Annotated in this window: 50 protein-coding genes and 5 pseudogenes; 9 read left to right on the top strand and 46 right to left on the bottom strand. The window is 40.0% G+C overall.

Annotated elements, in window-relative coordinates:
- Positions 1-147: 147 nt before the first annotated feature.
- The 10 genes from rplA to HT721_RS05650 form a co-directional block, all read right to left on the bottom strand.
- Positions 148-837 (bottom strand): 50S ribosomal protein L1, encoded by a 690-nt coding sequence (rplA, locus tag HT721_RS05695; RefSeq protein WP_001085675.1) that lies wholly within the window; start codon positions 835-837, stop codon positions 148-150.
- Positions 838-933: 96 nt separating this feature from the next.
- Positions 934-1,359, bottom strand: a complete 426-nt coding sequence (gene rplK / locus HT721_RS05690; protein WP_001085807.1) for a 50S ribosomal protein L11 — start codon at positions 1,357-1,359, stop codon at positions 934-936.
- A gap of 122 nt (positions 1,360-1,481) precedes the next feature.
- Positions 1,482-2,198 carry an LD-carboxypeptidase LdcB/DacB gene (ldcB, locus tag HT721_RS05685; RefSeq protein WP_055387825.1) on the bottom strand — a complete coding sequence of 239 codons (717 nt, stop codon included), beginning with the start codon at positions 2,196-2,198 and terminating at the stop codon, positions 1,482-1,484.
- Positions 2,199-2,200: 2 nt separating this feature from the next.
- Complete coding sequence (locus HT721_RS05680; RefSeq protein WP_173229265.1) at positions 2,201-2,671, bottom strand: HIT family protein; 471 nt, start codon at positions 2,669-2,671, stop codon at positions 2,201-2,203.
- 1 nt (position 2,672) lies between these two features.
- On the bottom strand, positions 2,673-3,710 hold the full coding sequence (locus HT721_RS05675) for a M42 family metallopeptidase (RefSeq protein WP_173229263.1): 1,038 nt from the start codon (positions 3,708-3,710) through the stop codon (positions 2,673-2,675).
- A gap of 208 nt (positions 3,711-3,918) precedes the next feature.
- Entirely contained in the window at positions 3,919-5,244 is a 1,326-nt protein-coding gene (brnQ, locus tag HT721_RS05670; protein ID WP_173229261.1) for a branched-chain amino acid transport system II carrier protein, read from the bottom strand.
- Between the two features lie 171 nt (positions 5,245-5,415).
- Complete coding sequence (locus tag HT721_RS05665; protein ID WP_173229259.1) at positions 5,416-5,703, bottom strand: rhodanese-like domain-containing protein; 288 nt, start codon at positions 5,701-5,703, stop codon at positions 5,416-5,418.
- A 21-nt stretch (positions 5,704-5,724) separates the two neighbouring features.
- Positions 5,725-6,318, bottom strand: coding sequence for a uracil-DNA glycosylase family protein (locus HT721_RS05660; protein WP_173229257.1), 594 nt, complete (start codon positions 6,316-6,318; stop codon positions 5,725-5,727).
- 53 nt (positions 6,319-6,371) lie between these two features.
- Positions 6,372-7,772 carry a dipeptidase PepV gene (gene pepV / locus HT721_RS05655; protein ID WP_101514736.1) on the bottom strand — a complete coding sequence of 467 codons (1,401 nt, stop codon included), beginning with the start codon at positions 7,770-7,772 and terminating at the stop codon, positions 6,372-6,374.
- Positions 7,773-7,784: 12 nt separating this feature from the next.
- The gene (locus tag HT721_RS05650) at positions 7,785-8,390 is read right to left on the bottom strand and encodes a nitroreductase family protein (protein WP_101514737.1); all 606 of its coding nucleotides are present in this window, start codon (positions 8,388-8,390) and stop codon (positions 7,785-7,787) included.
- 172 nt (positions 8,391-8,562) lie between these two features.
- On the opposite strand from HT721_RS05650, the gene HT721_RS05645 reads away from it, so the two are divergent.
- Positions 8,563-9,363 carry an amino acid ABC transporter substrate-binding protein gene (locus HT721_RS05645; protein WP_101514738.1) on the top strand — a complete coding sequence of 267 codons (801 nt, stop codon included), beginning with the start codon at positions 8,563-8,565 and terminating at the stop codon, positions 9,361-9,363.
- Positions 9,364-9,533: 170 nt separating this feature from the next.
- Here the strand turns inward: HT721_RS05645 and HT721_RS05640 are convergent, their stop codons facing one another.
- From HT721_RS05640 to HT721_RS05600, 9 genes are all read right to left on the bottom strand, one after another.
- Complete coding sequence (locus HT721_RS05640) at positions 9,534-10,367, bottom strand: metallophosphoesterase family protein (protein ID WP_173213887.1); 834 nt, start codon at positions 10,365-10,367, stop codon at positions 9,534-9,536.
- Positions 10,357-12,204, bottom strand: coding sequence for an excinuclease ABC subunit UvrC (gene uvrC, locus HT721_RS05635; protein ID WP_049513191.1), 1,848 nt, complete (start codon positions 12,202-12,204; stop codon positions 10,357-10,359). The genes HT721_RS05640 and uvrC overlap by 11 nt, the downstream gene beginning before the upstream one ends.
- Positions 12,205-12,242: 38 nt before the next feature.
- Positions 12,243-12,944: a M57 family metalloprotease gene (locus tag HT721_RS05630; protein WP_173229255.1), complete on the bottom strand. Its 702-nt coding sequence runs from the start codon at positions 12,942-12,944 to the stop codon at positions 12,243-12,245.
- A 78-nt stretch (positions 12,945-13,022) separates the two neighbouring features.
- Complete coding sequence (gene murN / locus HT721_RS05625) at positions 13,023-14,255, bottom strand: peptidoglycan bridge formation alanyltransferase MurN (RefSeq protein WP_173229253.1); 1,233 nt, start codon at positions 14,253-14,255, stop codon at positions 13,023-13,025.
- 4 nt (positions 14,256-14,259) lie between these two features.
- Positions 14,260-15,480, bottom strand: a complete 1,221-nt coding sequence (locus HT721_RS05620) for an aminoacyltransferase (protein ID WP_173229251.1) — start codon at positions 15,478-15,480, stop codon at positions 14,260-14,262.
- Between the two features lie 111 nt (positions 15,481-15,591).
- On the bottom strand, positions 15,592-16,371 hold the full coding sequence (locus tag HT721_RS05615) for an alpha/beta hydrolase family protein (RefSeq protein ID WP_050083937.1): 780 nt from the start codon (positions 16,369-16,371) through the stop codon (positions 15,592-15,594).
- 66 nt (positions 16,372-16,437) lie between these two features.
- Entirely contained in the window at positions 16,438-18,099 is a 1,662-nt protein-coding gene (locus HT721_RS05610; RefSeq protein WP_000065626.1) for a ribonuclease J, read from the bottom strand.
- Positions 18,100-18,462: 363 nt separating this feature from the next.
- Positions 18,463-19,680 (bottom strand): tyrosine-type recombinase/integrase, encoded by a 1,218-nt coding sequence (locus HT721_RS05605; protein ID WP_001291561.1) that lies wholly within the window; start codon positions 19,678-19,680, stop codon positions 18,463-18,465.
- 81 nt (positions 19,681-19,761) lie between these two features.
- The gene (locus tag HT721_RS05600) at positions 19,762-19,965 is read right to left on the bottom strand and encodes an excisionase (protein ID WP_000814511.1); all 204 of its coding nucleotides are present in this window, start codon (positions 19,963-19,965) and stop codon (positions 19,762-19,764) included.
- On the opposite strand from HT721_RS05600, the gene HT721_RS11120 reads away from it, so the two are divergent.
- Positions 19,949-20,200, top strand: a complete 252-nt coding sequence (locus tag HT721_RS11120) for a hypothetical protein (protein ID WP_001845478.1) — start codon at positions 19,949-19,951, stop codon at positions 20,198-20,200. The genes HT721_RS05600 and HT721_RS11120 overlap by 17 nt on opposite strands.
- A 225-nt stretch (positions 20,201-20,425) precedes the next feature.
- Here the strand turns inward: HT721_RS11120 and HT721_RS05595 are convergent, their stop codons facing one another.
- The gene (locus HT721_RS05595) at positions 20,426-20,656 is read right to left on the bottom strand and encodes a helix-turn-helix domain-containing protein (RefSeq protein ID WP_000857133.1); all 231 of its coding nucleotides are present in this window, start codon (positions 20,654-20,656) and stop codon (positions 20,426-20,428) included.
- A complete protein-coding gene (locus tag HT721_RS05590) occupies positions 20,653-21,075 on the bottom strand; it encodes a sigma-70 family RNA polymerase sigma factor (protein WP_000804885.1) in 423 nt (140 codons plus the stop codon). The genes HT721_RS05595 and HT721_RS05590 overlap by 4 nt, the downstream gene beginning before the upstream one ends.
- A 504-nt stretch (positions 21,076-21,579) precedes the next feature.
- Here HT721_RS05590 and HT721_RS05585 point away from each other — a divergent pair.
- Positions 21,580-21,801 (top strand): annotated as a pseudogene (locus HT721_RS05585) (helix-turn-helix transcriptional regulator); the annotation flags it as partial.
- Between the two features lie 73 nt (positions 21,802-21,874).
- Here HT721_RS05585 and HT721_RS05580 read toward each other — a convergent pair.
- From HT721_RS05580 to HT721_RS11270, 5 genes and pseudogenes are all read right to left on the bottom strand, one after another.
- Positions 21,875-24,793, bottom strand: a complete 2,919-nt coding sequence (locus tag HT721_RS05580) for a Tn3 family transposase (protein ID WP_001240982.1) — start codon at positions 24,791-24,793, stop codon at positions 21,875-21,877.
- Between the two features lie 3 nt (positions 24,794-24,796).
- Positions 24,797-25,351 carry a recombinase family protein gene (locus HT721_RS05575; RefSeq protein ID WP_000576156.1) on the bottom strand — a complete coding sequence of 185 codons (555 nt, stop codon included), beginning with the start codon at positions 25,349-25,351 and terminating at the stop codon, positions 24,797-24,799.
- Between the two features lie 354 nt (positions 25,352-25,705).
- Entirely contained in the window at positions 25,706-26,443 is a 738-nt protein-coding gene (gene erm(B) / locus HT721_RS05570; RefSeq protein WP_001038790.1) for a 23S rRNA (adenine(2058)-N(6))-methyltransferase Erm(B), read from the bottom strand.
- Positions 26,444-26,567: 124 nt separating this feature from the next.
- A complete protein-coding gene (locus HT721_RS05565; protein WP_001814874.1) occupies positions 26,568-26,651 on the bottom strand; it encodes a 23S rRNA methyltransferase attenuation leader peptide in 84 nt (27 codons plus the stop codon).
- A gap of 48 nt (positions 26,652-26,699) precedes the next feature.
- Positions 26,700-26,785: pseudogene (locus tag HT721_RS11270) on the bottom strand (MLS leader peptide); the annotation flags it as partial.
- Positions 26,786-27,068: 283 nt separating this feature from the next.
- Here HT721_RS11270 and HT721_RS05560 point away from each other — a divergent pair.
- Positions 27,069-27,206: pseudogene (locus HT721_RS05560) on the top strand (XRE family transcriptional regulator); the annotation flags it as partial.
- 59 nt (positions 27,207-27,265) lie between these two features.
- Here HT721_RS05560 and HT721_RS05555 read toward each other — a convergent pair.
- The 16 genes and pseudogenes from HT721_RS05555 to recJ all read right to left on the bottom strand — a co-directional run bounded on the left by HT721_RS05555 (position 27,266) and on the right by recJ (position 43,643).
- Positions 27,266-27,433: a cysteine-rich KTR domain-containing protein gene (locus HT721_RS05555; RefSeq protein ID WP_000336323.1), complete on the bottom strand. Its 168-nt coding sequence runs from the start codon at positions 27,431-27,433 to the stop codon at positions 27,266-27,268.
- 118 nt (positions 27,434-27,551) lie between these two features.
- The gene (tet(M), locus tag HT721_RS05550) at positions 27,552-29,471 is read right to left on the bottom strand and encodes a tetracycline resistance ribosomal protection protein Tet(M) (protein WP_000691734.1); all 1,920 of its coding nucleotides are present in this window, start codon (positions 29,469-29,471) and stop codon (positions 27,552-27,554) included.
- Between the two features lie 15 nt (positions 29,472-29,486).
- Positions 29,487-29,603, bottom strand: a complete 117-nt coding sequence (locus tag HT721_RS05545; protein ID WP_001814923.1) for a tetracycline resistance determinant leader peptide — start codon at positions 29,601-29,603, stop codon at positions 29,487-29,489.
- A 244-nt stretch (positions 29,604-29,847) separates the two neighbouring features.
- Complete coding sequence (locus tag HT721_RS05540) at positions 29,848-30,780, bottom strand: conjugal transfer protein (protein WP_001224318.1); 933 nt, start codon at positions 30,778-30,780, stop codon at positions 29,848-29,850.
- A complete protein-coding gene (locus HT721_RS05535) occupies positions 30,777-31,778 on the bottom strand; it encodes a bifunctional lysozyme/C40 family peptidase (RefSeq protein ID WP_000769868.1) in 1,002 nt (333 codons plus the stop codon). Before HT721_RS05535 ends, HT721_RS05540 begins: the two co-directional genes overlap by 4 nt.
- Complete coding sequence (locus HT721_RS05530) at positions 31,775-33,952, bottom strand: YtxH domain-containing protein (protein ID WP_173229249.1); 2,178 nt, start codon at positions 33,950-33,952, stop codon at positions 31,775-31,777. Before HT721_RS05530 ends, HT721_RS05535 begins: the two co-directional genes overlap by 4 nt.
- A gap of 2 nt (positions 33,953-33,954) precedes the next feature.
- On the bottom strand, positions 33,955-36,402 hold the full coding sequence (locus HT721_RS05525; RefSeq protein WP_000331160.1) for an ATP-binding protein: 2,448 nt from the start codon (positions 36,400-36,402) through the stop codon (positions 33,955-33,957).
- Positions 36,386-36,777, bottom strand: a pseudogene (locus tag HT721_RS05520) (conjugal transfer protein). Before HT721_RS05520 ends, HT721_RS05525 begins: the two are co-directional and overlap by 17 nt.
- Before the next feature lie 88 nt (positions 36,778-36,865).
- The gene (locus HT721_RS05515; RefSeq protein WP_000342539.1) at positions 36,866-37,363 is read right to left on the bottom strand and encodes an antirestriction protein ArdA; all 498 of its coding nucleotides are present in this window, start codon (positions 37,361-37,363) and stop codon (positions 36,866-36,868) included.
- 116 nt (positions 37,364-37,479) lie between these two features.
- Entirely contained in the window at positions 37,480-37,701 is a 222-nt protein-coding gene (locus HT721_RS05510) for a hypothetical protein (protein ID WP_001009056.1), read from the bottom strand.
- 42 nt (positions 37,702-37,743) lie between these two features.
- Positions 37,744-38,949, bottom strand: a complete 1,206-nt coding sequence (gene mobT / locus HT721_RS05505; RefSeq protein WP_000398284.1) for a MobT family relaxase — start codon at positions 38,947-38,949, stop codon at positions 37,744-37,746.
- A 22-nt stretch (positions 38,950-38,971) separates the two neighbouring features.
- A complete protein-coding gene (locus tag HT721_RS05500; protein WP_000879507.1) occupies positions 38,972-39,124 on the bottom strand; it encodes a hypothetical protein in 153 nt (50 codons plus the stop codon).
- 2 nt (positions 39,125-39,126) lie between these two features.
- Entirely contained in the window at positions 39,127-40,350 is a 1,224-nt protein-coding gene (locus HT721_RS05495; protein WP_050077837.1) for an FtsK/SpoIIIE domain-containing protein, read from the bottom strand.
- A gap of 28 nt (positions 40,351-40,378) precedes the next feature.
- The gene (locus tag HT721_RS05490) at positions 40,379-40,765 is read right to left on the bottom strand and encodes a YdcP family protein (RefSeq protein ID WP_000985015.1); all 387 of its coding nucleotides are present in this window, start codon (positions 40,763-40,765) and stop codon (positions 40,379-40,381) included.
- A gap of 15 nt (positions 40,766-40,780) precedes the next feature.
- Positions 40,781-41,095 carry a YdcP family protein gene (locus tag HT721_RS05485; RefSeq protein WP_000420682.1) on the bottom strand — a complete coding sequence of 105 codons (315 nt, stop codon included), beginning with the start codon at positions 41,093-41,095 and terminating at the stop codon, positions 40,781-40,783.
- A gap of 328 nt (positions 41,096-41,423) precedes the next feature.
- A complete protein-coding gene (recJ, locus tag HT721_RS05480; protein ID WP_173213890.1) occupies positions 41,424-43,643 on the bottom strand; it encodes a single-stranded-DNA-specific exonuclease RecJ in 2,220 nt (739 codons plus the stop codon).
- A 176-nt stretch (positions 43,644-43,819) separates the two neighbouring features.
- Between recJ and HT721_RS05475 the strand changes: the two genes are divergently transcribed.
- The 5 genes from HT721_RS05475 (at position 43,820) to HT721_RS05455 (ending at position 48,148) form a co-directional block, all read left to right on the top strand.
- On the top strand, positions 43,820-44,578 hold the full coding sequence (locus HT721_RS05475) for an amino acid ABC transporter ATP-binding protein (RefSeq protein WP_138701765.1): 759 nt from the start codon (positions 43,820-43,822) through the stop codon (positions 44,576-44,578).
- A 10-nt stretch (positions 44,579-44,588) separates the two neighbouring features.
- Positions 44,589-45,383 carry a transporter substrate-binding domain-containing protein gene (locus tag HT721_RS05470; protein WP_138701764.1) on the top strand — a complete coding sequence of 265 codons (795 nt, stop codon included), beginning with the start codon at positions 44,589-44,591 and terminating at the stop codon, positions 45,381-45,383.
- A 12-nt stretch (positions 45,384-45,395) separates the two neighbouring features.
- Positions 45,396-46,073 (top strand): amino acid ABC transporter permease, encoded by a 678-nt coding sequence (locus tag HT721_RS05465; RefSeq protein WP_000131137.1) that lies wholly within the window; start codon positions 45,396-45,398, stop codon positions 46,071-46,073.
- A gap of 9 nt (positions 46,074-46,082) precedes the next feature.
- Positions 46,083-46,742 carry an amino acid ABC transporter permease gene (locus HT721_RS05460; protein WP_000443889.1) on the top strand — a complete coding sequence of 220 codons (660 nt, stop codon included), beginning with the start codon at positions 46,083-46,085 and terminating at the stop codon, positions 46,740-46,742.
- Positions 46,743-46,957: 215 nt separating this feature from the next.
- Positions 46,958-48,148: a ferric reductase-like transmembrane domain-containing protein gene (locus HT721_RS05455; protein WP_173229247.1), complete on the top strand. Its 1,191-nt coding sequence runs from the start codon at positions 46,958-46,960 to the stop codon at positions 48,146-48,148.
- A gap of 318 nt (positions 48,149-48,466) precedes the next feature.
- Here the strand turns inward: HT721_RS05455 and HT721_RS05450 are convergent, their stop codons facing one another.
- The 4 genes and pseudogenes from HT721_RS05450 to HT721_RS11115 all read right to left on the bottom strand — a co-directional run.
- Positions 48,467-49,348, bottom strand: a complete 882-nt coding sequence (locus tag HT721_RS05450; protein WP_001019001.1) for a class II fructose-bisphosphate aldolase — start codon at positions 49,346-49,348, stop codon at positions 48,467-48,469.
- A 140-nt stretch (positions 49,349-49,488) separates the two neighbouring features.
- Positions 49,489-50,817 (bottom strand): sensor histidine kinase VncS, encoded by a 1,329-nt coding sequence (gene vncS / locus HT721_RS05445; protein ID WP_173229245.1) that lies wholly within the window; start codon positions 50,815-50,817, stop codon positions 49,489-49,491.
- Positions 50,814-51,470 (bottom strand): response regulator transcription factor VncR, encoded by a 657-nt coding sequence (vncR, locus tag HT721_RS05440; RefSeq protein ID WP_173229243.1) that lies wholly within the window; start codon positions 51,468-51,470, stop codon positions 50,814-50,816. The genes vncS and vncR overlap by 4 nt, the downstream gene beginning before the upstream one ends.
- Positions 51,471-51,634: 164 nt before the next feature.
- Positions 51,635-52,720, bottom strand: a pseudogene (locus HT721_RS11115) (DUF1542 domain-containing protein); the annotation flags it as partial.

The raw sequence follows: 52,720 nt of genomic DNA, 5'->3' as shown, positions 1-52,720 counted from the left end.
CCTTGCCGTACTCAAGTACAGCCTGCGGCTAGCTTCCTAGTTTGCTCTTTGATTTTCATTGAGTATTACCTTACAAGAAGATATTTTGAAATCAAAAAAAGTTGAGACATAGCGTCTTCAACTTTTTTACATTACTTTAACTACTGATTAAAGTGAGTTTACATCAACTTTGATACCAACACCTTGAGTAGTTGTGATAGTCAAGTTTGTTACGTAAGTTCCTTTAGCTGTAGCTGGTTTTGCTTTTTGGATTGTTTCGTTGAAAGCTTTGAAGTTTTCAACCAATTTTTCAGCTTCAAATGATACTTTACCGATGATTGCTTGAACGTTACCTGCACGGTCAGCACGGTAAGTGATTTTACCACCTTTAGACTCTTCAACTGCTTTAGCAACATCCATAGTTACAGTACCAGTTTTAGGGTTTGGCATCAAGTTACGTGGTCCAAGGACACGTCCAAGACGTCCAACAAGAGCCATCATGTCAGGTGTAGCGATAACTACGTCGAAGTCCAACCAACCGTCGTTGATTTTAGCAACAAGGTCATCTTCACCAACAAAGTCTGCACCAGCAGCTTTTGCTTCTTCAGCTTTTGCACCACGTGCGAAAACAAGAACGCGTGAAGTTTTACCAGTACCGTTTGGCAATACCATTGCTCCACGGATTTGTTGGTCAGCTTTTTTAACGTCGATGTTCAAGTTGTAAGCAACTTCTACAGTTGCGTCAAATTTTGCAAAGTTAGTTTCTTTTGCAAGTGCTACAGCTTCTTCTACGCTGTATGCTTTTGTGCTGTCGATTTTCTCAAGAGCAGCACGAAGTTGTTTGCTTTTTTTAGCCATTTTCTATTCTCCTTGTAAGTGGTTCAATCGATTTTCATCTCCCACGTCACTTCTCGAAATGATGAAGTCTTGCGGGTTATATTGGGGTGTTATTGATTAGTCAACAACAGTGAATCCCATAGAACGAGCAGTACCTTCGATCATACGCATTGCAGACTCTACGTTTGCTGCGTTCAAATCTGGCATCTTAGTTTCTGCAATTTCTTGTACTTGTGCACGAGTAACTGTAGCAACTTTAGTTTTGTTAGGTGTACCTGATCCTTTTTCAACACCTGCAGCTTTTTTCAAAAGAACAGCAGCTGGTGGTGTTTTAGTGATGAAAGTAAATGATTTATCTTCGTAAACTGAGATAACAACTGGAATGATCATACCAGCTTGGTCAGCTGTACGAGCGTTGAACTCTTTTGTGAATCCCATGATGTTGATACCAGCTTGACCAAGAGCAGGTCCAACCGGTGGAGCTGGTGTAGCTTTACCAGCAGGGATTTGCAATTTTACAAGTTTTTCGACTTTTTTAGCCATTTTTAAATCCTCCTTTGTGGTTTTGGCGGTAATTAGAGATTTTTACCTCCCACAAGTATGTTTTTCACATACCCATCTATTATACACTATTTATCTGGAATTGCAAGAGAAAAGTTTATTTTTTAATCGACGTAATCTCCGCCTTCAAAGCCATAGTATTCTTCCAAACTAAGACCACTCTCAGCAATTTCTTTAGCTTCTTTTCCGACATAACGAAGGTGCCATTCCTCAGCCATATAGCCTGTTTCCTTTTCCTTACCTTTGAGATAACGGACAACAAAGCCATAATCAGCCGCATGGTCCAAGAGCCATTGGGCCGCTTTTTCTTCTGTCACCAAATCACCATCAGTCCCAATCACATCAAAGGCTAAACCTGTCTGGTGCTCGCTATAGCCAGGACGGGCAGAATAACGGTCGGCAGCTTCTTTCCCATCTTGATTGACATAATCTTGATAGAGCTTAGTCTGAGTTTCATAACTTCTAAAGCCACTGTAATGATCACTGATTGGGAAACCTGCCTCTTGCATCGCTTTGATGAGTTTGACCAACTCTGCCTTGGCTGTTGGATTTTCCCCTGGGTTATAGTCCTTAGACAATGGATAGTGTTTATTGGCTACGATGATTTCATCGTATTTTCCTTGGATGCTGTAGTAGTCTCCTTTATTGACCACCTCTGCTTTTTTCTGGGCAGCTCCTTGAGACTTACTTCCTACTGTTCCATCAGCTTTGGCTGTCTGTTCTGTCTTAGCTTCTCCATCTTCATTTTTTGCTTTTTCTTGTGAACAAGCTGCTAGACTCAAGGCTAGCAAGGCTGTCAAGACAAGGTATCTTTTTTTCATTTCTACTCCTTTATTTCTAATAGTTTATATAGTTCTGACGATAAACATTCGACTAATCTTTTAATCTCTTCCGATTTTGCTTGGCAGGTTTCTGCTGTCATTTCTTCAAAGGGAACCCACCAGACTGGACCACGTCCCCTGAGACCGTGACCATTCATATCACCTCTTCGTCTAGGGAAAAGGTGCCAGTGGAGATGGGCATCGCCATTTCCTAGCAGTTCGATATTCATTTTCTCAGCAGTAAAGGCCTTGGCAACTGCCTCTTGGACTAGACTCATTTCTTCGAGAAAACGGAGTCTTGTTTCCTTTTTCAAATGGTGCAATTCGGTGACGTGTTCCTTGGCTAGAAAGAGACTATAGCCTGAAAAATACTGGTGATCTCCAATGACCACATAGCCTGTTTCCAACTCTTTGACAAAATAGGGATTTTCTCCCTTCTTGATGAGCTCAATTCTCTGACAAATTAGACACATATTAGTCTACCAATGCGCTCTTAAGATAAGCATCGACCATTCGTTCTGTTGCGACCACCGAGTCAATATGAGTGCGCTCATAAGAATGACTAGACTCGATACCCGCACCAAGAAGGGCATGCTTGACCTCAGCCCCTGCAGACATAGCCGCTGAAGCGTCCGATCCATAAAATGGATAGATATCCAGCTTAAATGGAATATTTTGCTCTTTCGCCAAGGCCACCAAATGTTGACGGAAGTCATAGTGATAAGGGCCTGAAGCATCCTTGACACAGATAGACACTGTATACTCATCTGTTTGCTGGTCATCTCCCATAGCTCCCATATCCACAGCCAGATATTCTACTACCTGATCAGGAATATTAGAATTAGCCCCATGCCCCACTTCTTCAAAGACTGAAAAAGCAAAATGGGTTGTTACGGGCAATTCAATCTTCTCTTCCTTATAGATACGAAGGAGCTTAAGCAAAATCGCTGCGCTGACCTTGTCATCCAAATGACGAGACTTGATAAAACCTGTCTCTGTCACGACGGTTCGTGGATCAAAGCTGATAAAATCACCGACCTCAATACCAAGAGCACGAGTTTCTTTTTCACTGGTTACTTTGGCGTCCAAACGCACTTCCATATTATCCTGCGTGCGTTCTGCAGTTCCTGCATCCTTATAGACATGGCAAGAAGTTTGGTGGATGAGGATGGTTCCTGATACTTTTTGACCTGTGCTAGCCACATGAACGGTACAGTTTTCACCTTCAATCATGTTCCAAGGAAAACCACCGATACGGTCCATTTTGAGACGACCGTCTGGTTTGACTGCACGGACAATGGCCCCCAGCGTATCCACATGGGCAGTCACATAGCGATGCTCTTCATCATTTTGACCTTTAATGGTCACATTGACACCACCCTTAGCTGTGCGAACCGGCTGGTAACCAAAAGCTTCTAGAGTCTTGACTAAATAGTCCGAAATCTCACGAGTGAAGCCTGTTGGCGATGCAATGGCTGTTAGTTCTTTGATATATTCTACTGTTTGATTCATTTATTTACCTCTTTTGCTACCTATTATAACACATTTATCATCGGATAAAAAAAGAAAATCACTCCTGTAGACTTGGCTACAAAAGTGATTTTATACTCAATGAAAATNNGTTTTGAGGTTGTAGATGGAACTGACGTAGTCAGTATCCTACACATACGGCAAGGCGACGTTGACGCGGTTTGAAGAGATTTTCGAAGAGTATTAGTGATTATTCCATTTCAAAAACATCACTTTCCTGCTTGTTTGGTAGAACCAATGAGAGCAAGATTCCGACAACGGCTGGTACTAACCATGGGAGTGATGCCTTGGCAAAAGGAAGAGCATTGACAAGGTTTGCAAGAAACTCAACCTTAAATGAGCTTCCTAGTACGCTTGCAATGGCAATAGCTGTAACAACAGCAATTGTCAACTGCATACCTGGTTTTGAAAGGGCAACAAATTTGTTGACAATGACAATCATAACGATAGCAATCGTGATTGGGTACAAGATAACCAGTACAGGGATTGAGTACTTGATAATCGCATCAAGACCCAAATTGGCAATAGCAAATCCAATCAAGGTAAAGGCCGTCGCATAAACCTTATAACTGATTTGTGGGAAACGCTCATTAAAGAACTCAGCTGTTGACACAATCAAACCAACTGTTGTTGTGAAGCAGGTTACGGTAACCATAGCTGCAAGGAAGAGTTGAGCTGTTGAGCCAAAGATTTCTTGAGTGGCTTGTGACAAGATGTAAACACCTGGTGTTCCACCCTTCATCGCCTCAGCTGGTACCGGGAAATGATTTCCAAGGAAACCTAAACCGATATAAAGAGCGCTGAAGGCAAGGGCAACAACGATACCAACCACCCAAATAGTTGAAATATATTCTTTCTTACTTGAGAAGCCAAGTTGTTTCAAGGTTTGAACTGCGATTACGCTAAAGGCAACTGAAGCAAGGGCATCCAAGGTATTGTAACCTTCTAGGAAACCTGTACCAAAAGCAGAAGCTTGATAAGCAGCTGAAGCAGCTTGAGGACTTGTTCCACCGTATTTGATAGCTCCTAGGACAACCAAGATGACAATCAAGATTGCAAAGACTGGTGTTAAAACACGACCGATACGGTCCAAGATTTTAGATGGATTAAGCGAAATCAAATAGGCTGCTGCAAAGTAAAGAACCGTAAAGACAATCAAGCCAAGACCTTTATTTGCATCCGACAAAAGGGGGCTAATCCCTACTTCGTAAGCTGTTGTAGCAGTACGTGGGATAGCAAAGAATGGACCGATTGACAAATAAAGAACCGAGAGGTAAAGAGTCGCAAACCAAGGCGCTATCTTTGTTGAAATCTCGTAGATATATCCTTTAGGATTTAGCGTTCCAATAATAAGAGTCAAGACGGCGATACCGACGCCTGAAAAGACAAAACCTGCGATGGCAGGAAGAAAATGTTCTCCAGATAGAGCACCTAGAGAAGGCGGAAAAATCAAGTTCCCCGCACCAAAAAATATTCCAAACAGGAGTAAACCTGTTAAGGCACCTTTTTTAGCCATGAAAATCTCCTTCATATTTATAAAATACTGACCTAGTATATCATGAATAGGAGTATGAAAAAAGCTTCACGAAGTAAATATTGAATGTTTTCAAGATTCTTAAAAATGAGAATTGTCTAAAAATAAGATTCTCCTACCCAGTCTACGCCAAGTAGGAGAAAAATCTGCTGTTTAAAGTTCTTCAAAGGCTAACATGCCACCTTGAACATTGATAACCTCATAACCTTGTTCTGATAAGAATTGGCAAGCACGCGCCGATCTCATTCCAGATTTACAAATAACATAATGTAACTGGTCCTTGTCCAACTGATCATAGATATCGGCTAATTGACTCAGAGGAAGATTCTGAGCGCCTTCTAAGTGAAGAGCTTCAAACTCATCCACTTCTCTCACGTCTACTAGAGAAAGTTGGTCATTTTGGTAAAGCTGGTAAAATGCGTCAAAGGTTATTTCTTTCATTCTTTTTCTCCTAAAATAGTTTTAATTCTTTTTTTCTCCTAAAATAGTTTTAATTCTTTTTTTCAAATCTGGCACCACTTCTGACTCAAACCAAGGATTTTTGGCCATCCAGATTTGATTTCGCGGTGAGGGGTGAACTAGTGGAAAATAGGTTGGCAAGTAGTTCTGGTAGTGTTTTACCCGTTCTGTCACCTTGCCACTGATTTTCTCCTTTAAATAGTAGGCCTGGGCATATTGCCCAATCAAGAGGGTCAATTGAATATCTGGTAATTCTTGCAAGAGCTGTGGATGCCATTTTTCAGCAAAGCCTGTTCTCGGTGGCAAGTCACCTGACTTACCATGCCCTGGAAAGTAGAAATCCATGGGCAGAACAGCAAAATAACCTGAATTGTAAAAGGTATCTTCATCCACACCTAGCCAGTCCCGCAAACGATCACCACTTTTGTCCTTCCAGTAAAGTCCTGCCTCCTGCGTTTTAAGCCCCGGTGCTTGACCGATGATATTGATGCGAGCAGTCTTTGGCGCTGCAAAGAGAGGTTCGATTCCGCGTTCTGTATAGCTGGCATTTTGTGGATCTGCCATAATAGCCTGCTTGATTCTTTCAATTTGAGACATCTACTTTCCCTCCAAAAAGAAGTCTAAGCATACAATCTCAGACTTCTATCGTTTTATTTGATCAATTCATAAATAGCTTCGGCATAGATTGCTGCTGCTCGGAAAAGATCGTCCAAGGCGATAAATTCATTGGCTTGGTGCATGGTGTCAATTGAGTCTGGGAACATGGCTCCGTAGGCAACCCCACGTTCGAGCAAGCGACCAAAGGTTCCACCACCGATGACTTGCTCGTGACCTTGTAGGCCTGTTTGTTTTTCATAGACATTCAACAAGGTTTGCACAAGTGGATCTTCCATTGGCACATAGTGAGGGGTATGACCGTGCTCAGAAAGGCTAACAGAAGCAACTGGCAAGTTTTCAAGGATTGACTTGATTTGCTCTGGACTTGTTCCCTTTGGATAACGGATGTTGAGGGCAATCGTATTGTCAGCACTTGTTTCATCGAAGCGGAAGACACCCGCATTCATAGAAAGGGCACCCATCTTTTCATCCACATGAGCAATCTTGAGATTTTCACCCTCATGGTCGTTCAAAAGAATCTTACCAGCAATTTCAAGATAGTCTTTTGCAGGTCCAGCAAAGTCAAACTGGCTGAGGAAGAGGGCTAGGTAAGTCGCACCATTGACACCTGAAGCAGGCATAGCACCGTGGGCTGATTTACCAATGATGGTCACCCTGTATTGGCCAGCTTCTTCTTGAATTTCTCCTCTGAGTTTGTGTTCTGCAACAAAGGCATCTAGTTTAGCTTGCAAGTCAGTCAAATCACCTGAAACAACGGCTGTTGCTGATTCAGGCACCATATTTTCACGCAAACCACCTGTGAAGCTATGAAGACGAGCAGCGCCTGCATTTTCACCTGCAAAGTGGAGGTATTCAGTGATATTTCCTTTTTCACCATTGATGATAGGGAATTCAGCGTCTGGAGAGAAACCAAAGTCTGGTTTTGCAAGTCCTACGTGCTCGAAGTAGTAGTCCATATCTGCCCAGCCTGATTCTTCGTCTGTTCCGACGATGAAGCGAACTTTTTTAGAAGTTGGAAGTCCCAATTCTTTGATGATTTTCAAGCCATAGTAACAAGCTGTTGTAGGTCCCTTGTCATCAGAAGCTCCACGCGCATAAAGACGACCGTCTTTGATAGTTGGTGTGTAAGGGTCTGTGTCCCAACCGCTACCAGCTGGCACCACGTCCATGTGGGCAAAGATTCCGAGAACTTCTTCTCCATCACCAAACTCAAAATGTCCTGCATAGTTGTCAACATTTTTAGTTGGGTAGCCATCACGGTCTGCGATTTCAAGGAATTTTTCCAAGGCTTTTACCGGCCCAGGTCCAAATGGATGCTCAGCATCAACCTTGCTATCATCACGTTCAGAGTTAATTTCCAAAAGGCTAAACAAGTCAGCCAAGAGGTCTTCTTTGCGTTTTTCTACTTCTGCTGTAAAATCAATTGCTGTCATATTATCTTCCTTCTATCTTTTCTCGATGATTTCATCTACTGGCAAGCGGTAGCTTGGTTCCAATTTCTCGTCTGTGTAACCTACTGTAATCAAGAGTTCTGGGCGGAAACGGTCTTCGATTTCTAAAACCTCATTGACTTTTGATTTGTCAAATCCAAGGATCAGATTTGATCCGATTCCCTGATCTGTAAGAGCCAGAACCAAGTTCATGGCAACCAAACCTGCATTGAGGGCTAGGTAGTCACTGACTTGTTGTTCATTGTAACGGGCAAATTCAGCTGGCAAATTTTTCATGAAGTATTGAAGTTGTTCTTCTGAGAAATTGTTAGCACCACCAACTCGAGCAATCTTACGAGCACGTTTAGCCAAATCTGTGTCTGTAAACAAGGCAATAGTTACAGGCGCTGATGATACCTGTTCAAAGTTGGAACCGTAAGCCAATTTTGCTAGTTCGGCATTTTTCTCACGTACCACCACAAATTTCCAAGGCTGGCTGTTGTGGGCGCTTGGTGCCAAGGTTGCGATTTCGATAGCCGTACGAACATCTTTAGGATCAACAGGCTTATCAGTGAACTGCTTGGTCGCATGACGTTTTTTATTTAATTCAAGAAATTTCATAATCGATTTCCTTTTCTAATTCTACTGCTTCCATTCTACCATATTTTGAAAGAGCTTGCAGAGATTTTTCATGATTAAGTTTTTTCTATCACGGACATAAAAGATATATATTGGTTTATCAGGAAAGTTTCTGATAAACTAGCAGATAACTTTACATTTGAATGGAGATATTATGAAAAAATTCAGCCTATTACTAGCCATCATCCCCTTTTTGGTTGCCTGTGGAAATCAAGCTACACCTAAAGAAACCAGCTCTCAAAAGACAATCGTCGTTGCTACAGCTGGCGATGTGCCACCATTTGACTACGAAGACAAGGGCAATCTGACAGGCTTCGATATTGAAGTTCTAAAAGCAGTTGATGAAAAACTCAGCGACTACGAGATTCAATTTCAAAGAACTGCCTGGGAGAGTATCTTCCCAGGACTTGATTCTGGTCACTATCAGGCTGCAGCCAACAACCTGAGTTACACAAAAGAGCGTGCTGAAAAATACCTTTACTCACTTCCAATTTCAAACAATCCCCTCGTCCTCGTCAGCAACAAGAAAAATCCTTTGACTTCACTTGACCAAATCGCTGGTAAAACAACGCAAGAGGATACCGGAACTTCAAACGCTCAATTCATCAATAACTGGAATCAAAAACACACTGATAATCCTGCTACTATCGATTTTTCTGGTGAAGATATCGGCAAACGAATCCTAGACCTCTCTAACGGCGAATTTGATTTCCTCGTTTTTGACAAGGTATCCGTTCAAAAGATTATCAAGGACCGTGGCTTAGACCTTTCTGTGGTTGACTTGTCTTCTACTAATAGTCCTAGCAATTATATCGTTTTCTCAAGTGATCAGAAAGAGTTTAAAGAGCAATTTGATAAAGCACTCAAAGAACTCTACCAAGACGGAACACTCGAAAAACTCAGCAATACCTATCTAGGTGGCTCTTACCTCCCAGATCAATCTCAGTTACAATAATACTCTTCGAAAATCTCTTCAAACCACGTCAGCTTCGCCTTGCCGTACTCAAGTAATGCCTACAGCTTGCTTACTAGTTTGCTCTTTAATTTTCATTGAGTATAAGATATATTAAAAACGATTGGACCAGTCAATCGTTTTTAGTTTGCATTGGTTATTTTAGGAAACTCTTACAAAAAATCAAAAAAATTCTTCACATCTTCTACATACCCATGCTTTTCAATTAAGCTGGTTAAGAGTTCCAGATTGTGCCCCTGATAGTTATCTTCACGACGTAGCTCTTCATACATTTCGATAAAGGGAAGGCCCTTGGACTTGGCCAATTCTAACTCCGCTTCGTAGTCATAAGCGACTTTACGAAATAGGATATTTACCAATTCCCCATCTTCAACTTCTATCACGGCATACTGGGCACGGTGATTTTTTAACGCCTCCCAATTAAAATAGGGCATGCCAATCGACCCTGGATTGATGATTTGTTGCCCTTGACTGCCATAACGAAGCAACTGCTTGTGAACATGACCATAGACTGCCACGTCAACTTCATCATCTAGGAGTTGGTCAAATTTCTCTGTATCATTCTCAACTAGCAAGTCACCACCATAGTTCTTATTTGGCAAATTATGAGAGATAGAAAAGCGCAATCCGTCAATTTCTTTCTTTTCCAGCAAAGGCAAGCTTCGTAGCCAGACAATCGTTGCAGGATCCATTCGCTCCATCAAAAACTGGGTCATGCGCATTGACTGGATTTCTTTCGGATGTTCCAAACCATATTCGCCATCCAAGGCCTCAAGGACACGATCATCCCAATTTCCTCGAACACTGGCTGTGATAGGAAGGTCCTTTAGCAGGGCGACTAAGTCATTTGCGCCTGGACCAGGAAGAAAAATATCTCCCAGAAGCCAGTATTCACTGACCCCTTGATTTTTAGCATCTGCAATCACTGCTTCTAAAGCCGTCGCATTTCCATGAATATCTGATAAAATTGCGATTTTATGTTTCATTGTGGTTTCCTTCCATTTGGTAATCTACTCTTTCTTCTGCCACTTGAGGCAAGGTTTCTGTTTCATGCGGGTTCAACTTGTTTTGCACAGCCTCTGCGACAAGTCTCGGCACTCCAACTTCGACAATCTCATCCACACTGGCTTCCTTGATTTTTGTCAGAGACTTGAAATGCTTCATAAGATTCTGCTTGCGTTTAGGTCCCAGACCGTCAATTCCATCCAGTTGTGATGAAAAGGAATTTTTGGAGCGCAGTTGGCGGTGGAAAGTAATGGCAAAGCGGTGCACCTCATCTTGAATGCGTTGGAGGAGGAAAAATTCCTGAGAATTGCGAGACAACTCCACCACCTCAAGCGGATCTCCAAAGAGCAATTCATGGGTTTGGTGCTTATCATTCTTTTGCAGCCCAGCAATTGGAATATCCAAGCCTAGTTCCTCTTGGATGACTTGCTTGGCAATATTGACTTGACCTTGTCCACCATCAATCACAATCAAATCTGGCGGAGTCAAAGCCTCACGTTGAACTCGGCCATAGCGTCTGCGAATAACCTCACGCATACTAGCATAGTCGTCTGGCCCAACGACAGTCTTGATTTTATACTTACGATAATCCTTCTTACTTGGTTTGCCGTTGACAAAGACCACCATGGCAGAAACAGGGCTAGTTCCCATGATATTGGAGTTATCGAAGGACTCGATGCGAACTGGAGTCGGAATTTGGAGCAAACGACCTAGATTTTCAATAGCTCCTTGGGTCTTTTCGACAGATTTCTCTAGCAGATTAAATTTCTGCTCTAGGCTGACTCGAGCATTCTTTATAGCCAAATTGACCAGTTGCTTTTTCTCGCCACGTTGGGGTTTGAGTACCTTGGTATCCACCAAGGCCTTGACTGCTTCTTGGTCAATATCCTGAGGAATCAATACTTCATTGGGAATCAGGTGAGATTTTTCTTGATAAAATTGTCCCACATAGGTCAAGAAGTCCTCATCCGGATCATTGTAGTAGGGGAAGAAGTTAACATCTCGTTCGATGAGCTTGCCCTGGCGAACAAAGAAAACCTGAACACACATCCAACCCTTGTCTACATAGTAGCCAAAGACATCTCGATTTTGGAGATCCTTAGCCATAACCCGTTGCTTGGTTCGAAGCGTTCCAATAGCCTGAATCAGGTCACGGTATTCCGCTGCACGTTCAAATTCCATAGTCTGGGCTGCCGTTGCCATCTTGCCCTTGAGATCATCAATGATTTTGTCATCCTGCCCTTTCAGAAAATCAGAGACCTCCTGGGCCATGGACTTGAAATAAGCCTCATCCTTCTTACAGATGGTATGGGCCATACATTGACCGATATGGTAGTAAAAGCAGACCTTAGAGGGTGGATTGGTACACTTGCGAAAAGGGAAAATTCGATCCAGCAACCGCTTGATTTCATTGGCTGCCCCCACATCTGGATAAGGTCCAAAGTAGAGACCGCCGTCCTTTTTGACCTGACGGGTAATAATCAAACGAGGATAGCGTTCATTGGTAATCTTGATGAAAGGATAGGACTTATCATCCTTGAGCATGATATTGTACTTGGGCTTGTTTTCCTTAATCAGGTTGATTTCTAGGAGAAGTGCCTCAATATTAGACTCCGTAACGATAAATTCAAAATCCACAATCTCAGACACCAAAGCCTCTGTTTTGGTATCATGACTTCCACGGAAATAGGACCGCACGCGGTTACGCAGATTTTTTGCCTTTCCTACATAGATAATGGTGCCGTTTTTATCCTTGTGAATGTAGCAACCAGGGCTGGTCGGCAAGAGCTCTAGTTTTGATTTAATCAAGTTGTTCATAATTCCATTATAGCAAAAAAGTAGGGAAAGATAGTCCCCTACTCATTGGTCTCATATAATTTTCGAAGTCTTTCAACATCCTCTTCCTGAATACCATAAAAGGAACCTGCAGGTTGCATCACAGACTTCTCATCTGTATGGTCCAAGCCAATCGCATGCCCCAACTCATGTTCTGCCGTATGGACAATTCGCTCATAGGAATAGCCATAGTTTGGATTGGACAAATAATAATGATTCAACCGCACCGTTACAGACAAGAATTGCCCCGTCAAGAGATTGGTCTGACTTTCCGCCTCTCCTGCCACAGGAGTACCTCCGTCATTCACCTCCGTAGCCAAGATATCTGCCTTGCTGGACTCGGTGACAATTTCAAAGTTAAAAGCACCCGTTTGATTCCAATTCTGAATCGCTTCTACATAAGCTTCTTGAAAGTGTGAATCCATCTGGGGATCCAAGTAAATACGAGCAGAAGCCTGTGGCCATCTTCCTTCAGAATGCTGGTGGCTATCTGTCTGATTCAACTTAGGCAGTTGCCCTGTTTTTTCCCATTGGTCAATACTTTGTTGACCAATCTTGACTGACCGCTCTGCTTGCTTTAGCGCTCCTTGAAAATCTCCGTTAAGATACCAGAGAAGTCCGAAAGCAAGAATACATAAGAGCACAACTAACCAAACCAGGCGCCAAAACAAACGCCAAACAAAAGAAAAGAAAACCCCTATTAAACGAAAAAGCCAGCGCATTTCTCTCCACCTTTCTAGCAAATAAAGTCTATTTTACTAAAAGAAGCTAAAAGAAATCTAAATACTGGCTTTTTCATCTTAACGTCCTACTATTTTTTTGAGTAACTGGATAGCTTTGTATTTTAAAGGCGATGGATGATAACGGAAAGTACCTGCTTTGCGTACAATATAGCCATTAAAATTTTGTTTAAAACGCAAAACACCATCACTTCCATCAAAAATCCCTTGAATCCCTAGGAAGTTGTATTTAGGTATTCCACGTTTTATGCTTTCCAACATAACATATTTTTGAAGTAGCGCAGGGGCATAGAACTTATTAAATTCAGTGTAGGAACCACTAAAGAGATAAGTCGTTTCCTGAGGCATATAAACAAATAAACTCCCGGCTAAAACAATATCTTCTTCTCCATATTTTTCAATCAAGTCTCTCGCTTCTGCTTTTCGAACTTCAAACGTTTCAAATTGACTAGAATATTCTCTCAGTTGATTTTGTTTTTTCTCAGAATGAGGATTTTTACTCAAATCAAGTCGCAACTTGTCCAAGATTTCTTCTAGTTTACTTTGCTCACCTTGCAATTTGCTCATATACTCCGAAAAATTTAAGGTTGCTATGAGAAACTCAGCTTGTTCTCCAAAAACATCATAAAAATGCTCATAATATTCTAAACTTTTATCACTATATTCTCTACGTTCAGAGGTTTCTTTTGTGATGTTCTTAAAAATCGATAGTTCTTCACGTTTTAACTTTTTCAACCGAATGCCAAAGGTTTCAGCCTTTTTCACCAAGGGTTTCCCTTTTTTGCTAAAACTTTTAAGCAAATTCTTTTCAGTTAATTCAGTCAAATCTTTATAGTATAACCAATCCGGCTCTCCACCTGGATAACCTGTCGTCAAGCCATCAAATTGATAACCTAAATCAGTTAAACCATGAATGATATTTTTTTTCTCAGCATCTATTGGATTACCTTGGCTATCAAAAGTTTGATAAGTTTCATAAGGTTTTACAAACAACTCTAATACACCATTTTGCTTGGCATATTCTTTTAACTCCGCATAAAAAACTGGAAGAGCATCTTGTTGGGTATAAATCGGCCCCGAATTGATCTCCATATGCAGACCACCCAGCATGGGCAAGCTATAAACCAGAGCTGCAACTTGAATCTCTCCTTCTTGTTTCAAAGCAAGATAAACAATTCGAGCCCCTCTTTTTTCTAGCAAATCCCCCATCTGGACAGATTGCATAAAGGAACGAGAAGAAACCTGATCAGAATAAGCCTGAAACTCTTCTTTCGTGAGTGTAATTAGTGCCATATACTTACTTTCTATGTTTTTTTCTTAATGTTTTACGGAAATCAAGAGCAAGTCTTAACAGAGGATAGAGAGGATGGGTAGGTATTGTAAATTCACCCAAGTATTCTTCAATCGTTGGATTAAATTTTTCCTTAAAATGATAAAGTCCACCATTGAGAGAGTTTTCAACACCACCTAAATTTTGCCAGACCATACCTCGCTCAAAGGCATAGCGAGCCGTTTCATACCAAGTTAAAATCGGAGCATTGTAACGTTTAAAAGCATCATCCATACCAGCATATAGATTGACAGAGGTAGTACCAAATTCCAAACTCAAAGTAGCCGCTAAGGGAACTCTCGCTTGACCTGCATCTATATATTCCTGCAGGAAAGTCAATTCCTCTAACAAACGTTCTTTTTCCTTCTTCTGCGCTTCTACTTTTGAAGTGCGAGTCGACTCAGTAAAGGTCTCTTCCAAGGCTCTATTTTTCGCCAACTGTTCTTCTAATTCTTGCGAACGTTTAGAGACATCCAAGGTTGCCAAGGTGATGTAGGCCTTGTCCTTAAAATTATCTAACAATTTTTTATAATAGGCTTCATTCCTCAAATGAATCTCTTTCCGCTTCTCGGTTTTTTTCATCAAAAAGGAAAAAGACTCCAATAATTCAGTTCCGCCAAATTGAATCTCTACCCCCTTATTCCGTGCTGTTCGAATAGCCTGTTTTGTTGATTTAGAAAGTTTATCTTCTTCAAAATTTTCTTTATATATTTTCGCCTGAATACGAGGCTGAATGGTGTCATCCATTTCGGTTGTCCGCCCAGACCACTTCACTCCTAATTGCCCTAAAATCTCAACAATAGAAAGTTTTTCAGGATATTCTGTTTTATCTTGATTAACCAAATGTTGAGATAGACAAATACTTGGATCGAAAGTCACAAAAACCGCTCTCTTACTGCGAGCATAAGACTTAATGGACTGAATGACAAAACTCAAAAGTTCCGTATCCCCATAATCCAATATAGGTCCTCTTGGGATGTAAAACATTTTATAGCCTAGCGGAAGAGTTCTAATCAAAATACTAGCTGTCGCCAGTAATTTTTCTTCCCTGTAAACACCAAACTTCTCATGTTCCCAGTCAGACTTCACTTCTTCCCAAGCACTACTTTGTAATACATTGCCTAATTCATGGTCTTTGACAAACTGATCATATTCTAATGCGGGAATGCCAATTTGATAACGGTACATTTCCTACTCTCTTTCCTCCAGTATCTTATTACTATTCTACTACTTTCGTTTGAAAAGTCTAGTGAAAACATATTTTATTTTAGTCCTACTCCCCCTATGCTGAAGTTCAAACTAAGTCAATCTCTCTTCTAATTTGAAATCAATCGGTAGGGTTGCTAAAAAACGTTCCAATTGTTTTTCCCAATAATACCACTCGTGAGTTCCAGCGCTATGGCTATAGGTCACATCAAAACCTAGTTTTTTGAGATTTTTCACTGCGAGATTATTGGCTTCATACAAGAAATCCTGCTCGCCACACCAAGCCCAGAGCTTGGTCTTTTTATCCGATTTTTTAGCCAGACTTTCAAGAGAATAGGGGCTAGCTGTCCAATCTTTAATCTCCCCAAACACACCTCTCCAATAAGCCGGTGTTCCCAAATCTTGGCTTTCAGGAGAAAAATCTTGAAAGCTAAGAGCACCTGAAAAACTAGCTGCATGAGAAAAACAATTTGTAGCAAGAGCCAATTTGAAACAGCCATAGCCTCCCATAGAGAGACCAGCGATAAAGGTCTTTTCACGCTTGCTAGTCATGTTAGGGAAGAAGCGTTTTAAAACCTCTGGCAATTCCTCTGCTAGAGCTGTGTAATAGTCAAAACCATATTGGGTATCGGTGTACCAACCGTTGCTGGTATTAGGCATGACAACGATGAGATTGGTTCCTCGAAGCAAGCGTTCTACATTGGTCCGCTTGAGCCAGCTATTATGGTTGCCAGACATCCCATGCAAGAGGTACAAGACGGGAATATCTTTACAATCTGGTTCTTCCACTCGATTGGCATCGGGGTAAAGAACATTCACTCCCCACTCCATATCCAAAACTTGTGAGTAATACTCGATTTTCATTACTGCCATAATTTTTCCTCTATTTTTCTATAAGAAAAAGCCGAAACTCGACTTTCTCCCTGTTTATTTCAACGATTATTTTGCTTCCATGACTACTGGTAAAATAGCTGGACGACGTTTGGTTTGGTCAAAGAGATACTTGGTAAGATTATCACGAACCTTCCCTTTAAGGTCTGCCCAGTCAAAGTCATCTCCTTGAAGATAGTCTTCTACCGTTTGATTAATCAATTCTGAACTTTCACGGAGAATATCGCGACTCTTCTTGAGATAAACAAATCCACGCGTGTGAACACGAGCCTTGGCCACAATTTTCTTCTCACGACGGTTAACGGTGATTGCGACGATGAAAATTCCATCTTCTGACAAGACCTTACGATCACGAAGAACCACATTTCCAACATCACCGATAGCATTCCCGTCAATCAAGACATCCCCTGCTGAAACTGCGCCAGCCGGGACAAAGTCCCCATTCTCATAAGCCATGCTGGTTCCCTTTTTAGGGATGAAAATGCGTTCTGGCAACATACCTACTGCCATAGCAGCCTTAGCATGGGCATCCAACTCGCGGTATTCCCCTTGAATTGGGAAGAGATACTTAGGTTGCAAGAGATTGATCATCAACTGCAAATCACGCGCATTTCCGTGCCCTGATACATGTAAACTTTGGGTAATCAATTTGACAACCCCTCCTGCCTGATAAATCATATTTTCCACACGCGCAACGAAGGCTTCTTTAGCAATAGACGGAGCCGTAGCAATATAGACCAGGTCCCCATCCTTGATTTCTACATAACGATGGCGACCAATCGACATCTTACGAAGTCCATTGATAGGTTCACCCATACGACCTGTCTCAAGAATAATCAACTCATGGTCTTCAAAGCGAGACATATCTTTCGGCTTAATCAAGAGAATTTCGTTGGCTAAAGACAACTTCTTGAGACGAATCGCTGTGCGGACGATATTTTCAATATCAAATCCTGTCAAGACGATACGTCGACCTGTTTTATCCGCAGCGTCAAAAATCTGCTGGATACGAGAAAGGTTACTGGAAACAGCTGCAACGATGATACGACCTTCCCAGTCAGCAATGGTTTGGGTAATTTCATCTCTAACTTCACTTTCACTAGCCACCTGAATATTGCTGTCCGCATTGGCCGAATCACTGAGGAGAGCCAGGACGCCGTCACGACCGATTTCTGCCAAACGAGCGAAGTCTGTCGCATAGGATTCACTAGCTGTCTGGTCAAATTTGAAGTCACCTGTATAAACGATGCTCCCTTCAGCTGTCTTCAAGACAATTCCCAGGCTCTCTGGAACGGAGTAAGTCGTAGGGAAGAAGGAAACCACTGTCCCACCAAAATCAATCTCCGTATCTTCATCAATAACATGAAAATCATTAAATTTCTTGACTGCGTCATTTCCTTTGACAAAGAGTTTTGCCAACTCAATGGTCAACTCAGAGCCAAATACAGGTACCTTGGCTTCAGCCAAGAGATAAGGCAGAGCACCAATAGCATCTGCATGTCCGTGAGTTAAAAATACCCCAGCAATTCGATCTTTATTTTCAAAAAGGTAGTCCATCTTTGGAATCACCACATCGACCCCTAATTGTTCATTTTCGGGATATTTTAACCCTGCATTCAAAACAAAAATGGACTCTCCAATTTCAGCAATGTACATATTTTTCCCATTTTCACGTACACCACCAAGTGTTGTTAAACTAATATTACTCATTTTTCCTCCAAAATCTTAGTTTATCTTGATTATAGGGTTGCTTACCCTCTTATTCTAAAAGCACTATTACTGTTAGCCGAATCTTTTCCTACCATTATACCATTTTTTTGATGATTTTCAAAATGAAGATTTGTTTTCAAAAAAGAGCTGGTTTCCCAACTCTTTCCTATGATCTACTCTTTTTCCATTAAACAAAGTATAAATTTCTAATTATCTTTTTATATTTTCTTAAATGCTCGTAAAGCCTTATTCTATGTGCTTTCGAGTATTTTTACTGTAGGAAGATACTTCACGTTTCTTTGCATATTTCCTCATGTCTTAGCTGTCAGAAGTGGTAAATAAGTAGTAAATTCATTTGTACTACTAAGCAACAAGACGCTCCTGTTGCTTCTCTTTATTCAAGCGTTTCATTTCTGCCATTGCAGAATCGAATGTTGCATGTGCGTAATAGTTCAGCGTCATGGCTATATTAGCATGTCCCATAATGTACTGTAATGCCTTTGGATTCATTCCTGCATTTGCATAGTTGGTACAGAATGTATGTCGCAAACTATGTGGAGTGATGTGTGGCAATTTATCCTCGTTATACTTATTGTATTTCTTAACAAGACCTTTCATCATGCCGTTGTAATCACTTGCCACTTTTGGATAGTTCTTTCTATTAAGAAAGAGGAAATCACTATATCCATCAATCTCAACACGCTTATCATTCTTTCGATTCGCTAACACTCGCTTAAATGCTTGATAGGCTTCTTCAACCATAGGAACTTGACGTTCGCCACTTTTGGTCTTTGGTGTTTCAATGTAGTACCCAATTTCAGTATCTCTCAATAGCTGATGGTCTATATTGACAAGACGATTCTCAAAATCTAAATCTGGAAGTGTCAAACCACCAAACTCTGAAATACGAAGACCTGTTTTTAAGAGTATCAGAATTTCATCATAATTTTTGCTGTAGGTTTTATCAGCTTTTGCAAAGGCTAACAGTTTTTCTTCCTGTTCTTCTGTTAGTACGGTCTTAGGGACAGTATCATCATCAAGAACTGCTTTCAGTTGAAAGTCAAATGGATTCTTCCGAACACAATCATCTTGTATAGCAATATAGAATGAAGCCTTTAAAGAACGTTTGTAGTTATTGATGGTTTGATAAGCATAACCATTTTCACTCATTCTAATAGCCCATTCTTTAGCGTCTGATGGCTTAATACTGTCAATACTTCTTACACCTAACTTGTCTTTCTTCAAAATATCCATAAGATATTTGCGTCCAGTTTCAGTGTTTTTTCTAACCTTTGGTCTTTGAGCGTTCTGTTTTGCGTAAAGCTGGCAGAGTGTCATTTTCTTTCCTACAACATCAATACCATCATGAATGTCTTTCTGTAACTCTGCGATTTTCTCTCTAAGTGAGATACAATCACGCTTTCCTGCTGGTACTCGGTCTGTAGCCACAAGTTTCCACGAGTAAACAAATTGCGGTTCTCCAAATGAATCTATATATTTGTATAAGTATCTTCCGTCTTTTCGTTGGCTCTCTCCAGTCTTTAAGATTCGACCTTTATTGTCACGTCTTTTTTCTGACATGGCATTTGCTCCTTTCCTTTATGGAAAGAGCCTTGATACGACTTAATACTATTTTATCATATACAAGACCCTTTGGCGACGCTAGATTGCGTCCAATGTATCTATAATTTTTTCAAATTGTTTTCGTTTAATCTGAATACGATTGCCATTCATAATCAGCCAATTTGCATTTTTATTTTCCTCTGCCAAGCGTCGTAGCTTGTTTTCGCCAATACGAAAATATTTTGACGCTTCTTCAATGGTTAGGGTATAACGTTCCCAAATAGGAATGTCAGTCTGCTTCATAAAATCCTCCTTTCCAAATCACTTATTTGGATTTCATAAAAGTTGTTTTACCAGCAATCGAACAGCTTTAGCAAAGCTCACGGGAGTTCCACCCCTGCATGGTTCTCATGTAGCCATACTCATTGCCTGCGACGGTTTTATCACGCTCGGACTATTGACTGTATGGGAGTATCATTATCACGATAAGAATGTCGTTGCAGGCAATCCTGCTAAAGATTGCTTCTCGGATCACTAACATGAATCGCTCGCTATCTTTATAAGATAGGTCATGGCGGTTAGTTCCGTTGGCTCTTTTCTTATCGAAACGTATTCGATTACTTTTATTCAGTTTTCAAAGAACAATGGCTCGTTAGCCTATCAAAACACATTGAAAGCTCAATATGCTTTGGTGGAATAACAAACCTCCCTGTTCGGGAAGCGTGGAATGGTTTAGCACGCTTCCACGAAAGGAGAGAGGATATTACTTAATTTCAAATGACAAAATCTTTGTAATCAGTCTGGTTTCCATTCTTCCACGTAAGACTTCATCAACGACCATACTTTGATTGCCATATTCATCTTTCATAAGTCGTAGGGAACGCTTCGTTATGTACCCTCTGTAATGATGTAGAATCTGGTTAATCGCTTCGGTATCGCCATCTGTTGCCTTTACAATGAGAGGAAAGGGAATCATAGGATATTGTGTTTTCATTCTTCAAATTCCTCCATAAACTTTTTAATTAAGGCTAGTCCACTGGTTCTATGCCGATAGACAGTAGAACGGTTCAATTTCAACAGGTCTGCAATTTCTGAATCGCTCATGTCCATAAAGTAAAACAGCAGTAGAATTTCACGTTTCTTGTCTGGCAACTCACGTAATGCTTCACTCAACAAATCATTTTCAACGCCTACTGATAACCCATTGAGTGTAAAAATCTGAAAGTCAGTTGAATAGTTATCTGTTGTCGCAAACTGGCTAACAAGATAATCGCCAACATCCGAAAAGGACACCTCACGCTTTGCAATCCTTGAAAGATAAAGCATATAATTCTTTCGCTCGTCTTCCATAGCACGTTTACAGATATAGTCAAACTGATTTTCTATTGTGGTCTGAAAAGAAGATGGTTTCATGTTTCTCACCCCCTTTCTGTCTAGGAAAGGAAGTGAGCCTTGCTCGTTTATCTCCTTTCACTCTTAGTCCCAATGTGAAAGGGGGATTTGTTGCATTACTGATAAATAAACTTTGTAAAAAAGTTCTGAATAGCCAAAAAAGCATATAAACAGATTTATTTCTCTGTTTACATGCTTCTGTTATTCTATCTATATGATTTATAAAACCACATTGGTGGACGTACTTATCTATTGCAGATAGACGACTTTTTTTGACAAGAACCCAATGTAAGGAAATTTATTGTATATGATGTACTTCATGGCGACGTTGACCTCCAACAAACCGCCATTTGGAAGTAATATACAATATTTTAACAGCGTAAATAGCACTACCATATAACGGTTTTTTTTATTGGCGTTTAGTAGTGCTTTTTATTAAATATAAACCTATAAACCATATAACACGTTTTTCTATACCTGTTTTTAATTCAGTAGGAACAATAAAATGTATAGAGGTGGTCTACTATGCGTAAAAAAGAAGATAAATATGATTTTAGAGCCTTTGGTTTAGCCATTAAAGAAGCTCGATTGAAACGAGGTTTAACTCGTGAACAAGTGGGAGCATTGATTGAAATTGACCCACGGTACTTAACTAATATTGAAAATAAAGGGCAACACCCCAGCATACAAGTTCTTTATGACCTTGTATCGTTACTTCATGTTTCCGTTGATGAATTTTTCTTACCTGGGGTCCCGAGCGCTTAGTGGGAATTTGTATCGATAGGGGGTACAAATTCCCACTAAACCAATGTTTCAAGGCCTATTTATTTTTTATATTCAATTCTCTTAAGTGTTTAGGAATAGATAACAAGTCAAATTTATACTCTCCAAGAAAAGTGATATGCTCCCAATTAATAGGAGATACATGCTTCATATACTTAGTTACTTCGGGATCTATTTTGACGAGATAATTATAAGCTGCTTGTAAGTAGACGGCGTTCCATATACTTATTGCATTTATTAACACATTAAGCGCACTAGCACTTTGAAGTTGTCGGCGAATATCGCGCTCCATAAATTTTCCGCGTCGCCCAAAAAATAGTTCTCTAGCTAAAGCATTAATCGCTTCTGTCTTATTTAGTCCATGAGTGATCCTTCGCCGTAGCTCACTATCTGTAATATAATCTATCATAAAAATGCTCTTTTCAATGCGACCTAGTTCTCTCAGTGCAAGAGCTACTCTATTCTTACGTGCGTATGAGCCTAGCTTTCCTAATAGTAAAGAACTAGATACTTTTCCTGTTTGAATCGAATAGGCGATTCGTTTAATTTCATCATAGTTTTCTTCAATAATTTTTACATTGATTTTTCCGCTTATATCTTCTGATAAGTTAGGGTAGTAGGAAGGTGATTTGATAGAAAATAATTGTGATTTTTTTATATTTCTGATGCGAGGTTCAAAATCAAAGCCTAGTAATGCGGTCATTCCAAACACCTGATCAGAATACCCATTTGTATCAGTAAAATGTTCCTCAATATCTAGATCTGTTTCATGATAAAGTAGGCCATCAAGGGTATGAGTAGCTTCCCTTGTATTAGTTGAAGCAACCTCGATATGATGAGTCGTATGCCTATCATTTATTGATCGAATCATTGTAGCTCCTTTTTCCATACTTTTGTAATGTGGATTAACATCGGATTTTAGAGCTGAGACGCCCACTGGGACGCGCATTCCGTCTGAAGCAGTGGTTTTTCCTTCACCCCAAAAGTCTGCAACAGGAAGCTTTAACTGATAATTAACCAAAACAGATTGAGCACGAGTCAGAGCTTCTTTATAAAAGCGCCATTGTTTGGCATTGGCTAACTGAGAATAAGAAATTCCAGGAGTTGATTGGGCCATTTTTTCAAGACCAATATTCATCCCTAAACCCAGCAAAGCAGCAAAAATAATTTTTCTTTCTTGTTCACTCGGCGGTTTCCCTGTAGAATCATGACTAAATTCTTGTGAAAAGTTGGTCCAACTGTCCACCTCAATTAAAAGATCACTAAGCCTTATCTTAGGAATTATTGAATAAAGTTTTTTTCTATATATTTCTGCTTCGCTAGGTGTAACTTTTTCCAACTTTTTAAGGTTTGCTCTTGAAATTCTCTTATCAACTGTCGAATAAAATTGAAGCTGTAAATCTAAAATTATTTCCCGATCCTTTAAATAGTCCTCAAACGTGTCTGGAATAGTTTCTGAATCAATACAAGCAGATAAATCAACTAAGTAATCATCAATATTTCGATGGATCATACTTCCTTCAACTGAAATATCTCCTGATCGAATATTGTTCTTTAGCTCGGTGAAAGCTACTAACTCATAGTAAGACCGATCTATTTTCCCCTCTTCTGGCCGAACAAGGCTTTTCCATTTTTTACTCACAAAATCAGTAGAAGTATCTGCCGGTATTTTTCTTTTACCACTATTGTGTAAATCAGTTAGTTGAGTTAGGGCCATGAGGACTGGATTTGCTGCCGGAGTTGCTTTGAACGAAAGGGTCCTCAATAACATTGGCGTGTATCTTCGGAGGTAATTAGCTTTATTTCGAACCATTTCTAAATAGCCATGATTTTTATTACCTGTAATTTTTTTAGCTTCTTCTCCATCTTGTACTAAATCTTCCCAAGGCATGATTCGTTCAATTTCGTCAAAAGGATTACTATCATTATCTTTTGCAAAGTGAAGAGCATCAATTAAAGAAGCATAATGTTCCAATTTTTTAGTAGCCAATTTTCCTTTTTCTTTTAACTGTTCTTGTGAATCACGTGTCCCTTTGCGTTTAATACTTGCTAAAATGCGGTCATTAATCTCAATCAGTTGATCGATCAGATATTGATGATGATTGACTAAAAAAGCAATAAGTAAAGAGTATCTTTTTTCAAGCTCAAAACGGGAGAAGTCATATGCATCATAATTTTCCCCTAGTCTAGCTAGCTGAAGAAACCTGTTCCGATTAATATGGGAGACATTAATTGTCCCGAGTCCCATGGAAGCAATCACTTCCACTTTTTTACAAATACTCATAAAGCTTTCTGGATTTGCCTTACCTGGAATGTCTTTTAGCCAAGCGAGTTTAGTTATTTTCGTCTCTTCATAAATTTGAAACAAACTCTCTAGTTTTTCAATTTGTATATCTGTTAATGAACAGAGTAATATTGAAAATAAGTTGTTTTCTGCTTTATCTCGACAGCGGCTTATAATGTCTTCAAGTGTAGCTATAGATGGAAAAATAATTCTTTTTCGAGTTAAGAAATCAATTGTTTTTTTCATTAGATAGATAGAGTCATCATTTTCTAAAGCTAGTTCAATTAAATATTCTATTAACTGTTTTTGTGTATTAGCACTACCGAATCGATGATAGTTGAATACTTCTAAGATCTCGTTGAAGTGATTTGCACGTGTATTTCTATGATCATATGAATTTAAATCAATTGCATCAAGATGGAGCTGTCGACTCACATAAGAAGTTAGTCTGGTTGATTTAATCGGCCAATTACTTAAAGAACACCCAGGATACCGGGCCAAACAAAGTTGTATCGCAAATCCTAGTTTATTGACCTTTCCACGGTGTTGATTAATAACCTCCAGATCATAATCAGAAAAACTAAAATACGCTTTAAAATCCTCTTCTGATAAGTGGTCTACAGAAAGAAGTTGTTCACGCTGTGAAGTAGTTAAAATTCTTTTCATAGCCATATCTTAAGCATTCCTTTTATTGAGGTAACGGTAAAAGGTTGTTTTGCTTAATTTAGAGGCATCAAGAATTTGACGAATAGAATACTCTTTGCTGTCATACATTTTTAAAGCTAAATCAATTGATAGCTTACCTTTACTTGGACGGCCCCCTTTTTTTCCTCGGACTCTGGCTGCCTTAAGACCAGAGTTAGTTCGTTCAATAATAATATCCCGTTCCAGTTCTGCTAAACTAGCCATAACTCGGAAAAAGAATCTTCCCATAGACGTTGAAGTATCTACGTTATCTTGAATAGATATAAAATTGACACTAAGTTCTTCAAATAATTCAGAAAGTTCAATCAAATGTTTAGTTGATCGTGAAATTCGATCTAACTTGTAAATGACAACAGAATCTCCTTCACGTAGTAGGTTGATCATTTCTTCTAATTGCGGTCGGTCTTTTTTCGCACCAGTTACTTTTTCTTGAAATAATTTATCAATTCCATAATGAGTAAGTGCATCAATTTGTAAACTAAGATTTTGATCATCCGTACTCACTCGAGCATAGCCAAAAATCATAAAAAAACCTCCTTAATTTTATAATTTAAATGTACCATAACTCATTAAGTATAACTATATAGGAACTATGAAAAAGGAACGGATTTTGGTACTTGATTTACTTAAAAAACATTTAGAAAAAGCAGGAAAATGAAAAGGTACCATAAACGGTCGTTTATGGTACCATTCAAATTTATCCTTATTGTACAAAATAACAGCGAAATTTTTAAATCTATTCCTTATCGATACAAATTCCCCGTAGGCGCTAGGGACCTCTTTAGCTCCTTGGAAGCTGTCAGTAGTATACCTAATAATTTATCTACATTCCCTTTAGTAACGTGTAACTTTCCAAATTTACAAAAGCGACTCATAGAATTATTTCCTCCCGTTAAATAATAGATAACTATTAAAAATAGACAATACTTGCTCATAAGTAACGGTACTTAAATTGTTTACTTTGGCGTGTTTCATTGCTTGATGAAACTGATTTTTAGTAAACAGTTGACGATATTCTCGATTGACCCATTTTGAAACAAAGTACGTATATAGCTTCCAATATTTATCTGGAACATCTGTGGTATGGCGGGTAAGTTTTATTAAGACACTGTTTACTTTTGGTTTAGGATGAAAGCATTCCGCTGGCAGCTTAAGCAATTGCTGAATCGAGACTTGAGTGTGCAAGAGCAACCCTAGTGTTCGGTGAATATCCAAGGTACGCTTGTAGAATCCTTCTTCAACAATCAGATAGATGTCAGACGCATGGCTTTCAAAAACCACTTTTTTAATAATTTGTGTGCTTAAATGGTAAGGAATATTCCCAACAATTTTATACCTCTGTTTGTTAGGGAATTGAAACTGTAGAATATCTTGGTGAATTAAAGTGACACGAATGTTCAGTTTTAATTTTTCTGACGATAAGTTGAATAGATGACTGTCTAATTCAATAGACGTTACCTGTTTACTTATTTTAGCCAGTTTCGTCGTTAAATGCCCTTTACCTGTTCCAATTTCGTAAACGGTATCGGTTTCTTTTAAATTCAATTGTTTTATTATTTGGTTGAGTACTTTTTCACTCGTTAAAAAGTTTTGAGAATATTTTATATTTTTGTTCATGTAATCACTCCTGAAGTGATTACATCTGTAAATAAATACAGAAGTTAAACGATTTGTTTGTAATTTTAGTTATCTGTTTAAAAAGTCATAAGATTAGTCACTGGTAGGAATTAATCTAACGTATTTATTTATCTGCGTAATCACTGTTTTTAGTCTGTTTCAAAACAGTAGATGTTTTATCTACATTACGCATTTGGAATACCAACATGACGAATCCCTCCTTCTTAATTACAAATTTTTAGCATCTAATTTAACTTCAATTCCTATTATACACAAAATTTTAAGATAATGCACTATCAACACACTCTTAAGTTTGCTTCTAAGTCTTATTTCCATAACTTTAGGGTTAACCATACGCAAGACCAATCACTCTCGGACAATACTCATGATTTTAATGATAAAATCCATGTTAAACCCATAGATAAGAAATACACCTGCAATAACCGTTACCTGTTTGTGCCAATTTAAAAATGCACCACTTTTTTATAATTAAAACGGTTGAAAACTGTACCACTAATAACTCACAATAGAGAGATGTCACCGTCAAGTTAAATGTACAAAATAACAGCGAAATTTTTAAATCTATTTCTTATCGATACAAATTCCTCGTAGGCGCTCGGGACCCCTACCTGCTAATAACTTGGTAAAAAGCACCCGACGATTACAGATAGAGAAATACATGGATAGCTTTACAGACAAAGAACTATCCTTAATGGAATCTTTAGCCAGCGGTATCAACGAAGCAAGAAACATCGAAGACTAATTAAAAGAATCCATACATAACGGAAAGAGCCGATAAAATGAGATTGTATTAATCTCATTTTATCGGCTCTGCGTCTTTGCGTCTGGCTCTGTAATCACAGTTACTTTGAACTGCTTTATTTCAATTAAATTTTCTTGTCTGCATTTCGGACAATAGAGGGGGAATTTTTTTAATTCAGTATCTTCCCTTATCTTTAATCGTGTTTTATTTCCACATACAGGACACAATATCCACTTGTAGTTTATAATAACTATCTCCTCCTTTACACTTTAATTCAAATCTTTATTAAAAAATATTTCATCTTATTTAACAAGAAACCATATTTATATAACAACATAAAATACACTAAGTTATTTTATTGAACATATATCGTACTTTATCTATCCGACTATTTGGACGACGGGGCTGGCAAACAGGTTCACCGGTAGTAACATGGTACCCTTTTAACTCTGTTAAACAAACACTACGTCCATTTGTAAAGAAAGTTAAATCACTACGATATTCTTGAATACACCGAGCAGGGATTTCTCCACTAAGAATGACCTCATTATTTTTCAATTGAGTGTCTACGATGTTCGCACAATATTTAGGAGCATCGTTGTATGCTCGTGAAAGATATTCCTGTGGCGCATAAATTTTAAAACTAAGATATGGCTCTAACAATTCTGTTCCAGCTTTTTTTAAGACTTGTTCCAATACAATAGGAGCAAGCATCCGAAAATCTGCTGGGGTACTAACAGGGCTATAGTATAAGCCATACTTAAAACAGATTTTACAGTCCGTCACATTCCAACCATACAATCCTTGTTCACAGCCATAGCGTATCCCCTCCATAACTGCATTTTGAAACGATTGATTTAAGTATCCAAGAGAAACCGAGCTCTCATACTGTACTCCGCTCCCTAATGGAAGCTGTGCTACAGATAGACCAATGGAAGCCCAGAAAGGATTCGGTGGAACTTCGATGTGAATGGTATACTCTGCTTTTTTTAACGGTCTTTCCATATAAATGACTGTAGGCTCTTTTATTTCTATCTCCACATGATACTTTTCTTGCAGCAGAGCACAAGTCACTTCCATTTGTACTTTCCCTAAGAAAGAAAGTATGATTTCATGTGTCGCAGAATCCACATAATATCGCAGAAGCGGGTCACTGTCGGAGATTTCTAAAAGTGCATCAAGTAACATTTCCCTTTGTTGAGGTTTGCTCGGTTCAACAGTCGTTTGCAGCAGAGGGAGGGGATTTTCAATTCTCTCTCTCTGTGGCAATAGCTTTGTATCTCCAAGAACACTATTTAACTTCAAAAACTCATTCTGCAAAATAACAATTTCCCCGGAATAAGCCTTATCGATTTTACATAATTCACCATTTATTGAAGTATACATTTCTGTAATTTTTATTTTTTCCTTTTCCGATATTCTAACCGAATCTCGCAAATGCAGTACGCCACTATAAAGACGTATATATGCAAGACGCTGTCTTTTTTCCGAATACTCAATTTTGAAAACATTTCCGCAAAGTTCAGACGGACCTCGATGTGTTGATGAATAAAATTTATTAGTAATAACTTCTATAAGGTTATCAATCCCTATATTACTTTTTGCACTTCCATGATAAAGAGGGAACAGAGAACAATTCTGAAATCTTATGCTTTCCTCTTGTTCGAGTTCCAATGCTTCTAATGATTTACCGGACATATATTTCTCTAAAAGGTCATCGTTTCCCTCTATTACCGTATCCCATTGTTCAGATTCGGTAAAGTTCGTCACACACATATTAGGATACAGTTCTACCTTCTGTTTGATTACAATTTCGGCAGAAAGTTTCTCTTTAATATCCTGATAAACCGTTGATAAATCAATTCCATTTTGGTCAATCTTATTGATAAAAAAGATTGTGGGAATCCCCATTTTCCTAAGTGCATGAAATAATATACGAGTTTGTGCTTGTACGCCATCTTTTGCAGAAATCAGTAGAATTGCCCCATCTAAAACTGATAATGAACGATATACTTCTGCTAAGAAATCCATATGTCCTGGCGTGTCTATGATGTTCACCTTCGTATTTTCCCACTGAAAAGAGGTTATTCCTGTCTGAATTGTAATTCCTCTCTGACGTTCTAAAAGCGTATTATCCGTCCTCGTTGTACCTTTGTCCACGCTTCCTAATTCTGTAATCGCTCCACTGTTATATAATAAGCTTTCTGTTAAGGTAGTTTTTCCCGCATCAACATGAGCTAAAACTCCAATATTAATAATTTTCATGTGATTTTCCTCCATTCAAAAGCCCAAAAGGGCATAAAAATCCCAGTGATAAATACTCTTATCACTGGGATTTTTATGCATAACCATAGGCATACAAAGCATACAGATATTCTCCGGATACTTTAGAATCACATGATAAAGGTATTCTTAAACTGGGTACAAAAAACTAAGCCCTCCTAAAAAAGGACATCCAATTATTTGTTCCCACTATCAAATTGACAGTTTATTTAAGAATACCTTGCCGCATATTTATTAACTCCTTTTAAATAGATACTTAAATAATAGCACGTAAGAGCATATTTGTCAAGGAATCTCCAATTTTTTATCAAAGAGAGTACGTGATTACAAAATAGCTGTAATAATGTACCAATATTTGTTATTCTATAATCTTCCAATTACTCCCGTTCTTTTCAAGTACCAAATCAAATTGAGATACCTGCGTTGCTTTGGTCTGCTGGTCGATATACTCCACTGTCAGCGATACCGTGACTTGATTATCCTTACGATTGTGAATAGGATTTACCAGTTCTTGAAAGATGTACTCTTTTCCGATTGGTTTTAATATCCCGTCATTCACATAGTAGGAAAGTTCACTGGCTGTCGCTGTAGGATAGAGCTTGAAGAACGTCGTTAAAAACTCATTGATTTCATTGGTTGTAATGGAATCAACCGTCCCCTCACTTTCAATGGCTTTTGGTTTATAACTTGATTTCTTAGGTATGTTGGTAATGGTCGGATTCTTAACCAGTACCATATTTCCAGAACCATCTACATAGACACTCACTATATAAGCAGAGTGGACGGTCTTTGTATTTTCTCCCTCTGTAATGAGCTGGTCTACACTGTAGGTTACATTAAACTCATTGTCGCCAGTTGGCTCTACCGTCCATATCTGAAATCCTCTTACAGAAGACGATACAGGAATATCTTTGCGTACTGTATCAACATTGAGAGCTTGAAGTTCATCTGTCAGATAGCCTTTTAGACTTTCCATTCGATTATCAATGGACTTATCGGATTGCTCCCATGAATAGTAGACTTTCGCAAAGTTCTCTACAAAATTTTCTACATGATGAGTATCAACGTATTCCTTTTCTATGATAGTTGTTTCGTGAATAGTATGAGTATCTATAGCTGTAAAGTGCTTGAATATCGCAAAGCTGAAACTAAGCCCTAAAAGTACCCACAAGGCAATCACAACCTTTTTATGAGGATTGACCTTATAGACACGAGGTTTCTTTTCCTTTGGTATCTGTTTTTCTTTATTCTGATTTTTTCTAAATTTCATCATTAAATCTTCCTTTCTCATTGTTTGATTCGTCCTGCTCCCACTAAATGCTGTTGCCAGTAGGGGCTTGTTAAGTCGGCATAACCGATTGGGTCGCCTGCATGAAACATACGGTTATTGCCAAGGTATATCCCAACATGAGTAATATAAGAGCCAGCGTTATAGGTAGAATGAAAGAAAACCAAATCGCCAGCTTGTGCTTCCGATAGTGGGATATGCTGGGTCACATCATATTGCTGTTGTGCGGTTCGTGGTAAGTTAATTCCAGCTTTTCCATACGTCCATTGTGTCAGTCCGCTACAATCAAAAGAAGTAGTCGGGGAAGCTCCACCGTAAACGTATCGCCAGCCCTCATATTTCAGTGCTTCGTCCATGATGGCTTGTACCGTATCATCATCAAACTCTGTTGTGACAAGATACTGCGTTACCAGTTGCACATAAAACATATTGCCATAGTTGTATCGCCAGCCCCCATTGATAGGTATGGCTATGGGATTGGGGTAAGACACTTTTTCGCCACCTGAATACTCTTTTGAGAAACTTTGAGCCAGTTCAAAGGTATATTTATTTCCACGATTAGCCACATACCCTAAGAAACCACCACCATAATTGTAGGACTGGATAACCGATTCTAAATCTACACTGAGCCTTTCGCTACTGGCTAATAATTCACTGAAATACTTCACACCTTGCTTAATGGATTCTTCTGTACTCAATGAATTAGGTGGAAGACCGAGGGATTCCGAGGACTGCATAACATCTTCCGCAGTACCGCCCGATTCCACCTGTATAATCGCAAGAAGTATGTTGACATATTCTTCAACGCCATATTCTTTGGCATATTTTTCTACCATAGGCTTATGAGCCAGCACTTCTGCGGAAACATTCACACCTCCATAATGAATATTGGAAATTCCGCTGTCCTGTTCATCTGAAAATAAAATGGCAACAAACAGAAGCAGTGAGAAGACCATCAAGAATAATCCAGAACCACCAATCACTAAAGTTTTCAACTTCATGGTTTCTTACCGACTTTCTTAATGGTGGCGGTTTTGATTGGTGGTCTACTTCTTGTATTTTGTAGTGGTACTCTTTGAACAGTAGACGGACGTTCTTTTGTGATTGGACGTTGTGAAGTTCTATCTGCTGTAGTGGTTGAAGTTGCTGGCTTTTGAACGGTTTTTTCTTGAACGGTATTGCCTTGGCGTTCCACTTTTGGACTTGAAAAATCGGACTTAACTGCTGGACGCTCTTGTTTGGCTTGTTGAGATTCCTTATATGAAGTCTGAATATTAGACTGTTTTGAGGTCTGTTCATCATGATATTGTTCTTGTCTTGTAGTCGGTCTTTCATGAACAGAAGAAGCAGGCTGTTTTTTCTGTTTGACCTGTTCCATTTCAGAGCGACGCTTCGCAATGGTTTTTCGCCTTTGTTCCTGCTGTTCCTTGCGTCCACTGGCTCTGTCCGCTTTGGTTTGAGAAATACTACTGGTTAAATCACGGACATTCTCTTTTACTTTGGATTTTCCTTGATATACTGCATATCTTGCATTGGTCGGCAAATCTTTAACCTGTTCTTTCAAACCACTAGCAGTGTCTACCATTCTGTCTTTGGTATCAGCTACTGTACCGATGGTTTGACCGATACGTTTTCCAAGTGTTGATTTTTCCTTTCCGTCTGGTCGGGAGTGATCTGCTTGTGTCCTTGCAGAACTCCCCGAACCCGACTGTCCTTTTTTACCTGTAACAATGGCAGACCCAGCCCCTAGAGTAGTCATGGAACGTCCAAGTTTCCGCTGTAGACGGTGCATGTGAGCGTGCATAAGCATACGAGGTTTTCTCATCACACGACTTCCCACACTTTGAGAATCGTTACTCTGTAGAGAAAACATACTCATTAAATCGCCCAGCTTGAAGTAGATTCCTGCAAAGGTCACAATCTGTAGAAAAGCAATCAAAAAGAACGGATAACCAGCCGATAAGGTATAGAGCATGGTTGAAATACTAAATGCTGTCGTAATAATCAATGTGATTCCAGCTCGTGTCAAAATGGTATTAAAGAGCTTTGTTATGACTCGTTTTGACATACCATCAAATGATGGAATCATGCTTAAAATAAAGCTCACAGGCAGAAACATAGCATAGATGATAAAAAGTACCTGCGAGAAAATCATGATTCCTGTTAATAGGAATACAAATATGGAAATCCCAATATTGAAGACAAATAGGAAGAAGACTGTACCTAAACGGTTAATGGTCTTTGTAATGGTTAGATTGGTATTGCTTCTGTCTTCAATTTCTTCCGCAACAATTTTTTCTCTGTCTTCGCCATTGTTGGAATCTGGGCTGGTGGAGAGCAGGCTTTCCACACGGTCAATACCGATACTTTCAATGTCTGAACTGTTGTATTGAAGCAGTAGCCACGGTTGCTGAACCTGTATGGAAAACAGGCTATCTCTGATTAAGTCCACGCTGTCCTTGCCTTGACTATCGGAATGGGGCATGACAATCTTCGTGCCAAGTGATAAACTGGCATTACTGATGTCTGATGAAAAGTCATTGATTTTTTTAATGTAGTCGGGAGCGTAGGCAATAAAGGAAGCCGATAGGATAAACACCAGCACAAAATTCATAATGGCATGAATTGCCTTTGTGGTTTCTCTCTTTATCAGTCCCGTATAGGCAACATAAACCCCAAGAACCAAAATCAAGAGTAAGAGGAATCCAACATAGAAACCCTCTGTTGAAAATCCGTTTGCACTCACACCAGCTAAGGTCTGCATATTCTTACCAATGGAATCTGCTGTAGCGGAAATGAAGTCTAAGGAATAGGCTTCCTGTACTAAGTAACCTGTCGCATTGGAAACATACAAACTGATTGTCCAAATAAAATTGGTAATGGCATATAGTCCATACATGACCTGTTTTCCAATCCCGTCCGACCAGTTCCACGGAAGCCAGCCCCAGCTATTATCCACATAAAAATCCAGTTGATAGTTTTCAAGTGGGTATCGGCTGTATTCATTTGCCACATTGACCGTATCATCTACCAAGCCCGCAGCTTGAACCACCGTTCCCAGCATGGCTAAAAGAAAAATGGCAATCACAAGTGTGAAAGCCACTGTCATTGCCACTTTACCTAGACGTTTCAGCGTCCAGTTTGATTTTATTCTGTTTACTATTGATGGTTTCACATTTACACCTCTTTTCGCACAGGTGGTCTGGTATCAAAGGCATGGAGCAGTTCTTCAAATACAGGGTGGAACTGTATCACACCGACACGACCATATAAATCACTGATAAGGCATTGCCCGTTTTCCAAATCACGCAATCGCTTCTGATTGTTTTCGTCCTCTGGGTCTACACCAAAAAAGGCTAAGGTCTTTTTAATCTCGTTAAGGTCAGTGGAACGAAATGCAAATTTTAAGCCGAGGTTATTTTTCAGTTTTTCATCTAAGAGGTCGTCTGTATTTTGGGTCACGAAATATACCCCAGCGTTCATAGCACGACCAGCCCGAACCAGCTTCATAGATAGTGTTTTTCCTTGTGCTACCTGTAAAAAGCTCCATGCTTCGTCTAAATCTACAATCTTGAAAATGCTTCGGTCTGTATGGATAAAGTCTAAAGCAAAGGTACTAATGACAATCAGCATAGCAACGGATAAAAGCTCCATAGTGGTATATTCCTCAAAGGAAGTTTCCTTGTCGGGAAGTACCAAGTCCGCAACCTGTATAATGTTCAGTTGTTTTTCTAAGCTGATAGACTGCTCCACATAACCATTACTGAATAATAAATGTGCAAAGTCATAGTCTGTAAAACTTTCGATATGGTCGGCTATACTGGTACTTAGTGGCGTATTCTCAACCCGTAATTCCTCAATCACTTTCATCAACCCTCGTACTTCACTATTGGTTACTGCACGAATGGCTTTTCTAAGGATTGGGAAGCGTTCCCCATCACGAGAGGAAATCCCCGTAAGGAATGTCAGAATATCAATAGCCAGTGATTCAGAATCTTTGGGATTTTTCATAATCACATAAGGGTCAAGTAAGCCTTTGTTTTTCTCATCAGAAGTCAGAGTGACGATATTGATTTCATGGGAAATCTCTGGCAAGGTTTCTTTCCATCTGCCACGTTCTGCTTTTGGGTCTACAATCACTGCTTGTGCCCCATAAAGCACCGCATAATAGACGATAAGGTTATTCGCAAAGGATTTACCACCACCCAGCGAACCAACAAAAGCCGACGCTAACGCATTGGTTACTGAACCCTTAACCCCTTGACTGGCAAGAGCAGGTTTCAGATAGACATTGCGTCCAGTATCTAAGCTGTAGCCAACATAAATCCCCTCATTTTCCCCCAGCATTTGAGTAGCACCAAAACCTAAACCAGCGAGGAAATCAGAGGTCACGTATTGAATATAATCATTCATATAACGCTTGCTGGCAGGTAAAAATTCTTCATGTAAGCCGAGCATATCCCCAAATGGTCGTACCAGTTTTACGCTTAAATCGTCATAAAAATCTTTCACTTCATTACAACGACGTTTGAGTTCGTCAAGATCATTTGCTGATACCCTTACCACATAAGACAGCTTGTACATAGATTCCTTGCTTTGGTCTAAATTGGTTTCCAGCTCATTCACACTTTCCAGAGCTTCCGCCACATTGGAGCTGGTTTCATTATCACTTTGCCAAGCGTGGTTATCCAAGTCTTTCAGTTCTTTCTTTTTATTGCGGACAGTAGATAGGGCTTTACGATTCGCTACAATTTCCACATTCATTGACGTATCAATCGGGAATGTAAATTGCTGTTGCTGGTAGTAGAAGATTTCAGAGGACGGGAAGTCCAGTTCTCCGACAATGCTGTTAATGGTAAAGTAAGCTACATAGACGGTTTCATCTTCCTGCTGGATTTTCAAATATCGCTGTTTTTCTTCCACCAAACAGCGAGTAGGCTTAATCAAGTCATAGTATTTAATCAGCGTTTCATTATCCAGCTTTTTCTTTGATAGATGGTACTCATACTCTTCATAGGCAGTGCCTGTCTGTCCGTAAAGGTGTTCAATCAGATAGCCGAAGTCGTCCTTATCTAACCTGCGGATTTTGAAACGACGAGAGATTTTATTTTCTAAGAGCTTTTCCATCTTCTGAAAACGCAGGATTTCATCATTACTCATACTAACAAAATCGCCCATCAGCTTATGGTTCACATCATAGACAAAATCAGACAAAGCATTTTTTGCTTCAACGGTAAGACTTTTCATAGAAAACTCCTGATCGTTGAGAAGCAACTTAAAGCCGATAAAGAAACGGTAGTTCACTTGATTTTCGCCAATCATGGATATTAAAGCGTCTGTCTGTTGGTCGATTTTGTCATAGGCAACCGCTTTGAGCTTGCCAGTGACTTCATTTTTGGAACGCTCTTGTGCAGAACGTATGCTGGATTCTGTACTGATTTGTAAAGCATGAATTTTGCCATCACGATTTTGTGCGATAAGCTGTCTGAAAGAATCATGCACTTGTATTTTCTGTTCTGGACTTAGAAATGAGTAATTGTAAGGAACAAGCTCATAGTAAGCATAACATTCCCCGTCTTTATTCCAGACGAGATTGTTTTCAATGTATTTAATTGGATATGCCATAAAATTCACTCCTAACTGCTGTAATGGCTTCTTGTGGCTGGTTTCTGCCAAGCGTTACTTTTTTCCTGCATAGGTCAGCTTTGGTCGCAGTGCATAAGCAATGACAGACTTCAAAAATCCATAAGGCTTTTTACCATCAAAAGTTTTTGTAGACATAAACCATGTGAAAGCCACAGGAATCCCAAAGTATTTGAGAAATGCTCCCTCTATCATGGAAAGAGGGGGCAAGTTGCCAAGTATCATCACTGCAAAGAGTGACACGACAAACCATGTCATTTGCGTAAAGGTTATGGGAAACGGAAGTCTAAAATCATTGATAGAATACAGTACCTTTTCCACAGACCAGATACTGGTATAGCTTCGTATTTTCTTCATGTAATCAATCCTTTCATAAAAAATAGGGGTAGCTGATTGAGCCACCCCGTAAAATAGAAAATCTGCCAGTAGTAATGTACCGACAGATTTAATAGACGATTTCAAAAATCCCATGATTGGTTGAGATAAACGTTCCTGAAAGGTCTAAATCCCGACCATAGGCTTGATAATCAATATAGTTTTGAAGACTAGCTGGTACTTCGCCTAAAGCACCCGTTTCTTCAATGTAGTAGCGTGCCACGTCATACATATCATCACAATCGGAATGAATGATAATATCCTCTTGATGTTCGCTTAGTTCTTCAATGCTTGAAAAATGAGTGAGCAGAGCAGATAGCTCCGATTGTAATTCTTCGGGTAATTCCGATACCATTTCCCATAGTCGATTGAGTTCGCCAATGGAAGTGTATTCGTCAACCGTAAAGGGTAACTCGTAGTCATGAATGGCGTATTCCTCATATTCATCATTCAAGCCGATTTTCTCTTTGACTTCCTCAAAGTCAATGGGAAAGGTAAACCACGCACCGACCAATTCGCCCTCATTGTATTTGCCTAAATTCGCAATATAGACTTGCATATCGTCCATATATTCACGTCCTTTCTTTGTAGAGATTCAAAAATCCCTACCGCACTTCGTTTGGTGTACCATTCCTTTGCGGAACATAAGAAAACCACTTATATTCCACAAAAGAACGGTTTTATTTAAGCACCAATAATGCGATTGAATAGCTCTAGTAAAATGTCTTTTACTCCAGCAGCGTTGAAGACTAAGCCAACCGCAATAATCGCAATAATTAAAAAGCCAATCAGTTTGCTAAACTCACGCTTGAAGCCAAGATACAAGCCAATCACAACGATTGCTAAAAGCACCAGTGATTGAGCGTTTGATAGAAACCAGTTATAAAGGTTTTGTCCAAAATTCATAAAAATGTTCTCCTCTCTATATTCAATGAATTTGTATTTGAGTTATTTTTTTGTTGTTATCACGTCCTGTTCTTTTACTGACTGTTGCTTCAAAATCTGCTTGTGTCGGTCTGTCAGTTTCGCATGGTCGAGAATGTCTTTTACAACCTGCGTCTGGTTGATTTCATCAAGTTTAATCGCAACCTTTAAGGTCGGGGCAACTTGATGAGATAGCCAGTTCAGCGTCCTTTGGAAGGAGTAAGGCTCTGGTTTTGTGGTTAGTTTTAATCGTTCACGATTGTTCCCAATAAACCAAGCCCATTCTTCATTCAGTTTCCAATCAGAACGAGGTTTGGAATCGTCTTTATCTACAAAACGGATATACCGATTGATAATTTTAAAGGCGGTATGCTCTGGATTGTCATAGACGAGTAAATCACGGACTGCATAATAGGCACGCTCATTTTTCAATCGAATCTCAAAACGGTTTTTTACTTCTGCGTCTTCAATGGGAATATCATTTTTCTTGTACTGCTCGTAGTCCTTTTCATAGATACAGAAATAAACTTCACTTTGTAATGAACCGATATAGAGGGTGTTTCCCATACATTCCTTTTCCTCTTTGCGTACCAGTTCGCCACTGCGATAGCTTTTAAAACTGCGGAAGACGGAGATACATTCTTCCTGTTGGCACTTTTCAGTGAGTACAGGGATATTCAAAATCCCTGTCTTATCGTTAATGGCAAGGTCAAGGCGTTTCATCACACCGCCAGCCACCAAAACGTCCATAAAGAACTCATACCAGCTTCTTTGTTGTGCCAGAAGATAGCTTTCAAATTGTCTGCACCCACGACCTTTCAATTCCACCAGAACTCCTTTGTCCAGTTCATGGGAGCAAAGGACGAATATGTCGCCTAAAGCATAATGCTCTGAATAAGAATAGAAACCATAGTCCTCATGAAGAAAATAGGACAGTTTCAGTTGTAAGATGTTTTCGACCACCTGCTGTACGTCTGTTGTCGGAAAGCGAATCCTTACATAATCAAACAGCATTTCAAGGGGAGCGTCGGGATTGAAGCGTTCCAGAGCTTCCCAAAGGGACTGCTGTAAATCCTCTGATGGCTTGACTTTTCCTGTTTCAATATCGCTTAGATACTGCCTTGTAATACCAGTCGCAACAGCTAAACGGTTTTGAGATAGTCCATAAGCCAAGCGTTTTTCTTTTAAATGCTGTAACCAAGTTTGTTCATTCAGTAAAAATCCCTCCAATCAAAAAGGCGTATGTCAACTTTTAAAGCCCATTTGACATACGCTGAAATTTTGTAAATCCCTTGTAACCAAAGGATTTTCTAATGTTTTTTTGACTGTTTCCTGTCGATTTGTACCCCCCTGTTAGATACGGGGGGTTAAGTGCTGGCGTGGCTATTGCCACACCAGCCAGCAAGATCAGTCCACACCTGCGACTTCCGCTTCGCACGTCGCCTGCGTGGACTGTCTGCTGTTGGATAACTTTTTAATTTCCTCCAAGAAATCATATCCTTTTGGTACAAGGGGAGTATAAAACTCTGATATGACACTTGTTCCTACATCAACATAGCCACGACCTTTGATTCGCTTTAAGAAGAAATCCTTTTGTACGTCACTGCCAAACATCATGCCATAGCCCATTTCAGACATACGACCTAAAGCCACTCTGAAATTAAACTGATCACGGATTCCGTCGCCTAAATATTTTGCGTCTGGACGTTGACAAGCCAGTATTAGAAAGAAGCCAGCTTGACGACCTAACATGACAATCTGTTTCAGCTTATTCATAACTGCGGTGTTTTCTTTTGTTCCCAGCATTTCCATGAAAGCGACGTATTCATCAAAGATTAAGAAGTGTGCCGGGAGACCTAAGTAAGCATAATTTTTGCCAGTCTTATAGTTCTTCATCTGCTTCATTTCCTCACTACGTTTCATCATTTCTTCATAGAATGTTTCAATGCAAGAAAGCAAGTCTTCTTTTCTATAGTAGACATTTGCCATCACAGAACCTAAGTCCGCAAGGTCAGCATTTTTCGGGTCAAGAATATACAGTTTTGAATCTGTATGAAGCAAGGCTTCAATCAGTGTCAGTATAAAGTAAGTTTTACCGCCACCTGTACCACCAGCAATCAACATATGAGGGAGCTTATCATATTCCCACCATACGTTTTTCATTAAGCGAAGTTTACCATCTTTAGCTTCTACTTCATCAATAGAAATACGACTGGCTATGGTGTCATAGAGCAAAGTATATTCCACATAGGAATCCTTTAACTCTTTATCCGTCAGCTCACAGTACAAGCCACTCTCTAATTTCTTTTCCAAGTGTAAGAGTTGGTCTTGATATTTTCCCAGCGTGATTTCCACCCGTATCTGTATCAAGCCATTTTTAAGTCGATAATACATTTTAGGGAAGTAGGTTATCTTTTCCTTTGTACGACCAGCACTATCTTTAAAGAAACCCTCTGTTTTGACCTGTTCAGATTCATACCACTTGTTTTCAAGTATCATCTTTGCCAGTTTTTGACGGTGGTAAAGTTGTTTAACCGTATCATAGCGAACCCGTTTGAATACAAACGCTATCGTAAAATGAAAGACTAAATCTTTACCAGATGGGCGAATCCTTTTACCACGCTGTTTCATGCGAAAAAGTCTCCTTTCTACCTAGCGACTATTTGTCTTGTGTCGGTTCTTTCTTTGCTTGTGGTTGAGCTTTGAATGAACTAGAATCCTTTGTCAGCACAATATCGTCTGCCTTGATATACCAGTCAACATCTGCTCCTTGATAGGTGGCAGTAGCAACGGTGTCCGCAATGGGATTGATAAGTTCCACCCGTGCGTTATAATCAAACTCTTTCAAAGGCACGCTGGCAGGAATACTTACTTGAATCATGCGTCCTTGTCCTTTGGATTTTAAGTCATAGGTACGTTCCTTGATTTCATCTGAAACCGACCCGTCTTCATTTTGGATTCTCACTTCACGACGTAGAGCAGAGAATTTCAATTCTCCAAAAGTCGTGTCTTTATCTAATACAATGCCATTTGCTAATCTCATCATTTTTCCTCTCTTTCTTTATTCTTTTATCATGTCGTCAGCATGTAAAAGGTAATTTGTAAAACCACGAGTGCCGATTTTGTAGCCCTCTGCGGTAATACGTGGATTGACTAACTTCACACGTTCCTCAAAGCCGAAATGTTTTTCGCCAGCTTCAGCAGGAAGCACCACCACAATATCATCTGCTCTTTGAACATCAGAATAGAGATTATAGCTTCTTGATAAGACAGTTAGCCGTCCGTTGATTCTTCGCTGAACGACTTTATCCTCGCCAGCAAATTCTAAATTGCCGAATGTTTTTTCCATGTTGGGAATCACAAATTTAAGTTCCATATTTTTACCTATCCTTTCTTTTTTATTGGCTGAATGAATGTTTGATGGTCTTAAAGAGTGGGGAACGACCTTTTGATTCTTGATTTTTTGTTTTCATAAGTTCACTTCCTTTCAAAATCGGGTAAAAAAATAGACACCTCATTTTTTGAAGTGTCTACCTATTAAATATTCAAATTTTATTGGAAGTATCTTTATATCTTCACTTTTCAAGGATAAATCGTCGTATCAAAGCTCATTCATAAGTAGTAAATTAGTAGTAAATTGAGTGGTTTTGACCTTGATAAAGTGTGATAAGTCCAGTTTTTATGCGGATAACTAGATTTTTATGCTATTTTTCTTTGAAAAAGTCATAAATTTCTTGCACGGTACCCAGCGCCATCATTTCTTGGTCTTTGACGGTTTGTTTGAGATTTTGATAAATCTGACTTTCTCCTATCTCTCGCTTTGGCGCTTCTTTATTGACTGTCATGACACCATCTTTGATGGTCACAAAGCCTAGCTCTTCAAATACTTGAATCATCTTGACCAGCAAGATTTGTTGAATATTAAGATAAACTGCCAAATCCTTGAGCTTATAGCGAATATCAAACTCTGGGAACTGGTAAATGGTCTTGTACAATTTGGCAAACTGCTCTCTAGTCCCATAACCTGTCAGATAATAGGCCTTATCAATGTCATTTTTGAAATAGACAGCAGAGAAATTCTGTTCCTGAAAAATGGTCTTCAGCAGTGTAATATCCTCAGGAATGGTTTTTACAACAACCGCGTTACTAGTCGCTAAATCTGGCACTTCCCCAGCAAAATCCAAGACTGGAACTCCTTCTGGCAAGACTGCATTTTTCCCACGAATGTTAAAGAGTTGAACACCTTCCACACGCGCATCCACCATCATCAACTGCAGGGCAGTTTGACCATTCCATTGATTGACAGACAATTTGACTGCCAACTCTAGATTTTTGGTTTGAGAAAACTCTGTCGCCCATCTGCCTTGGCCAAAGGCCACCACTTCAAAACTCGCCTCACCCTTGGAAATTTTCAGCTTGAGATGGGCATTTCCTGCTCCCATAGTACGAGCACTTTCGACCTGAAAATCCTTGATATAAAAGATAGGTTTCTGATTGTCCATTCCAAAAGGTGCCAAGCGCTCAAAGTTCTTGACTGTTTCAAGACTCAAAGTCTCCAAATCCAACTCTTCATCTAGGTTTAACTTATTCTTGCCACCAGCATCTGCGCCTTTTTCACGGACATAGTCTTCCAAAACCTGAGATAAATCTGAAAGTTTCTCAACTTCCAGCGTCATACCAGCCGCACCAGCATGGCCACCAAAGGCGATGAAGAGGTCGCGATGGGGATCTAGGGCTTCAAAAATATCGACCGCTTCCACACTACGGGCACTACCCTTGGCACGACCGTCCTCTATATTGAGAACGATGACTGTCTGCCCTAGTTCTTCCAATAAACGACCAGCGACAATACCCAGAACCCCAGGATTCCAACCTTCCTTGGCCAAGACTTGGACCTTCTTCTCAGAATCCACCATAGTCTTAGCTTCTTCATAGATAGACTGAACGATTTCCTTGCGCTCTTCGTTTTTCTGATGAATCATGAGGGCAATCTCGTGCGCCTCCTCATCATCAAAGCCAGTCAACAAATCAATGGCTGGATTGGGATCATCCAAGCGGCCCAAGGCATTCAAACGAGGGGCAATCTGGAAACCAACCGTTTCTTCTGTTACTTCGTTGGCAGCTATCCCAGCCATATCCAGCATTTCTTGCAGGCCGATGCGCTGGGTATGACCTAACATTTCCAGACCATATTGAACCAAGATACGGTTTTCATCCGTCAAACTCACCATATCAGCAATAGTTCCGATAGCCACCAAGTCAAGCAGTTCCACTTGGACTTCCTCCAAAAGGGCACAAGCCAGCTTAAAAGCCACTCCACAACCAGCCAAATATTTGAAAGGATAGTCTGCATCTGGATGCTCAGGATGGACAATGGCATAGGCATCTGGCAAGGTTTCAGGCATGGAATGGTGGTCAGTCACAATGACATCCACTCCCATAGACTGGGCCAATTCAATTGCTTCATGACCAGCAACCCCATTGTCCACTGTCACAATTAAGGAAATCCCTTCTTGCTCGATAAAGTATTTATAGACACTGGCATTAGGTCCATAGCCATCAGTGAAACGATTTGGCAAGTAAACACGGCACTCAGCACCAAGCTGTTCCAAACTTTCCTTCACAATCGAAGCCGAAGTCATGCCATCCGCATCGTAGTCTCCATAAACGAGAATACTTTCCCCTTCTTCAATGGCCTGACGAATTCGTTCCACTGCCTTGTCCATATCATGGAGCAGATAAGGATCATGCAAGTCCTTCAAGGAAGGCTCTAAAAACTTTTTCAGACTTTCTTGGTCCTGAATCCCTCTTTCAAATAATAACCGAGCCACCTCAGGACCCAGTCCAGCCTTCTTGGCTATCTTTGTAAAATCCGCATCTTCAACCTGCGGGGCAAACTGCCATTCATAAGTAGGTGTTATCAAAAAGACATCCACTCTTTCTAAGAATTCTATTGCTTCATTATAACATGATTTAGACGTTTTCTCTATCCAGATTGCTTTTTTATAAAATTTTAGTGAATTTTTTCAGATATGATTTGACAAGACAAATTTTTTGGTGTAGAATCATGTTATAAAATCTAACACAAAGGAGATTCCTTATGGCTTTAGTAGAATTTGAACACGTCGAAAAATATTACGGAGACTACCACGCACTCCGCGACATCAATCTCCGTTTTGAAAAAGGGCAAGTTGTTGTCCTCCTAGGTCCATCTGGTTCTGGGAAGTCCACTCTTATCCGCACCATCAATGGTTTGGAGGCTGTCGACAAGGGAAGTCTTCTAGTCAATGGCCACCAAGTTGCTGGTGCCAGCCAGAAAGTTTTAGTGCCTCTACGTAAGGAAGTCGGCATGGTTTTCCAGCATTTTAACCTCTACCCTCACAAAACAGTGTTAGAAAACGTAACACTTGCACCCATAAAAGTTCTAGGAATTGATAAAAAAGAAGCTGAAAAAACAGCCCAAAAATATCTGGAATTTGTAAATATGTGGGACAAGAAAGATTCATATCCAGCCATGCTGTCTGGTGGACAAAAGCAACGGATTGCCATTGCACGTGGACTCGCTATGCATCCGGAACTCCTCCTCTTCGATGAACCAACATCCGCCCTTGACCCTGAAACTATCGGAGACGTTCTGGCAGTTATGCAAAAATTGGCCCACGATGGTATGAATATGATTGTCGTCACCCATGAAATGGGCTTTGCCCGTGAAGTTGCGGACCGCATCATCTTTATGGCTGATGGAGAAGTGTTGGTGGATACGACAGATGTTGATGACTTTTTCGACAATCCAAGCGAACCTCGTGCCCAACAATTCCTCAGCAAAATCATCAACCACGAAAGTGACAAAGTCAAATAAGGAGGCGCCTATGAAAAAGAAATTCTTTTTATCAGCATTATTGATTAGCCTTTTGGGCCTTGCTGCTACAAAACCAGTTCAGGCTGATACCAGTGTCGCAGATATTCAAAAAAGAGGCGAGCTGGTTGTTGGTGTCAAACAAGACGTTCCCAATTTCGGTTACAAGGATCCCAAGACAGGGACCTATTCTGGTATCGAAACGGACTTAGCCAAGATGGTCGCTGATGAGCTCAAGGTCAAGGTTCGCTATGTGCCTGTTACCGCTCAGACACGTGGCCCCCTTCTAGACAATGAACAGGTTGACATGGACATTGCAACCTTCACCATCACAGACGAACGCAAAAAACTCTACAACTTTACCAGTCCCTACTACACAGACGCATCTGGATTTTTGGTCAATAAGTCTGCCAAAATCAAAAAGATTGAGGACCTAAACGGCAAAACCATCGGAGTTGCCCAAGGTTCCATCACCCAACGCCTGATTACTGAACTGGGTAAAAAGAAAGGTCTGAAGTTTAAATTCGTCGAACTTGGTTCCTACCCAGAATTGATTACTTCCCTGCACGCTCATCGTATCGATGCCTTTTCCGTTGACCGCTCGATTCTGTCTGGCTACATCAGCAAGCGCACAGTACTACTAGATGATAGTTTCAAGCCATCTGACTACGGTATCGTTACCAAGAAATCAAATACCGAGCTAACCAAGTATCTTGATAACTTGGTTACTAAATGGAGCAAGGATGGTAGTTTGCAGAAACTTTATGACCGTTACAAGCTCAAACCATCTAGCCATACTGCAGATTAAGGAGGATACCCCATGACAGATTTATCATCTTGGACAGCCTATTTTCAGGATTTTGGACAATTTTTCAATGGTTTCCTCTTCACTCTTGCACTAGCTATCGGATCTTTTATCCTAGCCATGGTTTTGGGCATCTTCTTTGGAGCCATGTCAACCAGCAAGCGTCCAATATTGAGAATTTTAGCTCGCATCTTTGTCGAATTTTACCAAAATACTCCCCTCTTGGTGCAGTTTGTTATCGTTTTTTATGGCCTACCTCTTATCAGTGACCATATCATCATGATTCCAATTTATTGGACAGCCGTTCTCTGCGTGGGTCTCTATCACGGCGCCTATATCGCTGAGGTGATTCGCTCAGGTATTCAGTCTATTCCTAGCGGTCAGATGGAGGCCGCCTTGTCGCAAGGTTTTACCTATATCAGCGCCATGCGCTTGATTATCTTGCCTCAGGCCTTCCGTATCATTCTCCCTCCTTTGACCAATCAAATCGTCAACCTCATCAAGAATACCTCGACAGTTGCTATCATCTCTGGAGTGGACTTGATGTTTGTGACCAAGTCTTGGTCAGCCCTCAACGGAAATTACATCCCAGCCTTTCTAGGTGCTGCCCTTCTCTACTTTTCTCTATGCTTCCCTGTTGCCCAGTTTGGTCGCAAGATGGAGCAAGCCAACAAAAAAGCCTATTCACTTTAGGAGGTTACTATGGAATCCATTTTAGAAGTTTTAACCCCAGATAACCTAGTCTTTATCTTTAAAGGATTTGGCTTGACCCTCTACATTTCTCTGATTGCCATCGTCCTCTCTACCCTTATCGGAACGGTGCTAGCCGTCATGAGGAATGGGAAAAATCCTGTCTTACGCATTATCTCCAGCATTTATATCGAGTTTGTGCGTAACGTTCCCAACCTCCTCTGGATTTTCACTATCTTTTTAGTTTTCAAGATGAAATCCACTCCAGCAGGTATTACAGCCTTTACTCTCTTTACATCAGCGGCCCTGGCTGAGATTATCCGAGGCGGTCTCAATGCCGTGGACAAGGGGCAGTACGAAGCAGGAATGTCACAAGGATTTACTTCTGCACAAATCCTCTACCACATCATTCTCCCACAAGCTATTCGCAAAATGTTGCCAGCCATCATTTCTCAGTTTGTAACCGTGATTAAGGATACCAGTCTCCTCTACTCTGTCATCGCCCTGCAAGAGCTCTTTGGAGCTAGCCAAATTCTCATGGGCCGTTATTTCGAACCAGAGCAAGTCTTCAGTCTGTATATCCTGATTGCCCTCATCTACTTCAGCTTTAACCTAGCAATCTCTAGTCTGTCTCATATGCTAGCAAAACGCTGGCAACAAGCTGCAGAATAATACTCTTCGAAAATCTCTTCAAACCACGTCAGCTTCACCTTGCCGTATATATGNNATTTTCATTGAGTATAAACAGCCACTCTCCAGTTCAATTGGAGAGTTTTTTTGATGAGAGTAGATATTTATAGACCTCAATTTGACACCATACTTTTTCTATGATAAAATGTAACAAATTTATTTACAACAAATCAAATCTAAATGAAATGGAATTTTCTATGAAAGCACTCAAAGGACTACTCTTTATCATAGCTAGTTTTATCTTGACTATGTTGACTTGGATGAACACTTCTCCCCAATTCATGATTCCAGGACTAGCTTTAACAAGCCTATCTCTGACTTTTATCCTAGCCACTCGTCTCCCCCTACTAGAAAGCTGGTTTCACGGTTTGGAGAAGGTCTATACTGTCCACAAATTCACAGCCTTTCTCTCCATCATCCTACTCATCTTTCATAACTTTAGTATGGGCGGCTTGTGGGGCACTCGCTTAGCTGCTCAGTTTGGCAATCTTGCTATCTATATCTTTGCCAGCATCATCCTTGTCGCCTATTTAGGCAAATACATCCAATACGAAGCTTGGCGATGGATCCACCGCATGGTTTACCTAGCTTATATTTTTGGACTCTTTCATGTCTACATGATAATGGGCAATCGCCTCCTCACATTTAATCTTCTAAGTTTTCTTGTTGGTAGCTATGCCCTTTTAGGCTTACTGGCTGGTTTTTACATCATCTTCCTTTATCAAAAGATTTCCTTCCCCTATCTAGGGAAAATCACCAATCTCAAACGCTTAAATCACGATACTAGAGAAATTCAAATCCATCTTAGCAGACCTTTCAACTATCAATCAGGACAATTTGCCTTTCTAAAGATTTTCCAAGAAGGCTTTGAAAGTGCTCCGCATCCCTTTTCTATCTCAGGAGGTCATGGCCAAACTCTTTACTTTACTGTCAAAAATTCAGGCGACCATACCAAGAATATCTATGATAATCTTCAAGTCGGCAGCAAAGTAAGCGTAGACAGAGCTTACGGACACATGATTATAGAAGAAGGACGAGAAAATCAGGTTTGGATTGCTGGAGGCATCGGGATCACCCCCTTCATCTCTTACATCCGTGAACATCCTATTTTAGATAAACAGGTTCACTTCTACTATAGCTTCCGTGGAGAGGAAAATGCAGTTTATCTAGATTTGCTCCGTGACTATGCTCAGAAAAATCCTAATTTTGAACTCCATCTAGTAGACAGTAGGAAAGACGGCTATCTTAATTTTGATCAAGAAGAAGTGCCCGAACATGCAAGCATCTATATGTGTGGTCCTCTTTCTATGATGAGGTCACTTGCCAAACAGATTAAGAAACAAAATCCAAAAACAGAGCTTATTTACGAAGGATTTAAGTTCAAATAACCACTCATACTCCCCTGAGAATTCTAGGAGAGTTTTTTATAGCCAAATGAAATAAGACCGGAGCGATGCAATTTTGGCATTCAAATCAATTGATAAGAATGTTTTATAGTGGAATGAAATAGGATACGAACAAATTGATTAGGAAAATCAAATGAATTTATAGAAATCTTTTAGCAGTCATGGCGTCCTATTCCAGTTTCAAAATGCTATAGAAGCAGCATTGTGCTAGTCTAGTTTCAGTTTACTATACTAAAACGAGTAGCTTGAAATCAAAAAACCCACCCAATGGGCAGGTTTCATCTGTATTATTCAGCTAGATTATGCTTTACCTTCTGAACCGAATACGTCGATACGTTCTTCAACTGATGCTTGGATAGCTTTTACACCGTCAGCCAAGAATTTACGTGGGTCGAAGAGTTTTTTCTTGTCGTATTCTGCTTCGTTTGCTTCGTAGTCACGAGCAAATTTACGAGTTGCGTTAGCGAATGCGATTTGGCATTCTGTGTTAACGTTAACTTTCGCAACACCAAGTTTGATAGCTGCTTGGATTTGCTCATCAGGAATACCTGAACCACCGTGCAATACGATTGGGAATCCTGGAAGAGCTTCTGTCAATTTTTGCAAGTGGTCAAGGTCAAGACCTTCCCAGTTTGCTGGGTAAGGACCGTGGATGTTACCGATACCAGCTGCCAAGAAGTCGATACCAGTTTCAACCATTGCTTTAGCATCTTCGATTGGAGCCAATTCACCTTTACCGATGATTCCGTCTTCTTCACCACCGATAGTACCAACTTCAGCTTCTACTGAGATACCTTTAGCGTGTGCCTTTTCAACAACTTCTTTAGCCAATTTAAGGTTTTCTTCAACTGGAAGGTGTGAACCGTCAAACATGATTGAAGTGTAACCAACTTCGATACACTCAAGTGCATCTTCGTAGTGACCGTGGTCAAGGTGGATAGCTACTGGTACAGTGATACCCATTGATTCAACAAGGTTAGCGATCAAGTTGCGAGCAACTTTATAACCACCCATGTATTTAGCAGCACCCATTGAAGTTTGGATCAAAACTGGAGCTTTTTTAGCTTCTGCTGCACGCAAGATAGCTTGAGTCCACTCAAGGTTGTTTGTGTTAAATCCACCAACTGCATAACCGTTGTCACGAGCTGCTTGGACAAATTTTTCTGCTGAAACGATTGCCATTTTATCAGGCCTCCTGTATATTTTTATGGGTCATCCCATTTACATTGTTCATTTTATCACTTTTTGACAAAAAAATCTAGTTTTTCCCGCAGTTTCGATTGAATTTCTTCTAGCTTCATCTATGTAACCCCTTTCTCTCCCTAGTCTTGGGCGACTTTTGGAAAAGCTATAAAGAAGGTTAAACGATTCTCTTGCATTTCAAAACGATAAGGTAATTTTTCATGTTCTAATAAACTTTTGACAACAAAGAGCCCCATCCCCGAACCCTTGGCCTTGCGACTAGCATTGTCGGAAAAAGACTGGGCCAGTTTTTCTTGTTCTTCAGGACTACAGCTATTTTCGATAAAGAACTCCCCTTCTCTTTCGCCAATGCGAACCAAGCCACCTGGAACAGAGTGCTTGATGGCATTGCTGATAAGATTAGACAGGATTAACTTCATAACTGATGGATTTAGATAAGCTTGCTGATGGGTCAAACTATTGTCTATCTGAAGCTCTCTTTCCTTGGCTAGCAAGGCATAATCCTTAACCAGACTTTGCGTCATCTGGAGTAGATCAATTTTTTCCCTATCATCTCGCAACTCCTGCACAGACGAGAGAGAAAGTATCTGGAGAACGTGATGATTAAGCTCATCCACAATCTCCAAAGCAACTCCCAGATAGTGGTCTCGATCCTTATAACGGCCGACATTTTCTTTCATGTTTTCGATTAGGATTTTCAAACTAGCCAGCGGTGTTTTCAATTCATGAGAAGCTCCTCGTAGGAATTCAACCTTCATCTTTTCCAGCTGGAGAATGGCTTCATTCTTGTCATGCAAGTCCGCAATGACAGTCAAAAGATGCTGGTAGAGGCTATTGATTTGTTCCTTGAGATCACCGATCTCATCCTTGGAATCCACGCGCAATCGCACTTGGGAATCCAGTTCCATCATTCTACGAGTCACCCGCTTGATTTCCAAGATCGGGGCAACGATAGTCCGAGCATAGATATAGGCCACCAAGAGGGAAATCAGAAAGGATGCCAGCAAGGTATAGGGAAGAAATTGGAGACTGATCTGCTCTGCTTCCTTTTGCAAGTCCATGGAAGCTAAAAATTGCAGGGTCATGGTGCCACCGTCCTGCGTTTTCACCTCACGCTCCTCAATAAAGAGAGAGGTTGTCTGGCGATCTGTATCCAGAGGAAGACTGTCCTTGACCTCTAACTTATCCTCGGTCATTTCTCCCTTGACAGCTCCCTTGATCTCACTGGTCTGAGAATACAAGTCTAAGACTTGCTCGATATTCTGCCTATCTTTCCCTTCTAGGGACTGGGCAATTGCTGTCGCTTTCTGACCAATAGTTTCCTGACGATGGGTCAGATAAGTCGAGGGAAAAAGAAAATAAATAGCCAAATGAAGACAAATAACCAGAACACTAAAAATCGAGAAGGTATAGATAAATATCTTTTTAAATAAACCTGTTCGTTTCATTTTCGCTCCAATTTATAACCAACATTGCGCACAGTGTGGATACAATCCAAGTCTAGCTTTTTCCGCAGTTCCTTGATATAAACATCAATGACACGGTCAAAGGGAACCTCATCTGTCGCTTTCCAAACGGCATCGATTATCTGAGATCGGGTCAAGGCCCTTCCTTCATTTTTAACCAGATAGTCCAGAATTTCCAACTCTTTAGCATTGAGAGCCACTTCTTGACCTGCTAGGCTTGCACTGTAGCTCTCAAAGTCCACCTTGGTATCCTTATAGGAGAAGATTCGTCCCGTATCATAATAGCGCTTGAAAATCGCGTCCACCCTTACTTTTAAGAGGGAGAGGGAAAAAGGTTTTTCCAGATAGCCATCTGCCAGAGAGGCAAAGGCACTCATCTTGTATTCTTCATCCTGAAAGGCTGTCAGCATCAATACAGGCACCTGACTGGTTTTGCGAATCTCAGCTAGGACTTCCAGACCATTGAGCTTGGGCATCTGGATATCCAGTAAAACCAAGGCTACCTCATAGCTAGAAAATTGCTCCAAGGCTTCCTGACCATCTGCTGCCTCAATGGTTTCATAACCACAATCCGTCAAATAGTCACTGATCCCCTCACGGATCATCTCTTCATCTTCTACAATTAAAATTTTCATACTTTAACTGCTCTCTATTTTTTATTTTTCTTAGAATAAATACCTACTCTATTTTCTATTATAGTTTCTTGCTGGCATTTTGTATGTAAGCAACTGACCACTAGATAAAACAAAGAGAGCCTATCGCTCTCTCTGCTCACATTTCACTCTCTATAGAATGAAATTTATTTAGCTGCTTTTGAAAATGTTACAACGTAATTATAATCTTTCCCATTGTTTTTATAGAGATAGTCTTCTTTAACAGTATAACCACGTTTACGTAATTCCTCTTTCTTGGCATCAACTTGGTTCTTGACTGCTGCTTTTACTTCATCATCTGTTGAACCAGCTGCGACTTCAAGAGGAGTTCCATTGATATCTCCTAAGAAACCTGCAATATCCTTCATTTGATCAAAGTTATAAAAAACATTGACTTTGACCTTTTGAGGAGCTGGCTGTTCTATACTTCTACGATTTCTGCTAGCGCGTGGTTGAACTGCTGGAGCCATTCTGAAACCTGTGGTTCCTGTAGTTTCCTTAGTGAATGTGACTACGTAGTCATAATGAGTTGCGTCTTGATGATTATACTCAACGAATACATCTTCTGAAAATTGATATCCTCTTTTAGCTAATTCTGATTTTTTGGCATCTATTTTTTCTTTAATCAGTGATTTGACTTTTTCCCTAGAAACATCTTTTGGAATCTCAATATCATTTTTTTCACCAGGGTCACCGAAGAATCCTGGAATATCTTTCATACCATCAAAATTATAATAAATAGAGACTGTGTTTTGCGGTTCCTCAATACTTCTACGACGACGAGTTACTCGAGGTTGGTAAGTTCCTGCACTTCGGAAACCTGAGTTACTAGTTGCAGAACTGTCTGACGTTGCCGCAGGTTGTGTTTGTGATGAAGATGGCTGAGAAGATGGATTGCTAGAAGTTAGTGCGCTATTAGGAACTGTACTGTTTGCATCTATAGTTGTACCTCCAGTATGACTTTCAACAGGTCTGTTAAAATCAGTTTTTGGATATTCAACATTTGGTACATCAATAGTTCTTAAATCTTCTTCATATTTATCGACAACTTTCGCTTGTTCTTCAGAACTACTTGCTTTCTCTAACTCTTTTATTGCTTTTTCGGTAAATTTATTTACTTTTTCTATAGCAGCTTTCTTATCTTCAGCTGATAAGGAACTACCCTTAATTTCCGAAAGTTTATTCTCTTTATGCGAATCTAAAGCTTCCAAATTTCCTGCTTCTGAAGTTTC

Origin of the sequence: Streptococcus sp. 4094 (genome assembly GCF_013277125.1) — a bacterium.
In the GTDB taxonomy this organism is placed as follows: Bacteria; Bacillota; Bacilli; order Lactobacillales; family Streptococcaceae; genus Streptococcus.
Note: the sequence above shows the minus strand (reverse complement) of the source record. Positions and strands in the feature narration are given on the sequence as shown.

Excerpts from the sequence above, each read along its gene's own strand:
- HT721_RS05615 (WP_050083937.1), bottom strand. The coding sequence starts at position 16,371 with ATGGCAGTAATGAAAATCGAGTATTACTCACAAGTTTTGGATATGGAG.
- HT721_RS11120 (WP_001845478.1), top strand. The coding sequence starts at position 19,949 with ATGTCAGTCTGCTTCATAAAATCCTCCTTTCCAAATCACTTATTTGGA.
- HT721_RS05645 (WP_101514738.1), top strand. The coding sequence starts at position 8,563 with ATGAAAAAATTCAGCCTATTACTAGCCATCATCCCCTTTTTGGTTGCC.
- HT721_RS05605 (WP_001291561.1), bottom strand. The coding sequence starts at position 19,680 with ATGTCAGAAAAAAGACGTGACAATAAAGGTCGAATCTTAAAGACTGGA.
- HT721_RS05600 (WP_000814511.1), bottom strand. The coding sequence starts at position 19,965 with ATGAAGCAGACTGACATTCCTATTTGGGAACGTTATACCCTAACCATT.
- HT721_RS05580 (WP_001240982.1), bottom strand. The coding sequence starts at position 24,793 with ATGGCTATGAAAAGAATTTTAACTACTTCACAGCGTGAACAACTTCTT.
- HT721_RS05590 (WP_000804885.1), bottom strand. The coding sequence starts at position 21,075 with ATGAAACCATCTTCTTTTCAGACCACAATAGAAAATCAGTTTGACTAT.
- HT721_RS05610 (WP_000065626.1), bottom strand. The coding sequence starts at position 18,099 with ATGAGTAATATTAGTTTAACAACACTTGGTGGTGTACGTGAAAATGGG.
- HT721_RS05455 (WP_173229247.1), top strand. The coding sequence starts at position 46,958 with ATGAAAGCACTCAAAGGACTACTCTTTATCATAGCTAGTTTTATCTTG.
- HT721_RS05640 (WP_173213887.1), bottom strand. The coding sequence starts at position 10,367 with ATGAAACATAAAATCGCAATTTTATCAGATATTCATGGAAATGCGACG.
- HT721_RS05535 (WP_000769868.1), bottom strand. The coding sequence starts at position 31,778 with ATGAAGTTGAAAACTTTAGTGATTGGTGGTTCTGGATTATTCTTGATG.
- HT721_RS05490 (WP_000985015.1), bottom strand. The coding sequence starts at position 40,765 with ATGATGAGATTAGCAAATGGCATTGTATTAGATAAAGACACGACTTTT.
- HT721_RS05465 (WP_000131137.1), top strand. The coding sequence starts at position 45,396 with ATGACAGATTTATCATCTTGGACAGCCTATTTTCAGGATTTTGGACAA.
- HT721_RS05510 (WP_001009056.1), bottom strand. The coding sequence starts at position 37,701 with ATGAATTTTGGACAAAACCTTTATAACTGGTTTCTATCAAACGCTCAA.
- ldcB (WP_055387825.1), bottom strand. The coding sequence starts at position 2,198 with ATGAAAAAAAGATACCTTGTCTTGACAGCCTTGCTAGCCTTGAGTCTA.
- HT721_RS05660 (WP_173229257.1), bottom strand. The coding sequence starts at position 6,318 with ATGTCTCAAATTGAAAGAATCAAGCAGGCTATTATGGCAGATCCACAA.
- HT721_RS05485 (WP_000420682.1), bottom strand. The coding sequence starts at position 41,095 with ATGGAACTTAAATTTGTGATTCCCAACATGGAAAAAACATTCGGCAAT.
- HT721_RS05620 (WP_173229251.1), bottom strand. The coding sequence starts at position 15,480 with ATGTACCGTTATCAAATTGGCATTCCCGCATTAGAATATGATCAGTTT.
- HT721_RS05495 (WP_050077837.1), bottom strand. The coding sequence starts at position 40,350 with ATGAAACAGCGTGGTAAAAGGATTCGCCCATCTGGTAAAGATTTAGTC.
- HT721_RS05470 (WP_138701764.1), top strand. The coding sequence starts at position 44,589 with ATGAAAAAGAAATTCTTTTTATCAGCATTATTGATTAGCCTTTTGGGC.
- HT721_RS05460 (WP_000443889.1), top strand. The coding sequence starts at position 46,083 with ATGGAATCCATTTTAGAAGTTTTAACCCCAGATAACCTAGTCTTTATC.
- HT721_RS05515 (WP_000342539.1), bottom strand. The coding sequence starts at position 37,363 with ATGGACGATATGCAAGTCTATATTGCGAATTTAGGCAAATACAATGAG.
- murN (WP_173229253.1), bottom strand. The coding sequence starts at position 14,255 with ATGGCACTAATTACACTCACGAAAGAAGAGTTTCAGGCTTATTCTGAT.
- HT721_RS05565 (WP_001814874.1), bottom strand. The coding sequence starts at position 26,651 with ATGTTGGTATTCCAAATGCGTAATGTAGATAAAACATCTACTGTTTTG.
- rplK (WP_001085807.1), bottom strand. The coding sequence starts at position 1,359 with ATGGCTAAAAAAGTCGAAAAACTTGTAAAATTGCAAATCCCTGCTGGT.
- uvrC (WP_049513191.1), bottom strand. The coding sequence starts at position 12,204 with ATGAACAACTTGATTAAATCAAAACTAGAGCTCTTGCCGACCAGCCCT.
- HT721_RS05475 (WP_138701765.1), top strand. The coding sequence starts at position 43,820 with ATGGCTTTAGTAGAATTTGAACACGTCGAAAAATATTACGGAGACTAC.
- HT721_RS05525 (WP_000331160.1), bottom strand. The coding sequence starts at position 36,402 with ATGGCATATCCAATTAAATACATTGAAAACAATCTCGTCTGGAATAAA.
- HT721_RS05665 (WP_173229259.1), bottom strand. The coding sequence starts at position 5,703 with ATGAAAGAAATAACCTTTGACGCATTTTACCAGCTTTACCAAAATGAC.
- HT721_RS05630 (WP_173229255.1), bottom strand. The coding sequence starts at position 12,944 with ATGCGCTGGCTTTTTCGTTTAATAGGGGTTTTCTTTTCTTTTGTTTGG.
- brnQ (WP_173229261.1), bottom strand. The coding sequence starts at position 5,244 with ATGGCTAAAAAAGGTGCCTTAACAGGTTTACTCCTGTTTGGAATATTT.
- HT721_RS05650 (WP_101514737.1), bottom strand. The coding sequence starts at position 8,390 with ATGAAATTTCTTGAATTAAATAAAAAACGTCATGCGACCAAGCAGTTC.
- vncS (WP_173229245.1), bottom strand. The coding sequence starts at position 50,817 with ATGAAACGAACAGGTTTATTTAAAAAGATATTTATCTATACCTTCTCG.
- pepV (WP_101514736.1), bottom strand. The coding sequence starts at position 7,772 with ATGACAGCAATTGATTTTACAGCAGAAGTAGAAAAACGCAAAGAAGAC.
- HT721_RS05575 (WP_000576156.1), bottom strand. The coding sequence starts at position 25,351 with ATGATTTTTGGCTATGCTCGAGTGAGTACGGATGATCAAAATCTTAGT.
- HT721_RS05450 (WP_001019001.1), bottom strand. The coding sequence starts at position 49,348 with ATGGCAATCGTTTCAGCAGAAAAATTTGTCCAAGCAGCTCGTGACAAC.
- rplA (WP_001085675.1), bottom strand. The coding sequence starts at position 837 with ATGGCTAAAAAAAGCAAACAACTTCGTGCTGCTCTTGAGAAAATCGAC.
- HT721_RS05540 (WP_001224318.1), bottom strand. The coding sequence starts at position 30,780 with ATGAGAAAGGAAGATTTAATGATGAAATTTAGAAAAAATCAGAATAAA.
- HT721_RS05595 (WP_000857133.1), bottom strand. The coding sequence starts at position 20,656 with ATGAAAACACAATATCCTATGATTCCCTTTCCTCTCATTGTAAAGGCA.
- HT721_RS05680 (WP_173229265.1), bottom strand. The coding sequence starts at position 2,671 with ATGTGTCTAATTTGTCAGAGAATTGAGCTCATCAAGAAGGGAGAAAAT.
- HT721_RS05675 (WP_173229263.1), bottom strand. The coding sequence starts at position 3,710 with ATGAATCAAACAGTAGAATATATCAAAGAACTAACAGCCATTGCATCG.
- vncR (WP_173229243.1), bottom strand. The coding sequence starts at position 51,470 with ATGAAAATTTTAATTGTAGAAGATGAAGAGATGATCCGTGAGGGGATC.